Here is a 57671-nt window from a genome sequence, read left to right as displayed (position 1 = left end):
GCGGCAGGCCTCATTCGCGTGCACCTCGGTGTCTTCTACGCGGGCATCATCGCCGGCTGCAGCTGCGCCGATGACCCATCGCCGATGGATACCATCACCGAGCACTGTGAGCTGGTGCTGGATATCGATCCGGGAACGGGTCGGGCGTGGGTGACCCCATGCGACGAGTGAGACAACCACAGGCGAAGCGCCCCCGATTCGACATCGAGCGACACCGCAACGCGGCCGAGCTCTCCCCAGAGCACATCGCCGATCACCACCGACCAGCCGGGGCGGTGGGAGCGACGCGGGAAGGCCGACCCTCCGGCCGCATTCGCCGCCGACCTCTGCCAACCGATCGCGGCACGACACCGCCCGTGCGGATGCGGGGCGATGGAGCCGACCCGCGTCAACCCTCCGTCAGGCGGGCCACTTGGCGTCTCAGGCTGCCCAACAGGAATGGCCCATAGAGGGCGATGCGTTGCGATAGATCGTCGGGGCAGAAACGCTCCAGCATCGCGAGGATGAATCGTTGGCCATAGTTCCGCGGCAGGCCGATCCGCTCGTAGAAGCTGTCGACCAGGGATTCCATGTCTTCATGGTTGTAACCGGTCGGGTTGTGGAACGGGACATCGGTGTCGAGGTCGGCCTGCGGGTCGGGGCGGATCTCGATGCCGAAGGCCTCGGGATGGAAGTAGATGTCCGAGTATTTGTCCAGATAGAAGCGGCTGACGGCGATCTCGCCACCGATCTTGTCCAGGTGTTGTCGCACGAAGGCGACGCTCAGGTCGATGTCCTCGGGCGTCTCGCCCGGCGTGCCGACCATCATGAACACATTGGCGAGGATGTCGGTCTGGCGGAAGTTCTCCAGAAGCTTCGCGACGTTTTCCAAACGGATGCCTTTGCAGGCGCGATTCAGGACCTCCTGCGAACCCGACTCCAGGCCGAAATGCAGGGCGAAGAAGCCGGCCCGGCGGACCTTGCGGCACAGATCGATATCGGTGAAGGCCTTTTCGGCGCGGACGAAGGAATAGAACCGCGGCCGCAGATCGGTCCTCAGGATGGCATCGCTCAAGGCCTCCAGCTGTTCGATCGACAGGTTGGTGTCGCAGATATGGAAATAGGACGGCTGGTGGCGCTCGGTGAGGGTGGCGATGTCACGCACGAAGGCATCGGCCGAACGCACACAGTACCGGGTCTCGTCGGAGTAGATCCTCGGGAAATGGCAGAACCGGCACCTGGCCCAATCGCAGCCGGTCGAACTGGCGATGGTCAGGATCGGATTGGGCCGCGGATCGGTGAAGACGGGCGTCGCGATCCGTTCGAGCTCGCCCCCGCTCGCGACCGCGTTGTGGTGGATGCCTCCGTCGGCCGATCGCCAGCAGAGGTTCGGCACCTGATCCAGACCGGCGCCCCCCGTCGTCAGGGCCAGGTGCAACCCGGTGATCGCCTCTTCCCCTGCGCCGACGGCGATGCTGTCGTAGAGCGGCCAGAGCGGGTTCTCGGCCCCGAGCGTCGCGCGCAACGTGCTCACGGTCGCCCCGCCCAGATTGATGTGGACGCGGGGTCGCTGCTCGCGGATCACGCGCGCCAGCGTCAACGCCGGGATGAGCTGCGCCTCGTGCGTGATCGAGATCCCCACCAGGTGCGTATCGCCCGGCATCGAGGGGACGACCCGCTCCCGATAGTAGGCCAAGAAGGGATTGTGGCCCGCGTCGGCGGTGGCCTCCAAGACGACCGTCGAGCGTTCCGTGCCGCCGGCCATCGTCAGGCCGCCGAAGAGGCCGAATCGACTTGGCCAACAGGGGGCGACGAAGAGATCCACGGCGAGTTGCACACGCGCCATCGCGAGCAGGAAGCGCCCCTTCGAGAGCCCCAGGAACCGTGTGCGCAGCAACGCCTCGGCGGCATTGAGCAGGCGACAGACCCGCGGACCACGCCCGAGCACGGCATCGAGCAATTCGCCGGGGTTCGCGGCTCGCAGCCCGAGCTCCTCGGGGAGGCGAGCCGCCGCGATCGACCCGGCGAGCGAATCGACCAGCTCGGGGGCGAGCCTCTCGCGTCGGGCGGTGATCTCGCCGAGCGACCGCTCGAGGGTCCCGGACTCGGCGACGAACGAATAGAACTCGTTGTCGAGTACCCGCTGCTGCACCGGGCAGCCCTGCGCCACCAGGAAGCCGGTCAACTGGGGTACGGCCAGGGTGTTGAAGAGATAGAAGTGCTCCGGAGCAACCAGGACGGTGCGTCCGCCGTCGGCTGCGGCGCCCGGGAGGTCTTTGCGGGCGTCCACCTGCGCGAGATCGAATGGGGCCATACCCGAATCCTTGCCAGATCACGAAGCCAGATCACGAACGAATCGACCGGCCAGCCGACACGCCTCCGGCCGCCTGGCGGATCCATGTCGTACGCCGAACCACGAGGAGACGACGCCGCAGCCATCCACGTCAAGTCGGCGGGCAGCGAAGGCCGCCGGCATGACCGCCTTGTGCGCTGCATCACATCCACCGGCCTGGGCGAGGCGCGCCGACCGCGATCGACCGGACGCCGACGCCCAATGTCGTCGAGCGCGCCAATCATCGGGCGCGCTTGCAGTCGATCCCGACGCGGGTCAACATTGACCGGAGCCCCGCGGCGCAGCGCCGCGGCGCCCCCCTATCCCTCAGTTGCGACCGATCGAGGAGCCGCGATGACTAAGACGATTTGGTTGATTCTATTTGGAGTTCTTGCCGTTCTGGCGCTTGGTCTGTTCCTCTTGGCCGCGCGGAACTGGAGCAAGGCCTCGGCGCTCTATTCGGCGCCGACGAGCGAGGAACCGCCACGAAAGAACGAGGGGAAAGGGGCGCCGCCCGCCCCGGCCGTCGGGCAGCCCGCACCCGCCGAGGGGGCCTCGGCCACAAGACCTGCGGTGACGCCCGAGCCGGCCCTGCCACCATCCGCTCAGCAAGCCGAGGAAAGGGCCTGACCTCACCCGCCTCGCGTGCCGGACGCGGACGCGCGCGTCCGCGGTAACCTCGGACGGCGCATCGGCCGCCATCGGGCGCTCAGGAATGATTCGAGGGGACCTCGAAAAATCGCCATCCTGGCAATTCTTCAAGACACGAAGCGAAAATGCGATTTCCGCTTCGCTTCATTTTCAGTCGCTTAGGCGACTGAAAATGGCGGGGCATCCTTGCCCCGCGCGGGCACCTTGCATTTTTCAAGGTGCCCTCAAGGACGAGCGATACAACTCGGCCTCCGATGTCGGGTTACGCGGTAACCCGACGCGGCACGCCCTGCGCCACCCCAACCGTCAGCGGCGCCGTTGGCTCAGCGCGGCGATCAGGTTCTCGCGGTTCTGATAGCGCACGTCCTGCCCCTTGGCGATGTAGATCACCTGCTCGGCGATGTTGCCGGCGTGGTTGCCGATGCGCTCGAGCGACTTGAGGCCGAAGACCAGCTCGATGACCTGGCCGACGAGCGACGCGTCCTCGAAGACGAAGGTGATCAGGTGGCGCATGGCCGCGTCGAACTCCATCTCCAGCCCGCGGTCCTCGGCGAAGACGCCGAGCGCCAGGTCGACGTCGGTGCGCGCCAGTGCGTCCAGGCTATTGCTCAGCATTCGGCACGCGAGTTCGGCCATCTGCCGGAAGTGGTGGAGGATCTTGACCTCCGGCAACCGGCTGCCGCGGGTCTGGAGTTCGATCGCACAGGCGGCGACACGCGCCGCCTTGTCCCCGGCCCGCTCGAGGTCGCCAATGACCTTCGACAAGGCGAGGATCAGGCGCAGGTCGATCGCCGTCGGGGCGCGTTTGGCGATCAGATTGAAGACCTCGTCGTCGGCGTCGAGCTCCATGTAGTCGATCTTGCGCTCCTGGCTGACGACGCGCCGCGCCGTCTCGGCATCGCCCTCGATCAGGGCATCGACCGCCAAGCGGGTCTGCTCGATGACGCGCTCGCCCATCTCCAAGACGAAGCCGCGCAGCTGCGTGAGCTCCCGGTCGTACGCGCGTACGGTATGTCCTTCGGTCGGATCGATCGTCATGGTGCCTTGCCCCATCGAATGGCCGCGCTGCTCGACTAGACCTGAGCGCTGACGGGTGTTCCGTCAGCCGAAGCGCCCAGTGATGTAGTCCTCGGTCAGCCGGTGCCGCGGATTGGTGAAGATCTGGTCGGTCTGGCCGACCTCGATCAGATCGCCGAGGTGGAAATAGGCGGTGCGCTGCGAGACGCGAGCGGCCTGTTGCATCGAGTGGGTGACGATCGCGATCGAGTAGTTGGCGCGCAGTTCGTCGATCAACTCTTCGATCTTGGCCGTCGCGATCGGGTCCAGCGCCGAACAGGGTTCGTCCATCAGGATGACCTCGGGCGAGACGGCGATCGTGCGGGCGATGCACAGCCGCTGCTGCTGGCCGCCGGAGAGCCCGGTGCCGGGCTGGTCGAGCCGGTCCTTGACCTCTTCCCAGAGGCCGGCCTTGCGCAGGCTCTCCTCCACGAGGGCGTCGAGTTCCGCCTTGTCGTTCGTCAGCCCATGGATGCGCGGCCCGTAGGCGACGTTCTCGTAGATCGACTTCGGGAAGGGATTCGGCTTCTGGAAGACCATCCCGACCTGGGCGCGCAGCGGCACGACGTCGAGCCGCTTGTCGTAGATATCGACGCCGTCCAGTTCCAGGGTACCGCTCACGCGACAGCCGGCAATGGTGTCGTTCATCCGGTTCAGGCAACGCAGGAAGGTCGACTTGCCGCAGCCCGATGGCCCGATCATCGAGACGACCTCGTTCTTACCGATGTCGAGATTCACGTCCTTGATGGCCTGCTTGTCTGCGTACCAGACATTGACGTTGCGACAGACCATGCGCGGCGTCGGCGAACGGAATTCCCCGACGGTCGCACTCACCTCGCGTGCCTTCGCGAGGTCCGCCGAGGTGATAGCGGCCTTGGCCTGACCGACCGCCTCTGCTGTTGTGCTCATTGATTCAGCCTCGTTTCGTGATTCGGGGTGCATGTCACGCCTACCACCGCCGCTCGAACTTTCTGCGCAGCATCACGGCCGTCAGGTTCATCGCGATGAGGAAGGCCAGCAATACCATGATGGCCGCCGAGGTCCGCTCGACGAACCCGCGCTCCGGGCTATCGGCCCATAGGAAGATCTGCACCGGCAGGACGGTCGCCGCATCCGTTGCCCCGCCGGGGATGTCGACGATGAAGGCGATCATGCCGATCATCAGCAATGGCGCGGTCTCGCCCAAGGCCTGGGCCATGCCGATGATGGTGCCGGTCAACATGCCAGGCATCGCGAGCGGCAGGACGTGGTGGAACTGGGTCTGCAACGGCGAGGCGCCGACCCCGAGGGCCGCCTCGCGGATCGACGGTGGCACGGATTTCAGTGCCGCCCGGCTCGCGATGATGATGGTCGGCAGGGTCATCAGGGTCAGCACCAGGGCGCCGACCAAGGGTGTCGAACGCGGCACGCCGAAGAAATTGATGAAGACCGCGAGCCCCAGCAGGCCGAAGACGATCGAGGGCACGGCCGCCAGGTTGTTGATGTTGACCTCGATCAGGTCGGTCCAGCGGTTCTTCGGCGCAAACTCCTCCAGGTAGACGGCCGTCGCGACCGCGATCGGGAAGGAGAACAAGAGGGTCAGCAGCAAAGTGTAGAAGCTCCCCATCAGGGCGCCGGCGATGCCGGCAAGCTCTGGCTCGCGCGAGGTGCCGTTAGAGAAGAACGGGGTATTGAAGTGCTTCTCGATGGCCCCTTTGGCCTCCAGCGCCTCGATCCAGGCCAGAGGCCGATCCTTGACGCGACGATCGGACTCGGGCAGGTCCCGGTCGATCTTGCCCTTGATCAGCATGTCGACGTCATCGTCGGCCAGCAGCCAGACCGCCTCTGTCGTACCGATCCGCTCCGGGTTGGCCTGGACCCGCTCGGCCAACTGCTGGGCAACGCCGGTGCTGAGCAGCCCGTAGAGCTCGCGCAGCTCCTGGCGGCGCTGGACCTCCGGGAACTCCGCGCGCAGGGCGTCGCGGGCGAGCTTCTGATAGTCGGCCCGCCGCAGCTCCTGCGGATCGCGCTCACCGCTCGGATCGATGACCTCCGGGTCGAAATAGATCGACAGCTGGATAGAGGTCTGCCAGAACGCGGTGTAGCCCTTGCCGATGATGTCGACGAACAGGATGGTGACGAAGAGCAGACCGATCACGACGGCCGAGGCGCCGAGGAACCGGAAACGCCGTTCGGCGGCGTAGCGCCGCTTCAGACTCTGGTTCACGCGATCGATCGCGCGCGGGCGCGCAGCGGCGATTGGACTATTCATACTGCTCCCGATACTTGCGCACGATGCCCAAGGCGATCACGTTCAGGATGAGAGTCACGGCGAACAGCGTCAGGCCGAGGGCGAAGGCCGCAAGCGTCTTGGCGCTGTCGAACTCCTGATCCCCGGTCAGCAGGGTGACGATCTGCACCGTGACCGTCGTGACGCTCTCGAGGGGGTTCCAGGTCAGGTTGGCCGACAGGCCGGCGGCCATGACGACGATCATGGTCTCGCCGATCGCGCGCGAGACCGCGAGCATCACGCCACCGACGATGCCGGGCAGCGCGGCCGGGATGATCACCCGCCGGATCGTCTCCGACTGGGTCGCCCCGAGGGCATAGGAGCCGTCGCGCATCGCCTGGGGTACGGCGTTGATCACGTCATCGGAGAGTGAGGAAACGAACGGGATGATCATGATCCCCATGACCAAGCCTGCGGCCAACGCGCTCTCCGAGGAGACATCAAGGCCGATCTGCCCGCCCAGGTCGCGGATGAACGGGGCCAGCGTCAAGGCGGCGAAAAAGCCGTAGACGACGGTCGGGATGCCGGCCAACACCTCTAGCACCGGCTTGGCCCAGGCACGTACCGCGCGCGGCGCGTACTCGGCGAGATAGATGGCCGACATCAGGCCGATCGGCACGGCCACCAGCATCGCCAGGAAGGAGACCAGCAGGGTGCCGGCGAACAGAGGCACCGCACCGAAGGCGCCGGCGGCCCCGACCTGGTCGGCGCGCATCGCCGTCTGCGGGCTCCATTCGAGGCCGAAGAAGAACTCCGTCCAGGCGACCTTGCGAAAGAACAGGATCGACTCGAACACGACCGATAGGATGATCCCGAGCGTCGTCAGGATCGCAATCGACGAGCAGACGATCATGATGACGAGGATCGCCGATTCGACCCGGTTGCGCGCCCGCAGGCTCGGCGTGATCTGGCGTCCGGTAAGCGCGAGGCCGCCGGTGGCGGCGGCCAGCACCAGGGTCCAGAGGGCCAGGGTCGCGATCCCCTGCAGGCGGACGTACTGGTCGGCGGCGGCCTGGAGCGCCGGGGTGATCTCGCCGGAGACGATGTTGCCTTGCGCCAGGTTCTTAATGTCGTTCAGCAGCAGACTGAGGCGTCCCTCGGACAGGCCGGCGGTCAGATCGCCTGGGAGTTGTGCCTGCACGAGGGCGGTGATGATGGCGTCCTGGAAGCCGAGCCAGAGGCCGAGCACGAGGAGCGCCGGTAGCCCTGTCCAGAGGGCCAGATAGAACCCGTAATAGGCCGGCAGCGAATGGAGCGTCTTGATCCCCGCCGCCCCTCCGGCGACCGATACGGCGCGTTTGCTGCCGAGGCGATAGGCCACCGCCATGGCGGCGAGAAGGATCAGCAGGAGGACAGAGGTGGGCATGGGGTAGAGGATCCGTTGGCTTCGACGCGAGACCGGCGGCCCCCTAGGACCGCCGGTCGGTGCGGGCGCTCGCGCCCGTGTTCCGCTCGCTCGGCCCTACTTGGCGGGCTTGCCGATCGTCTTCATCGCCTGGGCGTCCTTGGCCATGGCCTTGCGCTCGGCATCCGGCAGCGCGATCAGACCCTTGTCGGCCAGGTAGCCTTCCGGCCCCCAGGCCTTGTCGCTGGTGAATTCGGCCACGTACTCGGCGATCCCGGGGATCGTGCCGACATGGGCCTTCTTCACGTAGAAGTAGATCGAGCGCGAGATCGGGTAGCTGCCGTCGGAGATGGAGTCGTAGGTGGGCTCGACCCCGCCGACCTTGGAGCCCTGGATCTTGTCGGCGTTCTGCTCGAGGAAGCTGTAGCCGAAGATGCCCAGCGCGTCCGGATTCGCGACCAGCTTCTGGACGATCAGATTGTCGTTCTCGCCGGCCTCGATGTAATGGCCGTCCTCGCGGATGCCGTGGCAGACGGCCTTGTACTGATCCTCGTCGGTGGCTTTGAGGGCCTTGATCTGCTCGAAGGTCTTGCAGCCCCCTTCCATGGCCAGCTCGGCGAAGGCATCGCGGGTGCCGGAGGTGGGCGGCGGGCCGAGGACCTCGATCTCGATCTTGGGCAGATTGGCCCGGACGTCATACCAGGTCTTGTAGGGGTTCGGGATCAGCTTGCCGCTGCCCTCCGGATCCGGCACCACCTTGGCCAGGGCCAGGAAGATCTCCTTGAGGCCCAGATCGAGCTGTTCGGCGTCCTTCGAGCTGGCGATCGCGATGCCGTCGAAGCCGATCTTGACCTCGACGATGTCCTTGACGCCGTTCGCGACGCAGGCATCGTACTCAGAGGCCTTGATCGCGCGCGAGGCGTTGGTGATGTCCGGCGTACCGACGCCGACACCGGCGCAGAAGAGCTTCATGCCGCCGCCCGTGCCGGTCGACTCGACCTTCGGCGTGCCGAAATTGGTGGTGCGCCCGAAGTTCTCGGCCACGGCGGTGGAGAACGGAAACACCGTCGACGAACCGACGATGCTGATGGTGTCCCGGGCCACGGCCTGGACCGAGACCGTTGCAGCGAAGGCGGTCACGGTCACGGCCGCGGCGATGAGCGTCTTCCTCATAAGCTGTCACCTCAAAGATTCAAGGAAAGGCCCGAGTATTGTCATCAGTCGCTGTTCACATGATATGAAGGTACGGTTACCGTTTGATGACGCGCCGCCCGATCGAGGCGCCCGGCATCGCATCGCGGCGTGCAACCTCGGGAAGTCGCCGCGCCTTCGACCGATTTGTTAAATTGACACGGCATTCCCGAGCCACCGCCGAGCGGCCGGCGGCGCGGGATCGACGGCGCCGGGCGCGGGCATCCCCAGGATTCGCCGCGCGGCGCCCGAGCGGGCGCTGCCCCAGGGCGGACGGCCCGGCCACCGCAGGCGGACCCATGGTGCGCCCCCAGAGAAGGCAACGCGACAGACAAGGCGGACCCATGGAACAGACCCCAGAGCAGAGCATCACCGGCGAACTGGTCGAGCTCGCCCTGCGCGACCTCGCCGAGGGCAACACCGAACTGCTGCGCCAGGCGCTGACCGAGCTGCATCCGGCCGAGATCGCCGACCTGCTCGAGGGCATGCCGCCCGAGGAGCGCCGCGTCACCTGGGAACTGGTACCGGAAGACATCCGCGGCGAGGTGCTGACCCACGTCCACGACGAGGCCCGCGCCACCCTCATCGACGAGATGGACCACGCGGAGCTCGTGAGCGCCGCCGAGCAGATGGACGTCGAGGACCTGGCCGAGGTGCTCGGCGAGCTGCCCGACGACCTCACCGAGTCGATCCTCGCCGCCCTCGACCGCGACCACCGCCAGCGCCTCGAGGCCGTCCTCAGCTACCCGGAGGAGAGCGCCGGACGCCTGATGAGCACCGACGTCATCAGCGTGCGTCGCGACGTGACGCTCGCCGTCGTCCTGCGCTGGCTGCGCCGCCACCACGAGCTGCCACCCCACACCGACGCCCTGATGGTGCTGGCCAACGACGGGCGCTATCTCGGGCGGCTCGACATGGCCGATCTCGTGACCAACGACCCGGGGCTGCTGGTGGCCGAAGTGATGAAGGCGGAGGCGGAGACGGTGCGCGCGAGCGCCAGCGAGCGGGAGATCGCCGCACTCTTCGACCGGCGCGACCTGATCTCGGTGGCAGTCCTCGACCAGGACGACCGACTGCTCGGGCGCATTACGGTCGACGACGTGCTGGATGTCATCCGCGAGGACGCCGACCGGCGGCTGTTGCAGACCGCCGGCCTCGAGGAGGAAGAGGACCTCTTCGCGCCCGTCATCCCGAGCGCCCAGCGCCGCGGCGTCTGGCTCGGGATCAACCTGGTGACGGTCCTGGTCGCCGCTTGGGTGATCGGCAATTTCGAGGAGGCGCTGAGCCAGATCGTCGCCCTCGCGGTGCTGATGCCAGTCGTCGCCAGCATGGGCGGCATCGCCGGCAGCCAGACCCTGACGCTGACGATCCGCGGGCTCGCGCTCGATCAGATCGCCTCCTCGAACGTCCGCTGGCTGACGGTCAAGGAGATCTTCGTCGGCATCCTGAACGGGCTGATCTGGGCCGCGGTCGTCGCCGTGGTCGCGTATCTGTGGTTCCAGAGCGGCGGCCTCGCCGCCGTCATCGCGGCCGCGATGGTCATCAACCTGCTCGCGGCGGCCGCCAGCGGCGTCGCGATCCCGCTGGTCCTCCACCGCGTCGGCATCGACCCGGCCCTGTCCGGGGCCGTGATCCTGACGACCGTCACCGATGTCGTCGGCTTCCTGAGCTTCCTCGGCCTGGCCTCGCTGTTCCTGCTGTGACCTCGGTGGCGCCGCCAGCTCCCGGCGGCCGGCCTCCAGTCGCGTAGACCGGGTTACCGTGAAACATGCGGCCACCTGTCGGGTTACGGCGCGCGCTGGTCTGTTCGTTCTCGGCGACCGCCGTCCTGGCTTACGCCCCGAGTGCTTACGCCCCGGGTGCGCGGCGGGATGCGCTGCGCTTTCCCGCCCTACGTTCTACGGCCCCGACGATACCGGCACGGCCCGTAGGTCGGGTTAGCCCCCCGGGGCGTAACCCGACGGCTGGCGACGCAAACCCCACCGAGGCCGCTGTCGGGTTACGCTGCGCCCACCCGACCGACGCCCCGTTTGCATCGTCGCACCCCTACGTCCCCAGGCGCCCGGGCCGGCCGCCAGGGCTCGGGGCTCACCGGGAGGCGATGTCCTTCAACCCGAGAACGTCCTGCATGTCGTAGAGGCCGGGGCGGCGCTCGGCGAGCCAGCAGGCGGCGCGCACGGCGCCGTTGGCGAAGGTCAGCCGGCTGCTCGCCTTGTGGGCGATCTCGATGCGCTCGCCCTCGCCGGCCAGCCAGACGCTGTGCTCGCCGACGACGTCGCCGGCGCGCACGGTGGCGAAGCCGATCGTCGTGCGCGCGCGCGGCCCCGTGTGGCCCTCGCGGCCGTAGACGGCGACGTCCTCGAGGCGCCGCCCGAGGGCCTCGGCGATGACCTCGCCCATGCGCAGGGCGGTGCCGGAGGGGGCATCGACCTTGTGGCGGTGATGGGCCTCGATGATCTCGACGTCGACCTCGTCGCCCAAGACGCGCGCGGCGATATCGAGGAGTTTCAGACAGAGATTGACGCCGATGCTCATGTTCGGCGCGAAGACGATCGGGATCGTCGTCGCGGCCGCCGCGACGGCCGCCTTCTGGGTGTCATCGAGCCCGGTCGTGCCGATGACCATCGCCTTGCCAGCGGCGCGGCAGACGGCGAGATGCGCCATGGTCGCCGCCGGGATCGTGAAGTCGATCAGGACGTCGAAGTCATCGACCAGCGCGGCGAGGTCGGTGCCGATCGCGACGCCGGCCGGACCGACCCCGGCCAACTCGCCGGCATCGGTCCCGATCAGCGCGCTGCCGGGACGCTCGGTGGCCGCGGCGAGGACCAGACCGTCGGCGGCCTGGACGGCCTCGACCAGGGTGCGCCCCATGCGGCCGGAGACCCCGGCCACGGCGATGCGAATTGGCGTCATGGCGTTCAGAACCCCATCTTTTCGAAGAAGGTCTTGACCCCGTCGAGCCAAGAGGACGAGTTCGGGCTGTGGCGCTCGCCGCCAGCCTGCACGCTCTGGTCGAACTCCTGAAGGAGCTCCTTCTGACGCTCGGTCAAGTTCACCGGCGTCTCGATGACGACGCGGCACAGCAGGTCGCCGACGCCGCTGCTGCGCACCGACTTGACCCCCTTGCCGCGCACGCGGAACAGCTTGCCGGTCTGGGTGCCGTGCGGGATCTTGAGCACGACCTTGCCGTTGAGCGTCGGCACCTCCAGCTCCCCCCCCAAGGCCGCGGCGACGAAGCCGATCGGGACCTCGCAGTAGAGGTCGTCGCCCTCGCGGGTGAAGATCGGGTGGTCCTTGACCTGGATCTGGACATAGAGGTCGCCGGCCGGGCCGCCCTGTTCGCCACGCTCGCCCTCGCCGGCGAGGCGGATGCGGTCGCCCGTATCGACGCCGGGCGGCACCTTGACCGACAGGGTCTTGCGCTCCTCGACCCGCCCGGCGCCGTGGCAATGGGTGCAGGGCTCGACGACGATCTGGCCGGTGCCGCGGCACTGCGGACAGGTCTGCTGGATCGAGAAGAAGCCCTGCTGCATGCGCACCTGGCCCGTGCCGCTGCAGGTCGGGCAGGTCTTGGGCTTGGTGCCGGGCTTGGCGCCGCTGCCGCCGCAGAACTGGCAGTCGACGAGCGTCGGGATGCGGATCTTGACGTCCTTGCCGGCGACCGCCTCCTCCAGGGTCAGGGTCAGGTCGTAGCGCAGGTCGGCGCCACGATGGCTGCGCCGGCCGCCGGCCCGGCCGCCGAAGATGTCGCCGAAGACATCGCCGAAGATGTCGGAGAAACCACCGGCGCCGCCGAAGCCCTCGGGGCCACCGAAACCGCCAGGCCCGCCGACCCCGGCGTGGCCGAACTGATCGTACGCTGAACGCTTCTTCGGGTCGCTCAGGACCTCGTTCGCCTCGTTGATCTCCTTGAACCGCTGCTCCGCTTGGGCATCACCGGGATTGCGGTCCGGGTGGCACTTCATCGCCAGGCGGCGGTAGGCCTTCTTGATGTCGGCCTCGCTGGCGTTGCGTTGGACCCCGAGGACCTCGTAGTAGTCGCGTTTGGACATAGCTCTGATTGTGCCTTCAGCTCAGCAGACGGCGGAACGCAAACAGCGCCCGGCGCACGGGCGATGGCCCGCACGCCGCGCGCTCGGTCGCTGCGTCCCGGCGAGTCGGTTTACTTCTTGTCGTCCTTGACCTCTTCGAACTCGGCGTCGACCACGTCGTCCTTGCCGCCGCCCGAGGGGCCGGCGTCCGCGCCCGGGGCACCCTCGCCAGCCCCCGGGGCGGCGCCGCCCTGATCCCCGGCCTGGGCATAGAGGCGCTCGGCCATCTTCGCCGAGGCATCGCTCAGGGTCTTGGTGCAGGCCTCGATGCGGTCCTTGTCCTCGCCCTTCATCGCCTCTTCGAGGGCCTTGATCGCCGATTCGATGGCGTCCTTCTCGCCGCTGTCCATCTTCTCGCCGAGCTGCTCCATCGACTTGCGCGTCGCATGGATCATGGTGTCGGCCTGGTTGCGGGCCGTGACCAGCTCGTGGAAGCGACGGTCCTCGTCGGCGTGCGCCTCGGCGTCCTTGACCATCCGGTCGATCTCGTCATCGGAGAGGCCCGAGGAGGCCTTGATGACGATCGACTGCTGCTTGCCGGTCGCCTTGTCCTTGGCCGAGACGTTGAGGATACCATTGGCGTCGATGTCGAACTTGACCTCGATCTGCGGCACGCCGCGCGGCGCGGTCGGGATGTCGCTCAGATCGAAGCGCCCCAGCGACTTGTTGTCGACGGCCCGCTCGCGCTCGCCCTGGAGCACATGCACGGTGACCGCCCGCTGGTTGTCCTCGGCGGTGGAGAAGACCTGCTGGGCCGAGGTCGGGATGGTCGTGTTCTTGTCGATCAGCTTGGTCATGACCCCGCCCAGGGTCTCGATGCCGAGCGACAGCGGGGTGACGTCGAGCAGCAGCACGTCCTTGACCTCGCCGCCGAGGACGCCGCCCTGGATCGCCGCACCGATCGCGACGGCCTCGTCGGGGTTCACGTCCTTGCGCGGCACCTTGCCGAAGAACTCCTCGACCTTGGCCTGGACCTTGGGCATGCGGGTCTGGCCGCCGACCAGGATGACCTCGTCGATCTCCCCGGCCGTCACGCCGGCGTCCTTCAACGCGATCCGGCAGGGCTCGATGGTCCGATCGACCAGGTCCTCGACCAGGCCCTCGAGCTTGGCCCGCGTCAGCTTGACGTTGAGGTGCTTCGGCCCGTTCTGATCGGCCGTGATGTAGGGCAGATTGATATCGGTCTGCTGGCTCGAGGAGAGCTCGATCTTGGCCTTCTCGGCCGCCTCCTTGAGGCGCTGCAGGGCCAGCGGGTCGCGACGCAGGTCGATGCCCTGATCCCTCTTGAACTCGTTGACCAGGAAGTCGATGATCCGCTTGTCGAAGTCCTCGCCGCCGAGGAAGGTGTCGCCGTTCGTCGAGAGCACCTCGAACTGGTGCTCGCCCTCGATCTCGGCGATCTCGATGATCGAGATATCGAAGGTGCCGCCGCCCAGGTCGTAGACGGCGATCTTCTGATCGCCGCGCCGCTTGTCCATGCCGTAGGCCAGGGCCGCGGCCGTCGGCTCGTTGATGATCCGCTTGACCTCGAGCCCGGCGATACGCCCGGCATCCTTCGTCGCCTGGCGCTGCGAGTCGTTGAAGTAGGCCGGCACCGTGATGACCGCCTCGGTGACCGTGGTGCCGAGATAGTCCTCGGCGGTCTTCTTCATCTTCTGCAGGACCTTCGCCGAGATCTCCGGCGGGGCCATCTTCTTGCCGTTGACCTCGACCCAGGCATCGCCGTTGTCGGCCCGCACGATCTTGTACGGGACCATGTCGACGTCCTTCTTGACGACCGAGTCCTCGTAGCGGCGCCCGATCAGTCGCTTGATCGCGAACAAGGTGTTGGTCGGATTGGTGACCGCCTGACGCTTCGCCGACTGGCCGACGAGGACCTCGCCGTCGCCGCTGAAGGCGACGACCGAGGGGGTCGTGCGATCGCCCTCGGCGTTCTCGATGACCTTGACGTTGTCGCCCTCCATGACGGCGACGCAGGAGTTCGTCGTCCCCAGATCGATACCGATGATTTTCGACATATCACTCTCCAATTCGAATCCGTTGTGCCCGTTGTGCACCGATGCCCCCACAATTGGGGGAAAACCCCGCAACCTTCAAGCCAGTTTCAGCTCGGCTGCTGTGACACGACGACCAGGGCCGGCCGCACCAGTCGCCCGTTGAGCAGATAGCCCTTCTGGATCACGGTGACCACGGTACCCGGCGGTACGTCGTCGCGGGGCTGCATGGATATGGCCTGGTGAAACTCCGGATCGAAGGGCGCGCCCGCGGGGTCGACCGGCTCGACCCCGAACTTCCCCATCACATCGGCGAGCAGCTTGAGCGTCAGCTCCGTGCCCTCGCGCAGCTTGGCGAGATCGGCCGTCTCGGCCGTGGCGGCGGCCCGACCGAGTTCCAGGCTGTCGCGCACCTGCAGCAACTCGCGCACGAAGCCATCGAGGGCGAACTTGTGCGCCTTCTCCAGCTCCGCCGCCTGGCGCCGGCGCAGGTTCTCGATCTCGGCGCGAGCGCGCAGGAGCTGGTTCCAGTGCTCGTCGGCCTTGGCCCGGGCGTCCTCGAGCAGCGCACTGAGCGCCTCGCCACCCGCCGCGCCACGGTCCTCGCCGGCCACGTCGCCAGATGGCTGGGTATCGCCCGGATCGGCGGCCGCGGCCTCGTTGTCGATCCCGACCTCGGCCTCCTCGGGCGCCGGGCTCGGTGTCTCGTTGCTGTGCTCCTTCGTCATTGCCACCTCCTTAGAAGGTATCCGACCGCCTCTGCGGGCTGCGTGACGCGACAGGACGGCCGGGAAGGAAGATTGATCATGCCCGGCTATTGCTGTCGCAGTGCGGCCGACAACAACCGGGCCGTGACATCGACCAGCGGGATGACCCGCGGATAGTCCATGCGCGTCGGCCCGATCACGCCGAGGACCCCGACGACATGGTCATCGACGCGATAGGTCGCCGAGACCAGGCTGCAATCGTTGAGCAGCCCATAACCCGACTCCTCGCCGATGAAGATCTGGACACCGTCGGCGACGATGCAGCGATCGAGCAGATGCAGGATCTCGCGCTTCTGAGAGAAGGCGTCGAAGAGCTGCTTGAGCCGCTCCAGGCTGGCCAGCTCGCCGAACTCCATCAGGTTGGTCTGTCCGGCGATGTGGCAGTCGTCGCGGTGCTCGGCCGACTCGACCACCTCGTGGGCGAGCTGCACGGCACGCATCATGAGCTTGTCCATGTGCTCGTGGGTGCGCCGCAGGTCCTCGACCAACCGCTTGCGCACATCGCGCAGGTCGTGGCCGGTGAACATGTCGTTGAGAAAATTGCTCGCTTGCTCCAGATCCGCCGGCGAGAATTGACGCTCGGTGAAGACGATGCGATTGTGGACCTCGCCCTCGCTGGTGATCAGGATGGCCAGCACGCGGTTGCCCGACAGCGGCAGCAGCTCGATCTGGCGAAAGGCGGTGCGTTCGTGGCGCGGCACCATGACCACGCCGGCCATGTGCGTCAGGCCCGAGAGCAGCCGAGAGGTCTCCTCGATCAGCCCCGACAGGTCGGCGGCCTGGCCGAAGCGGCAGCGCATCTGGGCGAGGTCCTCGTCCGTCGGGGGCCTGACGGTCAGCAGGCTGTCGACGAAGAAGCGGTACCCGGCGACGGTCGGGATGCGCCCGGCCGAGGTATGGGGCGACGAGATCAGCCCCAGGTCCTCGAGGTCGGCCATGACGTTGCGCACGGTCGCCGGACTGAGATCCAGCCCCGTATCCTTCGCCAGGGTCCGCGACCCGACCGGCTGGCCGTCGCGGATGTAGCGCTCGACGAGGGCCTTGAGAAAGTGCTGGGCGCGTTCGCTGACCTGTCCGTCGCCGTTGTTCTTCTTCGTAGCCAAAGTTGCTCTTCGAGACCACGAGGCAGTTGGATGTCCGGCCCCGAGTGCAATTCCTCGTAGGGTGTGCGCCGCCAGGGCGGCCGATAGGGACTCCCGCGTTCCCGGCGAGGCGACGAGCGAACCGACCGGCTGGCGTCCGACTTAGCACTCGCTACTCAGGAGTGCTAGCAATTTATGGGCTGGAGCCCCGCCTGTCAAGGCGACACGGCACCGCCCCGGGCCTCCCACGCGCAGTTGGCGAGGGACAGCGCACATGCTACTTTGAACCCGCGTTCGAGACGAGGACATCCTCGGTTCCCTGCACCTTCATGTCGCGATTCCCGACCATCGGCATCATCGCCAAGCAGCAGGACTCGGCCCAGGTCCAGACGACCCTGGAACGGCTGGTCCGGTACTTGCGCGCCCGTGACCGCGAACTGCTCTTCGATCCGGCGAGCGCGGCACGCCTGGCCGTGCCGCCCGCGCGGGTGCTCGATGTGCCGACCCTCGGGTCCCTCTGCGATCTCGCGATCGTCGTCGGCGGCGACGGCACCTTCCTCGCCGCCGCCCGCGCCCTGGCGCCTCACGGCGTGCCGCTGGTCGGCATCAACCTCGGGCGGCTCGGCTTCCTCGTCGACGTCCTGCCCGATGAGATCGAGGAGGCCCTCGGGCGCATCCTCGATGGCGAGTACGACGAGGAGGCGCGCGGCCTGCTCGCGGCCACGATCGGCGACGAAGCGCCGGGCCAGCGGGTCGCGTTGAACGACATCGTCGTCCACAAATGGAACACAGCCAGGATGATCGAGCTGGAGACGCGCATCGATGGCGTCCTGGTCAACGTCCAGCGCTCCGACGGCCTGATCGTCGCCACCCCGACCGGCTCGACGGCCTACGCCCTGTCCGGCGGCGGCCCGCTGCTCGACCCATCCCTCGACGCCCTGGTGCTGGTGCCGATCTGCCCGCATACGCTGAGCAATCGCCCGCTCGTCGTCGCCGGGCAATGCCGCATCGAGATCCGCATCCACGAGCAAGACCACCACCACGTGCGGGTGACCTGGGACGGGCAGACCGACCAGGCCGTGCTACGCGACGCGCGCATCCGCATCGAGCAGGCGCCGCATGCGGCACGGCTGCTACACCCCAAGGGGCACGACCACTACGCGATCCTGCGCGCCAAGCTCGGCTGGGGCGGTCACCCGCATGGTGCGCGGCGATGCTGAGCCACCTCCTCATCAAGGACCTGGCGATCGTCAGCACCCTCGAGGTCGAGCTCGCTGGGGGCATGACGGCCCTCACCGGCGAGACCGGTGCCGGCAAGTCGATCATGATCGATGCCCTCGGCCTGGCCCTCGGCGACCGGGCCGACCCGACCATGATCCGCGCCGGGGGGGAGCGCGCCGAGGTGGTCGCGACCTTCGACCTCGCCGCCTGCCCCGACGCCCGCGCCTGGCTCGCCGAGCAGGCCCTCGACGACGAGGACAGCTGCATCGTGCGCCGCCTGCTCGTGCGCGAGGGGCGCTCGCGCGCCTTCATCAACGGACGCGCCGCAACCGCCGCACAGCTCGGCGAGCTCGGCGAGCGGTTGGTCGACATCCACGGTCAGCACGCCCATCAATCCCTGCTGCGCCCGGCCGCGCAACGCACGCTGCTCGACGATTACGGCGGACACCGCGACCTTGCCGAACAGGTCGCCGCCGCTCAGCGCCGCTGGCGCGGCCTCGCCGAGCAATTGCACGCGCTCCAGACGGCCGGCGCCGAGCGCGCCGAGCGCCTCGAACGACTGCGCGAGCAGGTCGAGGAGCTCGCCGCACTGGCCCTGGGCGACGGCGAACTCGATGAGCTCGACCGCGAGCAGCGCCGCCTCGGCAGCCTCGGGCGCCTCCAAGAGACGAGCGCGGCATTGCTGCTGCGCCTCAGCGAGGGCGAACCCGCGCTCGGCGACGAACTGCGCCACGCCGCCGTCGCGCTCGCCGAGCTCTGCGCGATCGATGCGCGCCTGGAGGAGACCCGCGAACTCCTGGAGAGTGCCGCGATCCAGGTCGGGGAGGCCGCGGCCAATCTGCGCCAGTACCTCGACGGGCTCGACGTGGACCCGGCGACGGTGGAGGCGATCGAGGCGCGGCTCGGCCAGATCCACGACCTGGCCCGCAAGTATCGGGTCTTCCCGCAACAGCTGCCCGAGACCCTCGACGGGTGGCGAGGCGACCTGGCGGCCCTCGAGGACAGCGAGGTCCGCCTGGAGGCGATCGCCGAAGAGTGTAGCAAGGCACGCGCGACCTTCCTCGCCCTGGCCGAGCGTCTGAGCGAGGCGCGCGCGGCGGCCGCCGAACGGCTGGCCGCGACCGTCAGCGAGGCGATGCAGGCGCTCGGGATGGCCGGCGGGCGCTTCGCGGTCGAGGTCACCCGGCTCGCGGCCGAGGCCGGCGGGGCCTTCGGGCTGGATCGCGTCGAATTCCTCGTCAGCGCCAATCCGGGGCAACCGCTCCAGCCCTTGGCGAAGGTCGCCTCGGGCGGCGAATTGTCGCGGATCAGCCTCGCGATCCAGGTGGCGGCCGCCGAATGCGCCGGGGTGCCGATCCTCGTCTTCGACGAGGTCGACGTCGGCATCGGCGGCGGCGTCGCCGAGGTCGTCGGACGCCTGCTGCGCCGCCTCGGCGCGGCGCGCCAGGTCCTCTGCGTGACCCACCTGCCGCAGGTGGCCGCCCAGGCCCACCGCCAACTCCAGGTACGCAAGCACAGCCGGCGCGGTCAAACCTTCACCGACATTGCGGCATTGGACCCAGACGCGAGAGTCGAAGAGGTCGCGCGCATGCTCGGCGGGGCCGAAATCACCGACAAAACCCGCGCGCACGCCCAAGAGATGCTGGAGAGCGCGGGCCTTGCTTCCTAGCCGAACCCCGATCTACCCGGCATTCTCCGCGGCACACGGACGTGCCGTCGTTTTCAAGATCCCCATAACACAGGGCAAACGCATCAGTCATTGCTTATATAGCGTTGCCAGGGATGCGGATTTGAACGTGCATCATCCGGTCTGGAATAGAAGATCTGACAGGTACTTGTCGTCCCAGCCCGCTTTTAGGGGACCTTGAAAAATTGCCATCCGGGCAATTTTTCAAGACGCGAAGCGAAAATTCGATTTCCGCTTCGCTTCATTTTCAGTCGTTTAGGCGACTGAAAATGGCGGGGCATCCTTGCCCCGCGCGGGCACCTTGAATTTTTCAAGGTGCCCTTCAGTAGCTGGATAAAGCCGCCATTGCGCCCGAGTCCACCATGCAAGCACATCGAATCCTCGGCGCCACCCTGGTGGCCTGGTCGGCCTTGACGCTCGCGGATGACCAGACCCCGCACTTCGTCGGTGGCGCCCGATGCGCAACCTGCCACGCGGAGGAGACTGCCCGTTGGCGTGGCTCCCACCATGATCTGGCGATGCAGGAGGCGACCGAAGCGACGGTCCTCGGCGACTTCGACGACGCGGAATTCGCTCAGTTTGGCGTCGTCTCCCGCTTCTACCGCGACGACGGCCGATTCATGGTCCGCACGGATGGTCCCGACGGCCAGCTTGCCGACTTGCCCATCAAGTACACCTTCGGCGCCTATCCGCTCCAACAGTATCTGATCGAATTTCCGGGCGGACGTCTGCAAGCGCTCGACATCGCGTGGGACAGCAGAACCCCAGCGGACGGCGGACAGCGCTGGTTCCATCTGCACTCGAGCGACCCTGTGCACCACGACGATGTGCTGCACTGGACGGGGCCGAACCTGAACTGGAACTACATGTGCGCGGACTGCCACTCGACGAACCTGAAGAAGGGCTATGACGCCGCCAGCGCGACCTACCACACCACCTGGTCCGAGATCGATGTATCCTGCGAGGCCTGCCACGGACCGGGCTCACGGCACATCGCATGGGCCGAGGCGAAGAAGCGAGGGAAAGCGATCGACCCGGTCTACCCGGGACTGACCGTGCAGTTCGATGAGCGCGACGGCGCCGCCTGGCCCATCGACCCGGCGACCGGCAAGGCGAAGCGCTCGAGGCCCCGAACGACCGACAAGGAGATCCAGGTCTGCGCCCGCTGCCACAGCGGACGCAGCCAGTTGACCGACGAGACCGTCGCCGGTCAGCCCTTCCTCGACGGCTTTCGGCCGGCCCTGCTCACGGAAGGGCTGTACTACCCGGACGGGCAGATGCAGGATGAGGTCTACGTCTGGGGTTCGTTCCTGCAGAGCAAGATGCACCAGGCGGGCGTCACCTGCTCCGACTGCCACGACCCGCATGCGGCGGACCTGCGCTTACCGGGGGAGACTGTCTGTTACCAGTGTCACCGCTCTGACCGTTACGCGACCGAGACGCACCACTTCCACGACCCTGGCTCGGCCGGCGCCAGTTGCGTGGCATGCCATATGCCGCCGACCAACTTTATGGTCGTCGACGCGCGGCACGATCACGGCTTTCGCCTCCCGCGCCCCGACCTCACGGTCGCCATAGAGATTCCGAATGCCTGCAACAGGTGTCACGAGGAGAAGACCCCGCAGTGGGCCGCGGAGCACGTCGAAAATTGGTACGGCCCACCCTCCCCAACGGATCGATCCTATGCAGGGGCCTTCCACGCGGCGCGACATCGACTGCCCGGCGCCGGCCGGCTGCTTCAGGCGGTCGCCGCCGATCCCGAGCAGCCCGGTATCGTCCGAGCGACCGCCCTGCAAGAACTCGGCGCCTATCCGGATGCGGCCGCGCTGATCCTGATCCGAGAGGGAACCGCCTCAGATGACCCCCTCCAGCGGCTTGGCGCGCTCGAGGCCTTGAATCAGCTCGGCCTCGCTCAACGAGCGCTGGCCGCGGCTTTGCTTTGGGACGATCTGAAGGCGGTGCGCACCGAGGCGGCCCGGCTCCTGGCCGGCCTGCGTCCGAACCAATTGCCCGAAGCCTTACGACAACAACTCGCGAAGGGTATCCAGGAGTACGTCGATGCCCAAGGATTCAACGCCGAGCGTCCGGAGGCCCAGCTCAACCTCGCCGTCCTGGACACCGACCTGGGGCGCTATTCCGAGGCGGAGCAGACCTATCGCAAGGCGATCGGCCTCCAGCCTCGGTTCGTCCCCGCCTATGTGAACATCGCCCAGCTGTTGAGCGGGATGGGTCGTGAGCAGGAGGCGGACACCTACCTGCGTCAGGGCCTAGCCCTCAACCCAGACGAAGGCGACCTTCATCATGCCCTGGGTCTGTCCCTCGTCCGCCAGAAGAGGCACGACGAGGCGTTGAGCGCACTCGCCAGGTCAGCAGAGTTGGCGCCGGACAACCCGCGGTATGCCTATGTCCACGCCGTGGCGCTGCAATCGACCGGTCGACTCGCGGAGGCCATTCGGGTGTTGGAGTCGGCACACCGCCGGCATCCCGGCGACATCGATACATTGGTCGCGCTCGCGTCCTACAGCCGCGAGGCCGGGCGGCCGGAGTCGGCGCACGAGTATGCACGTCGGCTTCAGCGCCTGGCCCCCAACGACCCTGCTGTCGACCGGCTGATCCGCGAGATCGGTGGCTCGGGCGGCTGAGCCGGTTCCTGAAGCCATCGATCGGCAGGCCTAACGCAGATGGATACGCTGCTCCGTTCGGCGCTTCACGGACCACACGGATAGGCCCTCGGATCCCTTAGCCGGTGCGGCCAATCGTCCTGCGCGCCCGACATGCGCAAACACCGCGCCATCGTGATGGACGCCCCCACCGGCAGATCGCTCGGACCGCCGCAGTGCGGCAACGCCAGGACGGCAATGCGATACGACCTTCACAACGCCGATCCGTATGCGACTCGCACACGGGACGATCTGGTGCCGACGGGCGACGACCGGCCGAGACCGTTGGCCGGCGTCAGGATTTGTCCTGATCCTGCTGCCCCTCGGCGCAGTCGTTGCAGACGCCATAGATGACGAGGGAGTGGTCGGCAACCGCGAAGCCGCGCTCCCGGGCAGCGCGCCGCTGGCGCTGCTCGATCACCTCGTCGACGAACTCCACGACCTTGCCGCACTTGATGCAGACCAGGTGGTCGTGATGGCCGCCACGATTGAGCTCGAAGACCGACTGGCCGCTCTCGAAGTGCTGGCGGCAGACCAGCCCAGCACCCTCGAACTGGGTCAGGACGCGATAGACGGTGGCGAGACCGATCTCCTCGCCGTTGGCCAACAATTCCTTGTAGACATCCTCGGCGCTCAGGTGGCGACGATCGCTCGATTCCAGGATCTTGAGGATCTTCACCCGCGGGAGCGTGACCTTGAGGCCGGCCTGCTTGATCTGCTGGTTTTCCATCGACTCTCCGGGTGCGCCCGGCGTGATCGCGCCGGACGCTCTGCGGTATGATGTATATCTGCCTGCCGCCCATGATAACAAGATGCAAAAGATTATTACTTTTTTGGTGCTGGGCCTGAGCTTGGGCGTGCTTGGCTGCTCCAGCAAGGGCCAGAAAGAACCGGTCGTCGAAGACGGCTCCGCGCTGGAGCGGCTGCCGTTCGTCTACAAGATGCCGGTGCAGCAGGGCAACATCATCACCGAGGACATGGTCGACAGCCTGCGCCCCGGCATGACCAAGCGCCAGGTCCGCTTCCTGCTCGGCACGCCGCTGCTCGTCGACTTCTTCCATGCCGATCGTTGGGACTACACCTACACGCTGCGCCGCGGCCATGAGCCGATGGAGACCAAGCGGCTCACGCTGTTCTTCGAGGACGACGCCCTCGCGCGCATCGAGGGGGACATGCGCCCGGATCCGCAACGGGCCGCGGACCAGGAGCCCGAGGCGCTCATCGTCACAGTGCCGGACTGGGAGGACCGCCGCGGCCTGTTCAAGCGGACCATCGATCGCGTCAAGGGCGAGAAGGACGAGCAGGTCCAATGATCCGCGTGGCGGCCCCTACAGTTTCAGCCGCCTGAACGACGGACAATGAAGCGAAGCGGACGTCGCCTCGTCGCTTCGCGCCTTGGAAGACTCGCCCGGATGGCGATCCTTCAGCCTAAAAACGGCCGTTGACCGCCTCCTCCTGGATGGAATTCGTTGAAACGGCAAAGAGGCTCTAGTGCAGCACTTCAGAAATCCCGAGGCTGTTCGTTGTCGTTGTCCTGATCGTAGTCCGATCGTCGATTACGACAACGACAACGATAGTCGTTGGAGGCGGTCTCGGAACATCCGCACTGCTGTACTAGGACCGGAGCGCCAACGGGGTTGCAGGCCGCGCCGTGCGATCTCGGGGATTCCGCAGTCTTGCACTAGGCCGACGCTGCCCGGCTCTCCTTCCTGGCCTCGCCGGCGCGCCGCTTGCGGGCGGCCTTCGGATCGGCGATCAGCGGGCGATAGATCTCGACCCGGTCGCCGCTCGCGAGCGGCTGATCGAGCCTCGCCGCCTTGCCGTGGATACCGACCTTGTTGACGGCGAGATCGATCTCCGGAAAACGCCCTAGGATCCCCGAGCGCTCGATGGCCTGCGCCACCGTGATGCCGCGCTCGGCCTCGATCTCCAGCAGGGCCTGCTCGCGCTGCTTGGCGTAGGCCACCTCGACCTTGATGCGCTGCTCGGTCACTTGTACACCTCATCCGCGCGTTGACAAAAGGCATCGACCAGGGTGTTGGCGATCTGGTGAAAGACGGCGCCGAAGGCCTTATCGATGACCTTCCCGGAGAACTCGAAATCGAGCTCCAGCTCGACCTTGCAGGCATCGGCGCGCAACGCGATGAAGGTCCAGCGGCCACTCAATTTGCGAAACGGGCCATCGAGCAGCTCGAGGTCCATCCACTCGTCGAGCACGAAGCGATTGCGGGTGCTGAAGGTCTGACGGATCCCCATGCGCGCCACCTCGATCTGTCCACAGAGCTCGTTCTCGCCCCGCGAGAGCAGCTTGGCCGAATGGCACCAAGGGAGGAATTTCGGATAGGACTCGACATCGGCGACCAGTCGAAACATCTGGCTCGCGGAATGCCCGACGAGGGCGCTCTTCTTGACAATCGGCACGATCAAAAGACCTGGATGGCGTGAAGGAAGACGATGGCCACCGCGATGGGGGCCACGAAGCGGATCAGCAGGCGCCACAGCCGATAGCCGAGACCCTCGCCCATCGCGAACTCGTCGACGGAGGCGGCGCGCGAGAGGACCCAGCCGGCGAAGACTGCGATCAGCAGGCCACCGAGCGGCAGCAGGATATTGGCGGTCAGGAAATCGAACAGCGCGAGGAAACCCAGGCCGAAGACCGTGATCTCGGACCAGACGTTCAGCGACAGCAGGCAGGCGACACCGAGGAGCCAGACGGTCATGCCGGCGAGCACCGAGGCCCGCACCCGCCCGAGGCTGAGGTTCTCGACGAGCCAGGCGACCATCGGCTCGAGGAGCGAGATCGCCGAGGTCCAGGCGGCGAAGACCAGCAGCAGGAAGAAGACGGTACCGAACAACTGCCCGCCCGGCATCTGGCCGAAGGCGATGGGTAAGACCTTGAAGACCAGCCCCGTGCCCTGCTCGGGCGCCAACCCCTGGGCGAAGACGATCGGGAAGATCGCGAGCCCGGCGAGGAGGGCGACCAGGGTGTCGAGGCCGGCGATGATGACGGTGTTGCGGGCGATCGAGGCCTGGCTGTTCAGGTAGGAGCCGTAGATCATGATCGCGCCCATGCCCAGGCTGAGGCTGAAGAAGGCCTGGCCCATCGCGCTCAGGATCCCCTCGCCGGAGAGCTTGCTGAAGTCCGGCCTGAACAGGAAAGACAGGCCGGCCGCGAAGTGGTCCGTCGTCATCGCATAGCCGACCAGGGCGACGAGCAGCACGAAGAGCGCCGGCATCAGAAACCGCACCGCCCGCTCCAAGCCGCTCGCAACGCCGCGGGCGACGACGAGGACGACCATGACCATGAAGATGGTATGCCAGGCCAGCAAACGCTCGGGGTCGGCGACGAAGCCATCGAAGGCCGCCGCGATCGCCGCCGCGTCGGCGCCGTGGAAGACTCCGGCCGCGGCGCGCACGACATAGGCCATCGTCCAGCCGGCGATGACGCTGTAGAAGGACAGGATCAGGAAGCCGCAGACGATCCCCAGCCACCCGAGCAGTTGCCAGGCCTCCGTGCGCCCCTCCTGGCGCGCGAGGGCGAGCATCGTATTGATCGGGCTCTGCCGCCCGCGCCGCCCGAGCATGATCTCGGCCATCATGATCGGGATACCGATTGCCGCGACGCAGATCAGGTAGACGAGGACGAAGGCTCCGCCCCCGTACTCGCCGGCCGTGTAGGGGAAGCGCCAGATGTTGCCCAGACCGACCGCCGATCCGGTCGCCGCCAGGATGAAGGCCAAACGGCTCGACCACATACCATGGATCGATGTTGTCGCCGCCATAGCATGACTCCTTCCGGCCGGGGCGCTCACCCAGCCTACGCGATGAACCCCGCGGCGCCTCGATCGACGCGACCATCGAACCCGGGGACCCGGCGCCCGGCCCTGTGCGGGCGACGCATCCGGGCATTGTGCTGAAATCAGCCGAGCGGCTCAACCGGCATCCCGATCAGGGTGCGTACCCGCCCGGCCAGCCCCTCGGCCAGCCGAGCGACCTGCGCCCCATCGACGCCCTCGACCATGACCCGCACGAGCGGCTCGGTGCCCGAGGGGCGCAACAGCACCCGCCCGCCGTCGCCGAGCTCGCGCTCGAACTCGGCGACGGCGTCCGCGACGCCCGGGACCGCGAAGAGTTCGCGCGGGCGCTCACGCACCGGGACGTTGATCAGTACCTGCGGATAGCGGCGCACCTCGCTCGTGAGGTCGGCGAGGGATTGCTCGGCATGGATCAACGCCGCCAAGACCTGGAGCGCGGCGACGATGCCGTCGCCGGTCGTCGTGCGATCGCGGCAGATGATGTGGCCCGATTGCTCGCCGCCAAGCACCCCGCCGTCGCGTTTGAGTCGTTCCATGATGTAACGATCGCCGACAGGGGTACGAGCGAACCCGAGACCGAGCCGCCGCAGCGCGTGCTCCAGGCCCAGATTGCTCATCAGGGTACCGACGACGGGGCCAACCAGTTGGCCGACGGCATGGCGCGATCTGGCGATGATGTAGAGGAGCTGATCGCCATCGACGATGTTGCCGTCGGCGTCGCTCATCAGGACCCGGTCGCCGTCGCCGTCGAAGGCGATGCCGAGGTCGGCGCCCTCGTCGACGACCATCCTCGCCATCGTCGCGGCCGCCGTCGAACCGACGCCTCGGTTGATATTGAAGCCATCGGGCTGCGCTCCGACCCGCACGACCTCGGCGCCGAGTTCCTCGAAGACATAGGGGGCGATGTTGTAGGTCGCCCCGTTCGCGCAGTCGATGACCAGCTTGAGGCCCTTCAGGCTCAGCGCCGCCGGCACCGTGCCCTTGCAGAACTCGATGTAGCGACCGCTCGCGTCCTCGACGCGCCGCACCTTGCCGAGCGCCCCAGCCTCGACCGTGCGCAACGGCCGCTCCAACTCGGCCTCGATGGCCAGCTCCAGGTCGTCCGGCAGCTTGTCTCCATCGGCCGAGAAGAACTTGATGCCATTGTCCTCATAGGGGTTGTGCGAGGCGGTGATGACGATCCCGGCGCTGGCCCGGAAGGTCCGCGTCAGGTAGGCGACGCCTGGGGTCGGCATCGGCCCGAGCAGGCGAATATCGACACCGGCCGCGACCAAACCCGCCTCGAGGGCCGACTCGAACATGTAGCCCGAGATCCTGGTGTCCTTGCCGATCAGCACCGTGCGGCCATTGCCGCGGCCGAGCACCCGGCCCGCCGCCCAACCGAGCTTCAGCACGAAGTCCGGGCTGATGGTCGCCTCGCCGACCCGACCGCGGATGCCGTCGGTGCCGAAATACTTGCGAATCACGGGTCCCCTCCCTCAATCGCGAACTCTTACACCTCGGAGCCGGCGGATTGAAACCGCAAAGGCGCAAAGGTGAAGGAAAACGACGAATCACGTCAGGCAAATCCTTCATCCTTCGGCGACGCCCAGCACCGATCGCGCAGCCCATTGATACCTTTTCGTTTCGCGCTCTTCGTGTCCTTCGTGGTTCAGGCGCCTTGTCGCGTCTGTCGGTCCATCACAGGAGAGCCGTGACGACGCGCAACGCCTCGACGGTCGCGCGCACGTCATGGACACGGACGATGCGAGCGCCGCGCTCGACGGCCAAGACGGCCGCGGCAACGCTGCCGTGGACCCGCTCGCCGACGGACCGACCGGTCAGGGCGCCGATCATCGATTTGCGCGACAGCCCCACGAGCAGTGGCCGACCGAGGTCGGCGATCCGCGGCAGGCCGGCCAGCAGCGCGAGATTATGAGCCAAATCCTTGCCGAAGCCGAAGCCCGGATCGACGAGGAGCCGCTCGCCTGGGATCCCGGCAGCCTCGCAGCAAGCGATCCGCTCGCCGAGGAAGGCAGCGACCTCGCCGACGACGTCGTCGTAATGCGGCGCCCGCTGCATCGTGCCAGGCTCGCCGCGCATGTGCATCAGGCAGATCGGCAGGCCCGCCTCGGCGGCCGCCTCCAGGGCGCCGGGCCAGCGTAGCGCGCGGATATCGTTGATCAGGCCGGCCCCGGCCGCGGCCACGGCGCGCATGACCTCAGGGCGCGAGGTATCGACCGAGATCGGTACCGGCAACTCGCCGGCAAGGACCTCGACGACGGGCAGGACCCGGCGCAGCTCCTCGTCGCCCGAGACCGAGGCGGCACCGGGACGGGTCGACTCGCCGCCGACATCGATGAGGTCGGCGCCGTCCTCGACCATCTGGAGGGCGTGGCGCCGGGCGGCGTCGAGCGACAGGAAGGCGCCCCCGTCGGAGAAGGAGTCCGGCGTCACGTTGAGGATGCCCATGACGAGGGGACGCGTCGCATCCAGCGCGCGCCCCGCGCAATCGATCACCTCCCCCATGCGCCCCCCGAACGACGACCGTCGTCGCGCCGTCAGTGTTCGCCAGCCGGATCGCCGATCGCGCCGCCGTCGGCCTCGGGCGATTGGGGCGACTTGGCCAGGTCGACGTCCGACGCCGGTCTCAAGCCCGATGGCCGACCCGGCTTGTCGTCGTCCCAGTCCCGCGGGGGACGGGGCTGACGCCCGGCCATGATGTCGTCGATCTGGGCGGCATCGATCGTCTCGTACTTCATCAGGGCCTCGGCCATCGCGTGCAGCTTGTCCATCTGCTCGGTCAGGAGCTGTCGGGCACGGCCGTACTGCTGCTCGATGATCGCACGCACCTCCTCGTCGATCAGGTGCGTGGTCTCGTCGGAGACGTTCTTGTGCTGGGCGACCGAGTGACCGAGGAAGACCTCCTGCTCGTCCTCGCCGTAGGCCAGCGGCCCGAGGCGATCCGAAAGGCCCCACTTGGTGACCATGTTGCGGGCGAGATCGGTGGCGCGGTGGATGTCGTTCTGGGCACCGGTCGTCACGCAGTCCTCGCCGAAGATCAGCTCCTCGGCGACGCGCCCGCCGAACAGGCTCGCGATCGCGCTCTCCAGGCGCTGCTTCGTGTAGCTGAAGCGATCCTCCTCGGGCAGGAAGAGGGTCACGCCCAGCGCCCGACCACGCGGGATGATGCTGACCTTGTGCACCGGGTCGTGCTGCGGCACGAGCCGCCCGACGATCGCGTGACCGGATTCGTGATAGGCCGTCAGTCGCTTCTCGTCCTCGGTCATGACCATGGAGCGGCGCTCGGCGCCCATCATGATCTTGTCCTTGGCCTGCTCCATGTCATCCATGTCGACGAGGCGCTTGTTGGCCCGCGCGGCATAGAGGGCCGCCTCGTTGACGAGATTGGCCAGGTCGGCACCGGAGAAGCCCGGCGTGCCGCGGGCGATGACCGAGGCCTGCACGTCCTCGGCGGCCGGGATCTTGCGCATGTGGACCTTCAGGATCTGCTCGCGGCCCCGAACGTCCGGCAGCGGCACGACCACCTGGCGATCGAAGCGACCGGGCCGCAACAGGGCCGGGTCGAGCACGTCCGGGCGGTTGGTCGCGGCGATGACGATCACGCCCTCGGTGCCCTCGAAGCCGTCCATCTCGACGAGCAACTGGTTGAGCGTCTGCTCGCGCTCGTCATGGCCGCCGCCGAGGCCGGCGCCGCGATGGCGCCCGACGGCATCGATCTCGTCGATGAAGATGATGCAGGGGGCGTGCTTCTTGGCCTGCTCGAACATGTCGCGCACGCGCGAGGCGCCGACGCCGACGAACATCTCGACGAAGTCGGAACCCGAGATCGTGAAGAAGGGCACCTTGGCCTCGCCGGCGATCGCGCGCGCGAGCAGGGTCTTGCCGGTGCCGGGCGGGCCGACCATCAGGACGCCCTTCGGGATCTTGCCGCCGAGCTTCTGGAACTTGGTCGGGTCGCGCAGGAAGTCGACCATCTCGACGACCTCCTCCTTCGCCTCCTCGGCGCCGGCGACGTCGTTGAAGGTCACCTTGACCTGGTCCTCCGAGAGCATCCGCGCCCGGCTCTTGCCGAAGGTCATGGCCCCACGACCGCCCGGCCCACCCTGCATCTGGCGCAGGAAGAAGATCCAGATCGCGACCAGCAGCAGCAGCGGGAACCAGTTGATCAGGATCGACGAGAGCATGCTCGGCTTGTCGGGCTCGGTGGCACGGATCAACACATCGTTGTCGATCAGGTCGCCGATCAGGCCGTCGTCGCCCGGGCTGAACGTGGTGAAGTGTCGACCACTGTCGTCAATGGCATCGATCTTGCGGCCCTGGATCGTGACCTCTGTCACCCGACCCTGTTGGACCTGGGCGAGGAAGTCGGAATAGGCCAGCTTGTGCGCATCGGTCTGCGTCGTCGTGAAGCTGTTGAAGACGGACATCAGCACGATCGCGATGACCACCCAGAGAATCAGATTTTTCGCCATGTCACCCACGAGAACGCGTCCCTCGATGAAGCGGCGGCCAGCAGGACCCGGCCTCATTGAAAATTGTCGGAGAAGCTATCAGCATCGCCCGATCAGCGAAAGCCTTTGGCGACCAGATAGCACTCGCGGCTGTTCGCTCGCGAGGCCGCGGGCTTGCGGATCGCGACGGCCCGGAAGGCGCGACGCATCTCCGCGAGCAGCGCATCGAACCCCTCGCCCTGGAACATTTTGACCACCAAGGCACCGCCCGGTTTCAACACCCGGCGCGCGCAGTCGAGCGCCAGTTCCGCGAGCAGCGCCGCACGCGGCTGATCGACTGCCGGTATGCCGCTGATGTTTGGGGCCATATCGGAAAGGACAACATCGACCGGCGCCTCGCCGAGGGCCGCCATCAGCTCGGCGAGCACCGCCTCCTCGCGAAAGTCGCCGCGCAGGATCAGGGCGCCCGGCAGCGGCTCGATCTCCAGCAGGTCGAGGGCGACGACAACCCCCTCGGGGCCGACCAGCCCGACCGCGACCTGGGTCCAGCCCCCCGGCGCGGCCCCCAGATCGAGGACTCGCATCCCGCGCCCCAAGAGTCGGTCCTTGTCCTGGAGCTCCTGGAGCTTGAAGGCCGCGCGCGAGCGGTAGCCGAGCTTCTGGGCGCGGATCACGTAGCTGTCGTTGAAGTGCCGGTCGAGCCAACGCCGGCTGCTCTTGGTCTTGGCCATGCCCCTCGATCACCTCTGGTCGGATGCGCCCCCGGCGGGCCCCAGGGCACCATAGCAAGCGCCCCCCAGCGCGGCAAGGAAACGATCAAGCAACATTCGCGCCGCAAGGCATCGGTGGCGGCCTGTCACGGCCCCGAGGCGCTAGTGCAAGACTGCGGAATTCCCAAGACCGCGCGTCGCTGCCTGCAATCCCCGCGTGGCGCGTGGCAGGAGCCCGCTTGCGGGCGATCTGAGTGACGATTCAAGGACAGCCGGTCCATCTTCTGGGAGCTACGAAACATGCGAAACACGGGAAACACGCGAAAGGGCCGAACTGACACACAAGCATCTGCCGTCTTTTCGCGACTTTCGTGTATTTCGTCGTTTCTTGTCGTCTTCGCGCTGGTGTCGTTTGTTTCTGAACCCTTCCTTGGCCGCCACGAGCGCGTCGTCGTCGCCCGCAAGCGGGCCCCTACGGTGCTCGCATCCTAGGGCGACATGAAAGCGGCCTCGGTATCTCTGGAGCGAGGCACTAGAGTAAGATGCCGCCATGAGATACGCCATCGGGGTCGTGATGGATCCAATCGGATCCATCGACGTCAAGAAAGACAGCAGCTTCGCGATGATGCTCGCCGCGCAGCGACGCGGCTGGCCGGTCTGGTACATGGAGGTCGGTGACCTCTTCTATGCGCAAGGCGAGGCACGGGCGCGGATGCGCCGCGTCGCGCTCCAGGACCAACCGCGAGACTGGTACCGCTTCCACGAAGAGGAGACGCGCCCCCTGGCCTCGCTGCCGGTCGTGCTGATGCGCAAGGACCCGCCGTTCGACATGGAGTACATCTACTCGACCTACCTGCTGGAGCTCGCCCAGGCGGCCGGCACCTTGGTCGTCAACGACCCGCGCGCGCTGCGCGATGCCAACGAGAAGGTCTTCACGACCCGCTTTCCGCAGTCCGCGCCGCCCACGCTGATCACCCGCCGCGCGGCCGATCTCGACGACTTCCTCGCCGCGCAGGGCGACATCATCCTCAAGCCGCTCGGCGGCATGGGGGGCACCTCGATCTTTCGCGTCCGCCCGGGCGACCCGAACCGCGGGGTGATCATCGAGACCCTGACCGCCCACGGTACCCGCTTCTGCATGGCCCAGCGGTTCATCCCCGAGATCCGCGACGGCGACAAGCGGATCCTGCTGATCGACGGGTCCCCGGTGCCCTATGCCCTCGCCCGCGTCCCGCGCCCAGGGGAGACCCGCGGCAACCTGGCCGCCGGCGCCCGTGGCGAGGGCCGGCCCTTGACCGAACGCGACCGCTGGATCGCGGCCGAGGTCGGCCCGGAGCTACGCCGCCGCGGCATCCTGTTCGCCGGCCTCGACGTCATCGGCGACTGGCTGACCGAGATCAACGTGACGAGCCCGACCTGCATCCGCGAGCTCGACGCCCAGTTCGGCACCGACATCGCCGACGACCTGCTGGCGAGTCTCGAGAGGCGCCTCGGTGAACGCGTCGCCTAGCCGCGCAGCGGGCCGGCCCGGGCGCCCCCCCTGGCCCTGGGCGCTGCTACTGGCGACCCTGCTGCTCGGCGCCTGTCGTGGCGACACCCCGGTGCAGACGCTGGCCTTCAGCGCCTTCGGCACCTCCGCGGAACTGCACCTCGTCGGGGTCGAGAAGGCCGCCGCCGAGGCGCTCGGCGGTCAAGTGCGTCGCGACTTCGAGTTCATGGACCAACACTGGCGCTCCGGCGCGCCCGCGGGGCTGGCGCGCGTCAACGCCGCCCTCGCGGCCGGCGAGCCGGTCATCGCCCCGCCCTCGATCCTGCCGCTGGTGCGCCTCGCCGAGCGCTACGCGGAGCACAGCGGCGGCCTCCTCGACCTCGCCAACGGCGGGCTGGTCGCGCTCTGGGGCCTCCACGCGCCCGCCGCGTCCGGCGGGCCGCCGCCGGGTGCCGCCGAGATCCGACGATGGCTCGAGGCCGAACCGGCGATGTCCGACCTGGTCATCGACGGGCTCGTACTCGCGAGCGACAACCCGGCCGTGCAGCTCGACCTCGAACCCATCGCCGCCGGTTACGGCATCGACGTCACGATCGGCTACCTGCGCGCACAGGGCGTAAACAATGCCCTGCTGCGCGTCGGCAACGACCTGCGGGCGATCGGCGACCGGGCCGGCAGGCCCTGGCGCGTCGCCGTCCCGCGCCCATCCGGCTCGGGCGTCTATGGCTTCCTCGAGGTCAGCGGCGACGGGGCGGTCGCGACCGTCGGGACCTACGAACAGGCCATCCTGCGCGGCGGCAAGGTCTATCACGGGGTCATCGACCCACGCACCGGCTGGCCGGCCGATGGGGCCCTCGCCGTGACCGTGGCCCACAGCGAGGCGGCGACGGCCGCGGCCGCGGCCCGGGCGCTCTTCATCGCGGGGCCCGGGCGGTGGCCGCAGGTCGCCGCGGCGATGGGCATCGATCAGGCCTTGTTCTTCGACCGCGGCGGCGGTGCCGAGATGACCCCGACGATGGCCGAGCGGCTCGCGCGCCTCGACGACACGACCGAGGTCAGGATCCGCCGGCCCGAGGCCGCCCCCCGGACCGAGACAGGGGCCGAGACAGGGGCGCAGTCGGACTGACCGTGGCGATCCAAGGCGGCCTCGCCCCCGACACCGAACCCGTCACCGGACGGCACCGACCCGGTCCGGTAGGCGCCGCACGCGCGACCCGACCAGGGCCGTTCGCTGTGGCCCTGCTCTTGGCCCTCGCGCTGCACCTGACCCTGCTCGTCGGCGTCTCGTTCGACCTGCCGACGTCGCCACCGCGGACGACCGCACCACTGGAGGTCCTGGTCCTGCGCGAGGCGGCCCCGAGCGAGCGGCCCGCACGCGCGAGCGCCCTCGCCCAGGCCGACCGCCGCGGCGACGAGGGGCGGACCGAGGACACCGCCCCGGATGCGCCGCCGGAGGATGGCCCTCCGGAGGACAGCCCCCCCCAGGACACGAGCGACCTGGATGACCCGCCACTCGACGTCGAGCTCGCGGCCCGCGGCCGACCGCCGCCGGCACCCGAGCAGAAACCCGAGCCGGACCCGCTCGCCGCCGAACGCCCGGCCCCGGTCGACGTCGCCCAGATCCTGAGCAGTCGCCGCGCCGAGATCGCCCGTCTCAATACGCCGAACGCCGAGGGCGCCACCGCCGGCGCGCGCCCGCCGCGGCGCAAGGCGATCAGCGCCAGCACCCGGGAGTACAAGTACGCGAGCTACCTGGAGGCCTGGCGCCGCAAGGTCGAGCGGATCGGCAACCTCAACTATCCGGAGGTCGCCAAGGAGCGCAAGCTCTACGGCAACCTGATCCTCCTCGTCTCGGTGCGCGCCGACGGGGGGGTCATGGCGGTACGCGTGGTGCGCTCCTCGGGTCACCCCGAACTCGACCAGGCGGCGGTGCGCATCGTCGAGCTCGCCGCGCCGTTCGCGCCCTTTCCGCCCGACATCCGCACCGAGACGGACGTGCTCGACATCACCCGGACCTGGCAGTTCCTGCACGGCAACCGCCTCGACTCCGGGCGCTGAACGCCCGCACACGGGTCTCGATATGTGTCCGATCCCGATCGCGCCACTTGCCTCGCCACCCGGCGGATCGGATACTAGCGCCATGGGCTTCGCTACCTCCCTCAGGAACCATTTCCTCATCGCGATGCCGGGTCTCAAGGACCCGAACTTCTCGCGAACGGTCACCTATATCTGCGAGCATACCGAGCAGGGGGCGATGGGGATCGTCATCAACCGGCCGATGGATATCCGCCTCGGCATGGTCCTCTCCCAGCTCGACATCGCCTCCGGCGATCCGGGGATCGGTCAGCGTCTCGTGTACATCGGTGGCCCGGTGCAGCCCGACCGCGGCTTCGTCCTGCACTCGGGCGGTGCGCAGTTCGACTCGACGCTGAGCATCGCCCCCGAGATCAGCATCACGACCTCGCGGGACATCCTCGAGGCCATCGCCGAGGGCCGCGGCCCGCGCCGGCATCTGGTCGCGCTCGGCTACGCCGGCTGGGGCAGCGGCCAGCTCGAGGAAGAGATGAGCGCCAACGCCTGGCTGAGTGGTCCGGCCGACGAGCAGATCATCTTCATGACCCCGGTCGAGGCGCGTTGGCAGGCGGCCGCCGGCCTGCTCGGGGTCGACCTCAACCTGCTGAGCGGCGATGCCGGACACGCCTGAATGGCGACCCTCCTCGGCTTCGACTACGGTCCGCGCAAGATCGGCATCGCCGTCGGCCAGACCGTCACCGCCTCGGCCTCGCCACTGACGACGCTGCGCAGCCGCGACCGGCGGCCCGACTGGGAGGGCATCGCCGGGCTCATCCGCGAGTGGCAGCCCAATGCCCTGGTCGTCGGCCTGCCCTACAACATGGACGACACCGAGGCCGAGTGGGCCGAGGCGGCCAAGCGCTTCGCGCGCCAGCTGCATGGGCGTTTCGGTCTCGCAGTGCACCTGGTCGACGAACGACTGACCTCGCGCGAGGCGCGCCGCCAACTCGGGCGCGCCGCCACCTCGCTGGCCGTCGTCGACGCGATGGCGGCCCGCCTGATCCTGGAGACCTGGCTCTGTGAGCAAGCCTGAGTGCTGGAAGGGGAGCGCCGAGGTCGACGCCATCATCGAGCGGATGGCCGGCGAACTCGCCGCGCTGCTCGGGCGACGCGGGATCGTCGACCCGCTGATGGTCGGCATCCACACCGGCGGGGTCTGGATCGCCGAGCGGCTGCATGCGCTGCTCGGCCTCCAAGAGGACCTCGGCCGCCTCGACATCTCCTTCTACCGTGACGATTTCACCCGCATCGGGCTGCACCCGCAGGTCCGCCCGTCGCAGTTGCCGGTCCTCGTCGACGACCGTCACCTGATCCTCGTCGACGACGTCCTGCAGACCGGGCGGACGATCCGCGCCGCCCTCAACGTCCTGTTCGACTACGGGCGCCCGGCCTCGGTCCTGCTCGCCACCCTCGTCGAGCGCGACGGCCGCGAGCTGCCGATCGAGCCGAACCTGGTCGGCCTGCACGCCTGTCTGCAGGCCGGCGAGCAGATCAAGCTGACCGGCCCGCGGCCGTTGGAACTGGTCGTCGGCCAGCCCCCGGAACGGCGCGCCAAGACCCCGGGCAACTGACAAGGACGACCATCGCCCCATGAGGACAGACGACCTGCAACGCGACGCCGACGGCGGCCTCAAGCACTTTCTGACGATCGACGGCCTGGACCGCGCCATCCTGACCGAGATCCTCGACCGCGCCGAGGGCTTCCTCGGCGTCTCCGAGCAGGCGGTGAAGAAGGTCCCGCTGTGCCGCGGCAAGATCATCGCCAACCTGTTCTTCGAGAACAGCACCCGCACCCGTACGACCTTCGAGCTCGCCGCGAAGCGCCTCTCCGCCGACGTGCTCAACCTCAACATCAACACCTCCTCGACCGCCAAGGGCGAGACCCTGCTCGATACGCTGCGCAACCTCGAGGCGATGCACGTCGACATGTTCGTCGTGCGCCATGCCGAGAGCGGCGCCGCGCACTTCTTCGCCCAGCATGCCGCGCCGCATGTGAGCGTCATCAACGCCGGCGACGGGCGCCACTCGCACCCGACCCAGGCGATGCTGGACATGTTCACGATCCGCCGCCACAAGGGTGACTTCGCGCCGCTGACCGTCGCGATCGTCGGCGATATCCTGCACTCGCGGGTCGCCCGCTCGCAGATCCACGCGCTGCGCGGGCTGGGCGCCGGCGAGATCCGCGTGATCGGGCCGCGCACGCTGATCCCGCCCGAGGTCGCCGACCTCGGGGCCCACATCTTCCACGACCTGCGCGAGGGCGTGCGCGAGGCGGACGTCGTCATCATGCTGCGCCTGCAGCGCGAGCGAATGACCGGCGCCCTGCTGCCGAGCGAGCGCGAGTACTTCCACCTCTTCGGCCTCACCGAGGCACGGCTGGAGACGGCCAAGCCGGACGCCATCGTCATGCACCCAGGACCGATCAACCGCGGCGTCGAGATGGACTCCCAGGTCGCCGACGGGCCGCGCTCGGTGATCCTCGAGCAAGTCAGCAACGGCATCGCGGTGCGCATGGCCATCATGTCGATGTGCATCGGCACCCAAAACCGGCGCGGCCAGGGAGACGGCGATGGCTGACGGCGCGACCCTGAGCATCTGCAACGGCCGCCTCGTCGACCCGGCCAACGGCCTCGACGCGCCGCTCGATCTGCACATCGCCAACGGGCGCATCGTGGCCATCGGCGCCGCCCCGCCCGGCTTCGCCCCGGAGCGCGTCCTCGACGCCCGCGGCCAGGTGGTCTGTCCGGGCTTCGTCGACCTCTGCGCACGCCTGCGCGAACCGGGCGCCGAGCAGAAGGCGACGATCGCGAGCGAGACCCGCGCCGCGGCCGCCTCCGGGGTCACGGCGCTCTGCTGTCCGCCCGACACCCAACCGCTGATCGACACCCCGGCCGTCGCCCAACTGGTGCGTCAGACCGCCCAGCGCCACGGCTTCGCCCGGGTCTTGCCGGCCGGGGCACTGACCCAGGGGCTCGCCGGCGCCCAGATCAGCGAGATGGAGGCCCTCAAGCGGGCCGGCTGTCCGGTGATGAGCCACGCCGACCGGCCGATCACCAACACGCTCGTGCAGCGCCGGGCGATGGAGTACGCGGCGACCTTCGACCTCGCCGTCTTCCTCCACCCCGAGGACCCGCATCTGCGCGCTGGCGGCTGCATGCACGAGGGCCGCGTCAGCACCCGCCTGGGCCTGCCCGGGATCCCGGAGGCCGCCGAGACGGTGGCCGTCGCCCGCGACCTGGCGCTGGCCGAACAGGCCGGCGCCCGCGTCCACTTCCGCGGCCTGTCGACGGCCCGCGCCGCCGAGATGGTCGCCGAGGCCCAGCGGCGGGGCATCGCCGCGAGCGCCGATGTCAGCGCCGTGCAACTGATCCTGACCGAGGACGACGTCGGCGCCTTCGACAGCAACTGCCACCTGATCCCACCGCTGCGCACCGCGCGCGACCGCGATGCCCTGCGCGCCGCCGTCGCAAGCGGCGTGATCGGCGCGATCTGCTCGGACCACCAGCCCCACGACGCCGACGCCAAGCTCGCCCCCTTCCCGGCGACGGCGCCCGGGATCTCGGCGCTCGAGACCCTGCTGCCGCTGGCCCTGCGGCTCGTCGACGAGGGCGTCGCGGATCTCGCGACCGTCATCGCCCGACTGACCGCCGGCCCGGCCCGAATCCTCGGCAAACCGCTCCTCGGCCGTCTCGACGAAGGCGCCCGCGCCGACATCTGCATCTTCGACCCCGACGCACGCTGGACCCTGGAGCCTGGGCAGATGGCGAGCCTCGGCCAAAACACCCCCTTCGCCGGGCGCACGCTCGAGGGCCGCGTGAGCTGGACCCTGCTCGCCGGCCGTATCGTCCACGCCCGGACCGCGGAATCCAGATGACCGACCGTCCCCATCGCGACACCATCGCCCTCGAAGACGCCCGGGTCCTGTCCCAGGACGCCTATCCGGGCGACCAGCGGATCCTGCGCCTCGCCGCCCCGGCCTGCGCCCGCGACGCCCGCCCCGGCCAGTTCGTGCACCTGCGCTGCGACCCGCGCCTCGCGCTGCGCCGCCCGCTCTCGATCATGCGCGCCGACCCGGACGCCGGCTCGATCGAGCTCCTCTACAAGGTCGTCGGCGAGGGCACCCGCCTCCTCGCGACCCGCCGCCCGGGCGAGACGCTGAGCCTGCTGGGGCCGATCGGCCAGCCATTCGCGCCGCACGCCGAGCGCCCCCGGGCGCTCCTGATTGGCGGCGGGGTCGGCCTGCCGCCGATGGTCTTCCTGGCCGACGCGCTGCGCCGCGCGCCGCCCTGGCGGCCGTTCGCGATCCTCGGCTCCGAGGTGCCCTTCCCGTTCGATCTGCAGCCCGCACGGCACCCGATCGCCGGCCTGCCCGCCGAGGCCAGCGCGGCGATGCCGCTGCTCGATGACTGGGGCGTCCCGAACCGCTTGGCGAGCCGGCAAGGGTACCCAGGCTGCTTCAGCGGCTATGTCACCGACCTCGCCGAACACTGGCTCGCGGCGCTCGACGAGGCGGCCCGCGCCGAGGTCGAGGTCTTCGCCTGCGGCCCGCACCCGATGCTCGCCGCGGTCGCGGACCTCGCCCGCCGCTGGGGCCTGCCCTGCCAGGTCTCGCTCGAGGAATACATGGCCTGCGGCGTCGGCGGCTGCGCCGGCTGCGTCGTCGAGGTGCGCACGCCCGACGGTCCGGCGATGAAGCGGGTCTGCGTCGACGGCCCGGTCTTCGCGGCCGAGCAGGTCTTCTTCGCGGCCTAGTGCAGCACTTCAGAAATCCCGAGGCTGTTCGTTGTCGTTGTCCTGATCGTAGTCCGATCGTCGATTACGACAACGACAACGATAGTCGTTGGAGGTGGTCTCGGAACATCCGCACTGCTGTACTAGTCGTCGAACGGCGTCCCGCGCTGGCGTTTGGTCGCGGCGCGCTGACGCTTGCCGGCGAGGCGTCGCTCCTTCGCCGCGCGGGTCGGGCGGGTTGGCTTACGCGGGGTCGGGGCGCGGCCGGCGCGGCGGATCAGGGCCGTAGGTCGGGTTAGCCCCTCGGGGCGTAACCCGACGGCCGGCAACGCGGCGGCCACCGAGGCATCCGCGCCCCGACCGCCCGCAAGCGGGCGCCTACCAGCGCAGGCGGCGTCAGCGGGGCCGTTGTCGGGTTATGGCGCGCGCGACCGCTGCTTTCCCATCGAAGGCCGCGCCGGCGCGCCTAACCCGACGGCCTCGCACCCGAAAAAGAGATCTCGCGCAGAGACGCAAAGGCGCAGAGAAGGAGAGGCGGAGCGTATTGGTGACATCGACCAATGCCTTCTCTTCACTTTGCGTCTCTGCGTCTCTGCGCGAGCCCGTAGGTCGCATGAGCCCTGTAGGGTCCGCTGTGCGGGCCGTTCGGGCTCGTGCAGCACTTCAGAAATCCCGAGGCTGTTCGTTGTCGTTGTCCTGATCCTAGTCCGATCGTCGATTACGACAACGATAGTCGTTGGAGGTGGTCTCGGAACATCCGCACTGCTGTACTAGGAGATACGCCGGTGGTCGTTGAATCGTCACTCAACTCGCGCGCGCCAGCGCGGGCAGCGGGGCGAGCGGGGCCGGCGCCCGAGCGCTCAGCGAGACCTGGCTCGCGTCCGTCCAGCGCAGCAGCTCCAGCCGACCGTCGTGGTGCTCGACCAGGGCCGTACAGCTCTCGACCCAATCGCCGCAGTTGCAGTAGAGGACGTCCTCGATCTCGCGCATCTCGGCGTGGTGGATGTGGCCGCAGATCAGGCCGTCGAGCCGCTGGCCGCGGGCCTCCCGCGCGACCGCCTGCTCGTAGTTGCCGATGTAGTTCACGGCGTCCTTGACCTTGTGCTTGAGGTAGGCGGCGAGCGACCAGTATCCGAGGCCGAGCGCGCGACGCAGACCGGCGACCCACTGATTGGCGACCAGCAGGGCATCGTAGGCGCGCGCCCCGAGCTTGGCGAGCCAGCGGCCGCCCTGCACGACGCAATCGAACCGGTCGCCATGGGTGACCAGGAAGCGACGGCCGTCGATCGTCGTGTGCACGACCTCGTCGCGGACGGCGATATTGCCGAAATCGACCCCGACGTGCGCGCGAAAGACCTCGTCGTGGTTGCCCGGGAGATAGACGACCCGGGTCCCGTTGCGGGCCTTCTCCAGGAGCGCACGGACCAGGTTGTTGTGCGCCTCCGGCCAGTAGACCCCGCCCTGCATCGCCCAGACATCGACGATGTCGCCGACCAGATAGAGGTGCTTGGATTCGGTGGATTGGAGAAAATCGAGCAGGAAGTCCGCCTGACAACCACGACATCCCAGATGGACGTCGGAGATCCAGATGCTGCGGTAGCGCAGCGGCCGCATGCGTTCGATCCGGGTCATGTCGCTCGTCCCTCGTTAACTATCTGATCCATATTCCCGAATCTTTGTTGCGGCACCATTGAGGTCTGGTGAAAATGCGATTAATCTGCGCCCGACGCAGGGCGCCATCGGGCGCCGCGCAGGCCCCGCCCGGGCACCTCGAAGGATCCGACGAGCCCGGGCGATGCAAGGACGCCCCAACTGGAAGGATTGCCTGGATGGCAATCTTTCGAGGTCGCCGTAAGCCCCTGGAAACACGGCCCGAGCGCCCCATCTCTTGCGGGACAGGGGCCACCTTTCGGTCGGCTAGCGGCATCGCGACCGCGCCGCGGTGGCCCGGCCATGGTCAGCCCTGGAGCCCGCGATGACCCGCAACCCCTTCTTTCCGCACTTCAACGACCTGCCGACGCAGCTGCCGATCTTCCCCCTCGCCGGGGCCGTCGTGATGCCGGGCGTCCAGCTGCCGCTCAACATCTTCGAGCCGCGTTACCTGAACATGGTCAACGACGCCCTCGCCGGCGACCGGCTGATCGGCATGATCCAGCCGCGCAGCGAGACGATCGAGGACGAGGTCCCACAGATCCATCGGGTCGGCTGCGCCGGGCGGATCACCTCCTACAGCGAGACGAGCGACGGGCGGATCGTGCTGGTCCTGACCGGGGTCTGCCGCTTTCAGGTGCGGCGCGAGCTGGAGACCCGGCGCGGCTACCGGCGGGTCGAGCCGGACTGGGAGCGCTTCACGATCGACTACCAGGGCAGCGAGGGCGGCATGGTCGATCAGGAGGGGTTCCTGACCTCGCTACGCGCCTACTGCAACCTGCGCCACGTCGAGATCCCCTGGGACGACGCGAAGAAGATGCCGGCCGGGGAACTCGTCGACCTCCTCTGCTCCCACCTGCCGCTGGAACCGGAAGACAAGCAGGCGCTGATCGAGACCCTCGACGTGAAGGACCGCGCCGAGCTGATGCGCGGCCTGATGGACATGGCCTCGGCCTCGAGCATCGGCACCGCCGAACACCGTCACTGACGCAGCCCCGCACGCGTCCACCGACCCCGATGCCCCCGAGGCCCGGCCGCGCGCTTAGCCGGCGGGCCACATTGGTGTAGAATCCGGGCATCGCAACGGGAGGGGACGCATGTCCGACGAGAAGATCACGCACTTCGGCTACAGCCAGGTGCCCATACAAGAGAAGGCCGCGCGGGTGCGCGCCGTCTTCGACTCGGTCGCCAATCGCTACGACCTGATGAACGACCTGATGTCGCTCGGTATTCACCGCCTGTGGAAACGGCACACGATCGAGCTCGCCGGCGTGCGCCGCGGCCAGCGGGTGCTCGACCTGGCGGCCGGTACCGGCGACCTGACCGAGCGCTTCGCCCGGATCGTCGGCGACGAGGGCCTGGTGGTCTCCTCCGACATCAACGCCGCGATGTTGAGCCGCGGACGCGAGCGCCTCACGGACCTCGGGGTCGTCGGCAACCTGGACTACGTCCTCGCCAACGCCGAGACCCTGCCGTTCGCGTCGGATGCCTTCGACTGCGTGACGATCGCGTTCGGCCTGCGCAACGTGACCCACAAGCAGGCCGCGATCGACGAGATGTTTCGGGTCCTGCGCCCCGGCGGCCGGGCGCTGATCCTCGAATTCTCGCACCCGACCACCCAGCCCCTGCGCCGGGTCTACGACGTCTACTCCTTCAGCGTGCTGCCGAACCTCGGACGTATGATCGTCAACGATGCCGAGAGCTATCGCTACCTCGCCGAGTCGATCCGGATGCACCCGGATCAGGAGACCCTGCGGGCCATGATGGAGCAGGGCGGCTTCGAGCGCTGCGACTACTTCAACATGACCGGCGGTATCGTCGCCATCCACAGGGGCTACAAGCTGTGAGCGGCGGCATCCAGTTACCGGATGCCGCCCTCGCCCTGCTGGAGCGGACGTTGAACCAGGGCATCGCCCTCGACCCCGAGGGGGCGCGGCGCCTCGCGGCGATGCAGGGCCAGGTGATCCTGATCGAGCTCGCGGGCTTCGGCACTCGCTTCTACCTGATACCCGGCCGCGACCGCCTCCAGCTCTTCGGTGCCTACGACGCGCCCCCGGACTGCACGCTGTGCGGCACGCCGCTCGCGCTCGCCCGGCTCGGGCTCGCCGAGCGGCGCACGGACTCCCTCTTCGCCGGCGAGGTCACGGTCGAGGGTGACACGGCCCTCGCCCAGCAGTTCGGCGAGTTCATCGCCGGGCTCGACATCGACTGGGAGGAGCAGCTCGCGCGGCTCACCGGCGACACGCTGGCCCACCAGGTCGGCAACCTCGCCCGCGGCGCGCATCGCTGGGGCCAGCGCTCGAGCGACAGCCTGGCCCGGACCCTGAAGGACTACCTTCAGGAGGAGGCGCGGCTGGTGCCGACCGACTACGAGGTCCGCGAGCTGATCGCCGGGGTCGATACCCTGCGCGACGACCTCGAGCGCCTGGCCGCCCGCGTCGAGCGCCTCGCGCGCCGACGCCCCTGAACCGCCGGACGAGCGATGCTCCACTTCAGCGAGACACTGCGCCTGTTCCACATCAACCGGGTGCTGCTGCGCCACGGCCTCGACGAGGTCGTCCTCGCCACCCACCTGCTGCGGCCGCTGCGCTTCCTGACCTATCTCTCGCCCTGGTACTGGTTCCGCGGCGAGCACGCCCCCTATCCGGTACGCATCCGCCGCGTGCTCGAGGACCTCGGCCCCATCTTCGTGAAGTTCGGCCAGATCCTCTCGACGCGTCGCGACCTGCTGCCCGACGACCTGGCCATCGAGCTCGCCAAGCTCCAGGACCGGGTGCCGCCGTTCCCGGGCCTGGTGGCACGGGCCCTCATCGAGAAGGCCTGGGGTCAGCCCATCGAGGCAGTCCTCGACGCCTTCGACGAGACCCCGCTCGCGTCGGCCTCGATCGCGCAGATCCACACCGCCCGACTCAAGGACGGGCGCGAGGTCGTCGTCAAGGTGCTGCGCCCAGGCATCGAGAAGATCATCCGCCGTGACGTGCGGCTGCTCTACACGATCGCCGAGCTGGCACAACGCTACTGGAAGGACGGGCGGCGGCTGCGCCCGGTCGAGGTCATCCGCGAGTACGAGAAGACCATCTTCGACGAGCTCGACATGCAGCGCGAGGCGGCCAACGCCTCGCTGCTGCGGCGCAACTTCCTCAACAGCGAGAAGCTCTACGTCCCCGAGGTCTACTGGGACCTGACCCGCGCCAACGTGCTGGTCATGGAGCGGATCTTCGGCACCCCGGTCAGCGACGTCGCGGCGCTCAAGGCCCAGGGCGTGAGCATGCAACTGCTCGGCGAGCGCGGCGTGGAGATCTTCTTCACCCAGGTCTTCCGCGACAACTTCTTCCACGCCGACATGCACCCGGGCAACATCTTCGTCGAGCCGAGCGGTCGCTACATCGCCGTCGACTTCGGCATCGTCGGCACGCTCAGCACCGAGGACCAGCGCTACCTCGCCGAGAACCTGCTCGCCTTCTTCAAGCGCGACTACCGCCGCGTCGCCGAGCTGCACGTCGAGAGCGGCTGGGTACCGCGACACACGCGGGTCGAGGAGTTCGAATCGGCGATCCGCACCGTCAGCGAGCCGATCTTCGAGAAGCCACTCGCCGAGATCTCGTTCGGTCACTTCCTGGTGCGCCTCTTCCAGGTCGCGCGCCGCTTCGACATGGAGGTCCAGCCCCAGCTCGTGCTGCTGGAGAAGACCCTGCTCAACATCGAGGGCCTCGGCCGCCAGCTCTATCCGCAGCTCGACCTCTGGACGACGGCCAAGCCGTTCATGGAGCGCTGGATGCACGAGCAGTTCGGCCCCAAGGCCTTCCTCGCGCACGCCCGGCGCAATCTGGGGCCGGTCTCCGAGCGGCTCCCGGACCTGCCACTGCTGACCTTCCACGTCCTCGACCGGCTGACCCACGACCGCCTGGCGATCCAGTGGCGCTCCGAGGAGCTGACCCGCCTGCGCCAGGAGGTCCAGGCCGGCCAGACCCGCACCAAGGCCAACCTCGCCGCGGCGACCCTGTTCTTGAGCGGCACCCTGCTGCTCCTGTTCGGCCCCGGCGAACTCCTTGCGCCGGTCGCCGCCCAGGTCCTCGCCGGCCTGTGCCTGCTCTCCGCAGCGGTCCTCTTCGCCTGGCGTCCGCGGCCAGCCCCCACCGGCGGCTGAGGCGAGACGCGAACGGGCGCCCGGCGCGCCTCACCCGGCCACGGCCCCGGCGACATCGGCGCGGCCCGTAGCGCGTAGGGCGGGAAAGCGCAGCGCATCCCGCCGTTCTGACTCAGGTGGCGCGCCGGCCGGAGGAGATCGATATCCACGGCGGCGCCTCCCCCACCGATGGAATCGGCTTGATCGCCTGGCGCGCGAGGATCCCGGACAGCGCTCCCATGGGCCTGGCTGCGCGAGCGTCATCGGGAGTCCTGATTAGCAAGATGCTTCAGCTACCATCGAAAAGCCAGAGAATCCCAATACCGATGTGCGTATCTGGCGTTCGTAAGCTGCCGTTATTTTTGCGCTTTCACGTAGCCTGGTCACCAGGTTCTCGGTCGGATCTCGGCTCGGCTGAAGAAGCTTGCTAATCAGGTCGGGAGTTGGTGCCCCGTGGGTGGCGGGATGCGCTTCGCTTTCCCGCCCTACGTTCTTAAGATAGCCGCCAGCCGGCCGTCGGGTTACGCCCCCAAGGGGCTGACCCGACTACGTCTCCCATGCGGCGCCGGCGCCGTCGGTCGGGCGAAGCCCCGTCAGCCCCGGGGGGCGAGGCCCGAGGCCGACCCCTTCAGGTCGAGGCCCTTGAGCTTGTTGCGGAACTCGCCCGTCACCGATTCGATGTCCTGGTCGCTCGCGATCACGCGCGGCGTCAGGATCACGACCAATTCGGTGCGATCGGCGCTCTTGCTCGTCTGGCCGAACAGGTTGCCGAGGACCGGCACCCGATAGAGGCCGGGGAGGCCCTGTTTGCCGGTCTCGCGCTGGTCCTTGATCAGGCCGCCGAGGACGACCGCCTGATTCGAACGCACGGCCACGGAGCTGGTGATGTTGCGGGTCTGGAAGGTCGGCGAATCGACCCCCTGCTCGGTACGCTCCCGCACGACGCTGCTGACCTCCTGCTCGATCTCCATCTGCACGAGTCCGCCCGGCGTGACCCTGGGCTTGACCGAGAGCATCACGCCCGTGTCCTTGTACTGGATCTGGTTCACGATACGGTCGTCCGTCGTCGTACCCTGCTGCTCGGTCGTCACGATCGGGACCTCCTCGCCGACCTGGATCTTGGCCGTCTGGTTGTCCATCACCATGACCGACGGCGAGGACAGCACATTGACCAGATTGTCGCCGGCCAGAGCGCTCAAGGTCGCGCGGATCTGGTCCGGGCTGGCGATGACGGCCCAATTGAAGCCTGGGAAGGACTTGGCGATGCCCGACTGGGTCGTATCGTCGAGGGTGCCATCGAGCGAGAAGTCCTGCTCGTAGTCGCCGAGCTTGCCGAAGATCTGCCACTGGATCCCGTACTGCAGGCTCCCCGACAGCGAGATCTCGACGATGGTCGCCTCGACGAGCACCTGCAAGGGCACGATGTCGAGCTGCTTCAGGGCATCAAGCAGGCTCTTGTAGTCGCGCGGGGTCGAGCGGATCAGCAGCGAGTTGTTCACCGCATCGGCGACGATGCTGACGTTCGAGGACAGTTCCAGGCGGCTGGCGGTTGCGCTCGTCTGCCGCGAGGCCGTCGACGAACCGGGATCGTCGGGGTTGGCGGATTCGAGCGCCGCCGAGCGCAGGCCCGGGGCCACGCCACCGACCTGACGCCGCACACCGCCGGCGTCGCTGGCGAAGAGTTGGCTTAGGATATCGGCCAGGGCCACGGCGTCGCCGTGCTTGACCCGGTAGACGAACAGCCGCTGGGCACCGTCCCCGGCCGCCTCGGCGATGTCGAGGCGCTGGATCCACCCCTGGACCTGGGTGAGATACTTCTCCTGCGGCGAGATCACGAGCAGGCTGTTGGCGCTCTCGATCGGGATGAAACGGAACAGGCCCTTGAAGGGGTTGCCGCCCTCGCCGTCGGCGAGCAGACCCTCGAGCTGTGTGGCGACGTCGGCGGCCTTGGCATAGTCGAGCGCGAAGAAGCCCACCGACAGGCCGGCCATCCAGTCGACGTCGAAGGCTCGGATCGTGTCGAGGACATTGCCGAGCTGCGGGCTGGTCGCCGCGATCACGAGCAGGTTGCGCACCGTGTCGACCCGCACGATGCTCCCCTCCGGCACCAGGGGCTGGAGGATCTGGCTCATCTCTTCGGCGCCGATGTACTGGAGGGGGACGATCTGGACGCTGTAGCCGTTCGGCAGCGCGCGCGTGGACTCGCCGAGCTGGCTGGCGACCTTGCCCTGGATGGCGCTGGCCAGCGGGACGACCTCGTAGCGGCCGTCCTTCTCGACGAAGGCCGCGTCGTTCATCCGCAGCAGGGTCTCCAGCGTCGGGATCAGCAGGTCGCGGCGCAAGGGCCGACCGGTCTGCAGAGAGACCGAGCCCTGCACGGCGGGATGGATGACGTAGTTGGCCTGCAAGAGGTCGCCGAGGACGACCTTGACCACCTCGCGGATATCGGTCCCGTCGAAATTGAGGGTCACGTCGCCCGGGGTCGTATCGACGGCGGGGCGGTCGATCGTGCCGACGAAGGTGCCGGTCCCCCGATCGATGGAATTCCCGACGCGCGGCCCGCCCGAGTCGCCGACGGCGATGCCGCCTTGCGGGCGTAGCGCCGAGGTCTCCGCGCCCGGGGTCTTGCCGAGCGCATCGCCGACCATGTGGCCCTTTTCGTCGCTGACGCGCAGGGTCGGGTCCCAGTCCCCGGGTTCGCAGCCCCCCAGCCCGAGGCCCGCCGTCGTGACGAAGGTCCCAACGAGGGTCCAGAGGAGGGCTCGCCCCTGACGGGGCTCGTGGGGGACATCGCGATACATGGTGTTGACCTACTGGCGATCGGGTTGATTTGACGGGGGACGCAATCGCGAGCCCGGGCGACCCGCGCGGCGGGGCGGCTCGGCTCGCTCGGGCCGTGCCGGAAAGGTGCGCAGCAGGAGCGTCTCGGTCCGCCCCTGGTACTCCAGCGCCAACCGATCCGACCGGATCTCGCGGACGATCCAGCCCGCCAACTCCTCGCCGGCCCTGACCTCGAGCAGCTTCGGGTCGGTGGCAGCCTTCACCCAGGCCATCGTCAGGTCCGGGGTCATGATGACGGCGACGAGGTCCAGGGTCTCGAGTACCCCGGCCTCGTCGGCAACGGCCGTCTGCCCCTCCGCGGCCTCCGGCTCCGGCGGCCGGCGGTCCGGGACGAACAGGGGTCGCTCGACGACCTCGGCATAGGCCGAGCGCTCCTCGCCGGCATCCTGGTCGACCAAGGGTGCGAACTCGGCGAGGAGGTCGCCGCTCGGCTCCGCCGGGGCGGACGGCGGCGCCTGCGTCCAGGTCGGAGGCGGCGGCCAATCCGACCATTGCAGCGCGAGCAGGCCGAGCAGGCCGATCGGCAAGGCCCACCAGAAGGGCTTCACGGGCCACCTCCGAGGGCATAGCCGAAGACATCGAGGCGGATCGTCAACAGACCATCCTGGCGCGTCGGGACCGGTCGGCGCTGGTTCATGGTGCGATGGGGCCTGGCCGTCGAGCGCACCGAGACCTGGTCGATGAACAGCAGCGGGCGGGCCTGCTCGATCTCCAGCAGCACGTCGAGCAGCGTCTCGACGGTCCCCTGCAGCTGGGTGCGGATCCTCACCCGCGGCGGCTCCTCGCCCGACGGCGAGGGCAGCAGTTGGGTACTGATGAGCCGACCGGCCGCGGCCTGGACGATGTCTTGGAGGCGCCGCTGAAGGTCGGCACCGGCCAGCGCCGCGGTCGGGGCATCGAAGTAGAAGGATTTGAGCTCGTCGTTCGAACGGACCTGCTCGAGCTCGGTATGCAGCGTCGGCAACATCCGCAACGCCCGCTGGAAGCGCTGGAGCTGCTCGGTGCGCTCATCGATCCGGGCGTCGAGGGAGCTTAGGCGATCGAGCCACGCCCCGCCGACGGCGAGGACGAGGGTCAGCGGCAGCCCCACGACCAGGACCCGCAAGAGCCAGCACCGGGTATTCTTCGAGCGCAGCGGTATCACGAGGACCCCGGCTGGACGTAGCGAAAGGCGATGTGAAAGCGTTCCATGCCGGTCTGGGCGACCTGGGTCACCGGCGAGCGAAAGCCGACGCCATCGAGCCCCGGCGCGCTCTCGAGCAACTCGATGAGGGCCGTCGCGCGCGCCGACTCGCCGCGAATCTGGACCTCGCCGTCGCGGACCTCGAAGCTCTGGATCCAGGTATCGTCGGGCAGGCGCTGAGTGAGTTCGCGCAGCAGGTCGCTGATCCTGGGCTGTTCGGCCTTCTGCCGGAGGATCGCGAGACTGGCCTCGCGGGCCCGCTCGAGGGTCTGCCTGAGATCGTCGACCTTGATCGCCTCGGCCCGTGCGGCGCGCAGGTCCTCATCGATCCGCTCCAGGATCCGCGCCCGCTGCCACAGGGGCGAGGCCATCGCCGCGACCAGCAGCACCAGCGTCAGGCCGGCGAGCGCGCGTGGTGCGGTGAGCAGCGGCACCTTGCGCGGCGGGCGGTCCTGCGGGGCGAGGAGGTTGGCCCTCGGCCAGGCGCCGTCCCAGGTCAGTTGATCGACCGGCCGCCCCGCCTCGCGCAACCGCTCGAGCCAGGGCTGGACCCGGTCGCGGCGGCAGATCGCCAACTCGACGGTCAGTCGGTCCGAGCGCCCGGCGGCCTGCGCGAGGCAATCGAAGAAGACCTGGTCGGGCGAGAACGGCGAGAACCGATCGATCTCGTAACGCACCACCTGGGCGAGGTTCTCCCGTACCTGCATTGGCAAGGTCACGGTGCGGCGCAGAACCCAGTCGGCCGGCAGGCCGAGGACCGTGCGGTGGCGCTCCGCATTGCGGCCCTCCCCCGCCAGCGGCGGGAGTTCACCCTTACCGGTCGGCTCCAGGTGCCCGAGCGGCTGGCGGGCATCGCCGGTCGCGAGCTGCAGCTCGGCGCGCTCGCCACCCGAGATCGTCACCAGCAAGCGCCGATCCCGGCCCTGAAGCCAGCGACGCACCCGCTCCGGCGCGCAGGCGAGCAGTTCCTCGCGCCACAACGCGAGGCGGGGGCCGTCGAGGACGGCCCCCAGGAGCTGGATGGAGCGGAGCCGCTCGGCGATCTTCATCTCATCATCTCACACGCCTTCCATGCCACCGTGACAGCCGGAGAGACGAACGCCACGCGGCGGCGACACCGGCAGGCTCGTATCCAGGCAAGGAAAGGGGACCCATCCATGCACGACGATCGATCATCGACGTCCGCAACGCCCCCGGGGACATGATCATACCATTACCCATATCTCAGACAACGCGCCGAATCAGCGGCTTGCAGGATGCCCGGCCATGGCTGGGCCCCGCACCCGGTCGCCCGAGAGCCCCCGTCGGCCCGAAGCGTCGGCCCGAAGCGTCGGCCCGGTCTCGGGCGACATGATTTCACAAGACGCGATCTTATCGAAAAAAGATTGCGATCGCGGCCGGCACCGCCGACCCGTGCTGATCAGCGGGAGCATGCCGAGGAGGCGCATCGGTGGCCTCCGCAGCCGTCGCCTGCGCCGGTAAGGGCCCGCTCGCGGACGATCCGGGCCGCCGATCGCCGATCAGTCGGCTCCTCCGGTGGGCAACCACGTCGGGCAGGCGCCCCAGCACCGCAGTCGCTGACGAGGCACAGGCCCGCCCGCGCGCCGTAAACCGACAGCGGCCTCGACCGGCGGCGCGTTGCCGACCGTCTGTTCACGAAAAGCGGATGCGGCCCGCCAGCCCCGCAGCATGGCCAGAGGTATGATCGGCACGCACCCGCGTTGGGGCGCGCCTCGCCCTCGCGGTCAGTCCTGGCTCAGCCCCAGGCGCCGCCAGCGGACCTCGTAGGGCGAGGGACCGCTCGGGGAGGTGTTCACGAGGGTATCCATAGTTCGTGTACGCCTCCCATCGATTACCCAGGTCACGCGGATGCGGTACAGGGGGCCACCGCGATCGACTCCAGCGCGCGGCCCGCGCCCCATCGAAGGGTCCTCCTCCGACTGGCCCCGATCCGCGAGGAGCATCTCCAGCGTCTGGCCGCGCAAGGCGGCGAGGACCAGCGGCGCCGCGAAGGTCTCATCGACGCCGCGACGATCCCCATCGACGGTCAGTACAGGCGCGATGGCCTCGTAGAGCGCGTCGCTCATCCCCATGACGAGCCGCAGTTCCTCGACGGACTCGAACGGCCCGTCCTTGGCACCGTATGGATAGCCAGCGGCCGCATAGTCGTCGTCCTCTGCCCCGTCGAGCAGCGCCAGCGCGTCTCCGTCACGCCAATCGAGGATCCGGTCGGCCAGCGCGGCGGCGAGTTCCGGTTCCACGGGCAGCGCCAGCAGCAAGGACTCCAGGTGCTCGCGCTCGGTGACATTGAGATCGAGCCGCGAGGCCTCGTTCTCGATCCTGACCTCCAGGGTCTCCCCGGCGAAGCGCCACAGGTGGGGCTGCCCATCCGGCAACCAACCCAGCGCCCAACCCGGCGTCGCCGCCTCGCCCCCCTGGGGTGGGGCCTCCTCGAGCTCCAGCGGCGGCGGCGACAGCAGTTCGTAGAGGGCCGCATTGACGGCCGCATCGGCGAGGGCGCGAAAGCGCACCGCGTCGACCTGATTGCGGGTCAGGGCCGTCTCGGTGCGCTGAGTCGCCGTCAGGCCGAGGGCCATTACGGTGAGCAGGGCGATGACCCAGAGCACCAGGACCAGGGCGATCCCGCGCGTGACCGTCGGCGGCGCGCGGTGACGGCCTCTGGTCGCCGCCGGGCGGGGACGGTCGCGGTCGCTGCCTGCGCGTGACATGGAGCAATCCCCTGAATGCTAGCGGCCGGTCGGTAGGTCGACCAGCAGTTCCGGCCAGGCGCCCGCGGCGGTCTCGATCCGGATCGACAGCCGCTGCGGGAGCATCGGCTCCTCGATCCAGTCCTCGCCCCAGGCGGTCTCCCCGTCCTCCAGGCGCAGGCCAAAGTAGGCGATCTCGAATCCCTCGACCGCCGGCAGGAGCACGGTCGCACCGAAGGCGCCGGCCGCGCGGTCCTGATCGAGCAGGTCACCGAGGGCCAGGTCTCCCCCCTCAGCGCCCAGCGGCGCCCAGGGCGGCACCTCATCGGTCCCGGCCAGGATGTCCGGGTGCAGCAGCCAGCGCACGAGCACCAGCGCGGCGCGGCCGTCGACCTCCATGACCGACAGCCGCAGCAGGTAGAGCCCCGGCAGGCCGACGCGCGTCGCCAGCGGCGCGGCCCACTCCAGGTGCTGGGCATCGCCGGCGAAGACCGGCCGCGGCTCGCCGTCGAATTCGACGGCCGCATCCCGTGCCTGCAAGAGGGCCGCAGTGAGGAACTGCCGCGCGACCCGCCGTTCGGCGCCGCGCTCGGCGAGTCCCTCGACGCCCTCCCAGGCACGCGAGCCGAGCCGCAGCCCGGAGAAGAGGAGCAGCAGGATCAACGCGATCAGGGCGAGGGCGATCAGTAATTCGACGAGCGTGAAGCCGGCGCCCGCCGACGGCACCCGCGGCCCCTTGCCGGCCCGCCCGAGCCGCCATGCGACGCCCGCCGTGGCGGTCACAGCGGCGGGCCACCCAGGCGCAGGGTCGGCAGCGTCAGGCGCCGCACGCCCGCCCCGCCGTCGCGCCAGAGGACATCGACCACGACGCGATAGAGGGTCCATGGGGCCTCGCCGAACGGGTCCTCGACACCCCAGTCGGGGACGATCCGGATCGTCCACGCGAGCCCGTCGTCGGTCTCGCCTTCATGGACGCCGGGCTCCAACGGGATCTCGTAGCCGACCTGCCGCAACTGGAGCTCGGCGAGCGCGGCGGCACGGTCGTAGCCCTCGCCGATGGCGGTCGTCGTCATCGCCCGCGAGAAGATCTGCAGCAGGACCCCGAGCGACAGGGCCAGGATCGTGAAGGCAACCAGGACCTCCAGCAACGAGAAGCCGGCCTGTCGCCGCGGGCGGTGAGGGATGGGCATCAGGGGCAGGCCTCGCACGGCGCCATTCGGATGGCGCCCGTGAGCCAATTGACGCCGACCTCGTAGCCGCGCCCTTCGCGGGCCAACACGATCAGCCCCCCGGTCGAGCTACCATCGGGGAAGAACCGGATCGCCCCCATCCGATCCCCGTCCGTCTCGCGCTCGGCCGCCTCCAGCCGCACCCGGATGTCCTTCGGCAGCCGACCGGACCGGTAGTCGCCGTCGACGCGAAAGGAGCGCCCCTCGACATCGAGGGTGAAGGCCGCATCGCGCCCTGAGCGGATCGCCTCGGTGCGCGCCAGGCGCAGACCGGCGACCGTGCGGCGCGCCGCCGCCTTCAGCTCGACGCCGGGAAGCGCCTGCCCGATCAGCGGCGGGGTCACGGCCAGGACGGCCGCGATCAGCGCCAGGACGACGAGCAGCTCCATCAGCGTGAAGCCGGCCGCGGCACGCCGCACGGTCGACGGGCCGTGCGCCTCTATCGGGGGGCGGGGCCTAGTCCCAACTCGTGATGTCGGCATTCTCGCCATCGCCGCCCTCGCGCCCATCGGCCCCGAGCGACCAGATCTCGAAGGTCCCGTGCTCGCCCGGGAAGCGGTAGAGGTAGTCATTGCCCCAAGGGTCCTCGGGCACCTTGCCCTTCTTCAGATACGGGCCGTTCCAATTCGGTACCGACCCGGGGTCGCTGACGAGGGCCTCGAGACCCTCGTCGGAGGTCGGATAGCGCCCGACCTCGAGCCGATAGAGATCCATCGTCGCCGCCAGGTCGGCGATCTGCAGCTGGGCGGTCTTGGTCTTCGAGCTGCCGAGGAACTTCATCACCTGCGGGCCGACGAGCCCGGCGAGGAGCCCCAGGATGGCCAGCACGACCAAGAGTTCGACGAGGGTGAAGCCGGCTACGGGGCGACGAGGTTTGATCACGGGTGAAACTCCTTCGAACGGGAAGCGAAAAGGGATCGAGCGCGTCAGAAGACCAGCTCGTTGGCACCGAGGATCGCCATCAGGATCGAGACGATGATACCGGCGACGATGACCCCGAGGCCGATGATGAGGAGGGGCTCGAGGAGGGTCAGCAACCGTTGGACGCTGGCCCGGGTCTCCTGGTCGTAGAGCTGGGCGACCTTCGCGAGCATCGCATCCAGGCTGCCGGACTCCTCGCCGACGCGGATCATCTGCAATGCGAGCCGCGGCAGCGCACCCCGCCGCGCGAGCGGCTCGGCGAGTCCGCGACCGCGCTTGAGGTCGTCGCTCGCGTCGCCGAGCAGGCCGAGCAGGCGGCGATTGCCGACGACCTCCTTGGCCAGATTGAGGGCCGTCAGCAGCGGCAGCCCATTGGCCAGCAGCGTCGCCAGGGTGCGGGTGAAACGGGCCGTCTCGAGCTTCCAGATCAGCTCGCCGAACAATGGCAGGTCGAGCAGCCGATGGTCGAGCCGGGCCTTCGCCTCCGGACGTTGCAGCAGGCGCTCGATTGCCAGGGCCGTCAGGGCCAGGCCGCTCAGCATGGCCCACCAGTAGTTGCGGAAGGCGTCGCCGAGGGCGACGACGATCTGCGTCGGCAGCGGCAGCGCGGCGCCCATGTCCTCGAACAGGACGGTGAATTGGGGCACGACCCAGACCAACAGGGCGATGACCGAGAAGCCCGCGACGGCAAACAGGATGGCCGGGTAGTAGAGGGCGGACGTGATGGTGCTGCGCAGCTCGGCACTGCGCTCCAGATAGTCGGCCAGGCGTTCGAGCACCGCATCGAGCGCCCCGCTCGCCTCGCCGGCGCGGACCATGTTGACGTAGAGGCGCGGGAACTGGCCGTCCTGGGCCTCCAGGGCGCTGGAGAAGGTCGCCCCGCCCCGTACCCGCGACTGGAGGTCCTCGAGGACCGCGACGAGATGGGCCTCGGTGGTCAGATCGATGAGGATCTGGAGCGAACGGTCGAGGGTCAGACCGGCCTCCAGCAGGGTCGCGAGCTGGCGGGTCACGATGCCGACCTGGTTCTGGGTCAGCCGGCGCGCCGCCCGGCGCCCGATGCGGGCACGCCACCAGCCGCCACCGGTACGGGTCTGGATCGGGATCAGCCCCAGGGCTTGAAGATGCTTGACGACGGCCGCCTCGTCGACGGCCTCGAGGTCGCCCTCGACGACCTCGCCGTCCGGCTTCACCGCCTTGTACTGGAACGTCGCCATGCCTCAGGCCGCCTCGGCCACGCGCAGGACCTCTTCGACCGTCGTCAGCCCCTTCAGGGCCTTGAGCAGGCCGTCATCGTACATGGTGATCATGCCCTCGGCGATGGCGATGCGTTGGATCTCGGTCGCGGTCGCGTGGGCGAGGACGGCCTGGCGGATCGGGTCGGAGATGACCAGGACCTCGGCGATCACGAGCCGACCGAGGTAGCCCATGTCGTTACAGCGCGGGCAGCCGACCGGCCGGAAGATGCCTACCGGGGCGCCCGCGGCGAGCTCGGCGAGCCGCTCGGCGAGGGCCGGCGGCACCTCGGCCGCGGCGCGACAGTGCGGGCAGAGGCGGCGCACGAGGCGCTGCGCCAGGATGCCGTTGACGGTCGAGGTCAGCAGATAGTCCTCGACCCCCATCTCGAGCAGGCGGGTCACGGCGCTCGCGGCGTCGTTCGTGTGCAGCGTCGAGAGCACGACGTGACCGGTCAGGGCCGACTGGACGGCGATGCGCGCCGTCTCCAGGTCGCGCATCTCGCCGACCATGATGACGTCCGGATCCTGGCGCACGATCGCGCGCAGGGCGCCGGCGAAGGTCATGCCGATCGCGGACTTCACCTGGATCTGATTGATCCCCTGGAGTTGGTACTCGACCGGGTCCTCGACGGTGATGATCTTGCGTTCCTGCGTATTGAGGCGGCTCAGGGCCGTGTAGAGGGTCGTACTCTTGCCGCTGCCGGTCGGGCCCGTCACGAGCAGGATCCCATAGGGTTGGTCGAGGATGGTCAGGAGCCGCTGGCGCGGTCGGCCCTCGAAGCCGAGGGCATCGAAGTCGAAGCGCACGCTCTCCTTGTCGAGCAGGCGCATGACGACGCTCTCGCCGAACAGGGTCGGCACCGTCGAGACGCGCAGGTCGAGCTCCTTGCCCTGGATGCGGATCGGGATGCGCCCGTCCTGCGGCAGGCGGCGCTCGGCGATGTTGAGTTTCGACATGATCTTCACGCGCGAGACGACGGCCGCCGTCGAGCGCACGGGCGGGGCCTCGACCTCCTTGAGGATACCATCGATCCGGTAGCGCACCTTGAGCGTATCGGCGAACGGCTCGATGTGGATGTCGGAGGCCCGACACTCGACGGCGCGCTGGATGAGTTGGTTGACCATCCGGATCACGGGCGCCTCGCTGGCGAGGTCCTTGAGGTGCTCGATGTCGTCCTCGTCGATCGCACCCAGCGCGCCCTCGGTCTCGCGCTCCCCCTCCTCCTCCGGGCCCTGCTCGTAGAGCTGTTCGATCGCCGATTCGATCTCGCTCGGCAGCCCGACCCGCGGCACGATGGCCTTCTCGGCGGCGGCGGCCAGCGCCGCGTGCAGGAAGGGCTCGGTCGGGTCGGCGAAGGCCACCTCGAGGGTCGTCGCGTCCTCGCGCAGCGGCAGGACCCGCGCGTCCTTCAGGAAGCGCAGACTGAGGCGGTCCTCGGCCACCGGCTCGCGGGGAAAGGTCGCCTGCTCGGCGAGCGGCAACCTCAACACCTCGACGAAGGCCTGGGCCAGGTCCCGTTCCGAGACCAGCCCGAGCCGCACCAGCATCCGCAACAGGCCGTCGCCGCTCTCGCTGGCGATCCGTTGGGCGCGATGGTGGTCGGCGGCGCTGAGCTTGCCGCGCCGCTGCAGCTCGGCGATGATCGGGGCGTGCGGCTCGTTCGGGGTCGCGGATTCGGCCGGCGAATCCTCGACGAGGGACACCGCGCCCAGTTTGGGCTCGGCACGATCCTGGATGGGCTCAACGGCGGCCATGGCTAAAATCCCCGCAAGGCGCTGGTGCTTCGCCGACGCGACCGCGTCGATCGATATCGAATGCTGCCACTCGGGTCGCGGACAATGCAATCCTCCGTGCATGACCACCGACAGCGGATCCGTTCTGGTCGGCGGACAAGGCGCGCAGATCGGGTTTGGCGCCTAGCCACGGCGGTCCTTGCGGAGGGCACGGCTGGCGGTCGGGGTGCCGCGTAGGTCGGATCAGGCGCGCCGGCACGGCGCTCGCTGCGAATGAACAGGTGGTGCGCGCCGTAACCCGACAGCCGCCCTCGGCCCGGCATGGCCACGCGGGCGGCATTGGGCCGACGGGCATCATCGGAACCTACGCCACCGCGCGCCACGGCAGGGTTCCACGTGGAACATCGCCACGCCGACGCATTCGACCGCCTCCCAGGACCCTCC

51 protein-coding genes (1 of these 51 running past the window's edge) are annotated in these 57671 nt (G+C 68.6%); 19 read left to right on the top strand and 32 right to left on the bottom strand.

Translation table 11 applies throughout. The features are described 5' to 3' along the window. Positions 1-171, top strand: the 3' end of a protein-coding gene (locus tag CKO41_RS08600) for a hypothetical protein (protein WP_200381838.1). It extends 198 nt beyond the left edge of the window; the window shows 171 of its 369 coding nt (coding positions 199-369); its start codon lies off the left edge, out of view; its stop codon occupies positions 169-171. Positions 172-388: 217 nt separating this feature from the next. Here CKO41_RS08600 and CKO41_RS08595 read toward each other — a convergent pair whose 3' ends face one another. From CKO41_RS08595 to CKO41_RS08570, 6 genes are all read right to left on the bottom strand, one after another. Continuing rightward, positions 389-2293 carry a B12-binding domain-containing radical SAM protein gene (locus tag CKO41_RS08595; RefSeq protein WP_200381837.1) on the bottom strand — a complete coding sequence of 635 codons (1905 nt, stop codon included), beginning with the start codon at positions 2291-2293 and terminating at the stop codon, positions 389-391. A 975-nt stretch (positions 2294-3268) separates the two neighbouring features. Beyond that, positions 3269-4000 carry a phosphate signaling complex protein PhoU gene (gene phoU, locus CKO41_RS08590; protein ID WP_242464123.1) on the bottom strand — a complete coding sequence of 244 codons (732 nt, stop codon included), beginning with the start codon at positions 3998-4000 and terminating at the stop codon, positions 3269-3271. Positions 4001-4063: 63 nt separating this feature from the next. Then, positions 4064-4927 carry a phosphate ABC transporter ATP-binding protein PstB gene (pstB, locus tag CKO41_RS08585; RefSeq protein ID WP_200250804.1) on the bottom strand — a complete coding sequence of 288 codons (864 nt, stop codon included), beginning with the start codon at positions 4925-4927 and terminating at the stop codon, positions 4064-4066. Positions 4928-4967: 40 nt separating this feature from the next. Then, entirely contained in the window at positions 4968-6269 is a 1302-nt protein-coding gene (pstA, locus tag CKO41_RS08580; RefSeq protein ID WP_200381835.1) for a phosphate ABC transporter permease PstA, read from the bottom strand. Further along, positions 6262-7653, bottom strand: a complete 1392-nt coding sequence (gene pstC, locus CKO41_RS08575) for a phosphate ABC transporter permease subunit PstC (protein WP_200381834.1) — start codon at positions 7651-7653, stop codon at positions 6262-6264. The genes pstA and pstC overlap by 8 nt, the downstream gene beginning before the upstream one ends. Positions 7654-7749: 96 nt before the next feature. Then, positions 7750-8805, bottom strand: coding sequence for a PstS family phosphate ABC transporter substrate-binding protein (locus CKO41_RS08570; protein ID WP_200381833.1), 1056 nt, complete (start codon positions 8803-8805; stop codon positions 7750-7752). A gap of 362 nt (positions 8806-9167) precedes the next feature. Between CKO41_RS08570 and mgtE the strand changes: the two genes are divergently transcribed. Next, positions 9168-10526: a magnesium transporter gene (gene mgtE, locus CKO41_RS08565; protein ID WP_200250798.1), complete on the top strand. Its 1359-nt coding sequence runs from the start codon at positions 9168-9170 to the stop codon at positions 10524-10526. A 385-nt stretch (positions 10527-10911) separates the two neighbouring features. On the opposite strand, the gene dapB is transcribed toward mgtE, so the two are convergent. The 5 genes from dapB to hrcA form a co-directional block, all read right to left on the bottom strand. Then, on the bottom strand, positions 10912-11736 hold the full coding sequence (dapB, locus tag CKO41_RS08560; RefSeq protein WP_200381832.1) for a 4-hydroxy-tetrahydrodipicolinate reductase: 825 nt from the start codon (positions 11734-11736) through the stop codon (positions 10912-10914). 5 nt (positions 11737-11741) lie between these two features. Continuing rightward, on the bottom strand, positions 11742-12875 hold the full coding sequence (gene dnaJ, locus CKO41_RS08555; RefSeq protein ID WP_200253218.1) for a molecular chaperone DnaJ: 1134 nt from the start codon (positions 12873-12875) through the stop codon (positions 11742-11744). A 110-nt stretch (positions 12876-12985) separates the two neighbouring features. Beyond that, positions 12986-14932, bottom strand: coding sequence for a molecular chaperone DnaK (gene dnaK / locus CKO41_RS08550; RefSeq protein WP_200253220.1), 1947 nt, complete (start codon positions 14930-14932; stop codon positions 12986-12988). 86 nt (positions 14933-15018) lie between these two features. After that, the gene (grpE, locus tag CKO41_RS08545; RefSeq protein ID WP_200253222.1) at positions 15019-15636 is read right to left on the bottom strand and encodes a nucleotide exchange factor GrpE; all 618 of its coding nucleotides are present in this window, start codon (positions 15634-15636) and stop codon (positions 15019-15021) included. Between the two features lie 86 nt (positions 15637-15722). Next, positions 15723-16778, bottom strand: coding sequence for a heat-inducible transcriptional repressor HrcA (gene hrcA, locus CKO41_RS08540; RefSeq protein ID WP_200253223.1), 1056 nt, complete (start codon positions 16776-16778; stop codon positions 15723-15725). A gap of 308 nt (positions 16779-17086) precedes the next feature. Between hrcA and CKO41_RS08535 the strand changes: the two genes are divergently transcribed. From CKO41_RS08535 to CKO41_RS08525, 3 genes are all read left to right on the top strand, one after another. Continuing rightward, positions 17087-17977: an NAD(+) kinase gene (locus CKO41_RS08535; protein ID WP_200253226.1), complete on the top strand. Its 891-nt coding sequence runs from the start codon at positions 17087-17089 to the stop codon at positions 17975-17977. Next, positions 17971-19647 carry a DNA repair protein RecN gene (gene recN / locus CKO41_RS08530; RefSeq protein WP_200381831.1) on the top strand — a complete coding sequence of 559 codons (1677 nt, stop codon included), beginning with the start codon at positions 17971-17973 and terminating at the stop codon, positions 19645-19647. Before CKO41_RS08535 ends, recN begins: the two co-directional genes overlap by 7 nt. Positions 19648-20027: 380 nt before the next feature. Next, a complete protein-coding gene (locus CKO41_RS08525; RefSeq protein ID WP_200381830.1) occupies positions 20028-22307 on the top strand; it encodes a tetratricopeptide repeat protein in 2280 nt (759 codons plus the stop codon). A 313-nt stretch (positions 22308-22620) separates the two neighbouring features. On the opposite strand, the gene fur is transcribed toward CKO41_RS08525, so the two are convergent. Further along, positions 22621-23055, bottom strand: a complete 435-nt coding sequence (gene fur / locus CKO41_RS08520) for a ferric iron uptake transcriptional regulator (protein WP_200250441.1) — start codon at positions 23053-23055, stop codon at positions 22621-22623. Between the two features lie 82 nt (positions 23056-23137). On the opposite strand from fur, the gene CKO41_RS08515 reads away from it, so the two are divergent. Then, on the top strand, positions 23138-23638 hold the full coding sequence (locus CKO41_RS08515) for an outer membrane protein assembly factor BamE (protein ID WP_200250442.1): 501 nt from the start codon (positions 23138-23140) through the stop codon (positions 23636-23638). Between the two features lie 368 nt (positions 23639-24006). Here the strand turns inward: CKO41_RS08515 and CKO41_RS08510 are convergent, their stop codons facing one another. From CKO41_RS08510 to rlmE, 7 genes are all read right to left on the bottom strand, one after another. Further along, the gene (locus CKO41_RS08510) at positions 24007-24318 is read right to left on the bottom strand and encodes an RnfH family protein (RefSeq protein WP_200250443.1); all 312 of its coding nucleotides are present in this window, start codon (positions 24316-24318) and stop codon (positions 24007-24009) included. Further along, on the bottom strand, positions 24315-24746 hold the full coding sequence (locus tag CKO41_RS08505; RefSeq protein WP_200250444.1) for an SRPBCC family protein: 432 nt from the start codon (positions 24744-24746) through the stop codon (positions 24315-24317). The genes CKO41_RS08510 and CKO41_RS08505 overlap by 4 nt, the downstream gene beginning before the upstream one ends. Positions 24747-24748: 2 nt before the next feature. Further along, positions 24749-26107, bottom strand: a complete 1359-nt coding sequence (locus CKO41_RS08500; protein WP_200381829.1) for a sodium-dependent transporter — start codon at positions 26105-26107, stop codon at positions 24749-24751. 137 nt (positions 26108-26244) lie between these two features. Next, positions 26245-27603 carry a phosphoglucosamine mutase gene (gene glmM / locus CKO41_RS08495; protein ID WP_200250478.1) on the bottom strand — a complete coding sequence of 453 codons (1359 nt, stop codon included), beginning with the start codon at positions 27601-27603 and terminating at the stop codon, positions 26245-26247. A gap of 217 nt (positions 27604-27820) precedes the next feature. Continuing rightward, complete coding sequence (folP, locus tag CKO41_RS08490) at positions 27821-28648, bottom strand: dihydropteroate synthase (RefSeq protein ID WP_200250447.1); 828 nt, start codon at positions 28646-28648, stop codon at positions 27821-27823. Between the two features lie 32 nt (positions 28649-28680). Then, on the bottom strand, positions 28681-30615 hold the full coding sequence (gene ftsH, locus CKO41_RS08485; protein ID WP_200250449.1) for an ATP-dependent zinc metalloprotease FtsH: 1935 nt from the start codon (positions 30613-30615) through the stop codon (positions 28681-28683). A gap of 92 nt (positions 30616-30707) precedes the next feature. Next, complete coding sequence (gene rlmE / locus CKO41_RS08480; RefSeq protein WP_200381828.1) at positions 30708-31325, bottom strand: 23S rRNA (uridine(2552)-2'-O)-methyltransferase RlmE; 618 nt, start codon at positions 31323-31325, stop codon at positions 30708-30710. Positions 31326-31854: 529 nt separating this feature from the next. Between rlmE and gshB the strand changes: the two genes are divergently transcribed. The 9 genes from gshB (at position 31855) to CKO41_RS08435 (ending at position 39618) form a co-directional block, all read left to right on the top strand. Continuing rightward, entirely contained in the window at positions 31855-32814 is a 960-nt protein-coding gene (gene gshB, locus CKO41_RS08475) for a glutathione synthase (RefSeq protein ID WP_200381827.1), read from the top strand. Next, a complete protein-coding gene (locus CKO41_RS08470; RefSeq protein ID WP_200381826.1) occupies positions 32798-33919 on the top strand; it encodes an FAD:protein FMN transferase in 1122 nt (373 codons plus the stop codon). The genes gshB and CKO41_RS08470 overlap by 17 nt, the downstream gene beginning before the upstream one ends. A gap of 107 nt (positions 33920-34026) precedes the next feature. Continuing rightward, complete coding sequence (locus tag CKO41_RS08465; protein ID WP_200381825.1) at positions 34027-34851, top strand: TonB family protein; 825 nt, start codon at positions 34027-34029, stop codon at positions 34849-34851. A gap of 82 nt (positions 34852-34933) precedes the next feature. Continuing rightward, complete coding sequence (locus tag CKO41_RS08460; protein WP_200250463.1) at positions 34934-35497, top strand: YqgE/AlgH family protein; 564 nt, start codon at positions 34934-34936, stop codon at positions 35495-35497. Beyond that, a complete protein-coding gene (ruvX, locus tag CKO41_RS08455) occupies positions 35498-35899 on the top strand; it encodes a Holliday junction resolvase RuvX (RefSeq protein WP_200250464.1) in 402 nt (133 codons plus the stop codon). After that, positions 35886-36437, top strand: coding sequence for a bifunctional pyr operon transcriptional regulator/uracil phosphoribosyltransferase PyrR (pyrR, locus tag CKO41_RS08450; protein WP_200250467.1), 552 nt, complete (start codon positions 35886-35888; stop codon positions 36435-36437). The genes ruvX and pyrR overlap by 14 nt, the downstream gene beginning before the upstream one ends. 19 nt (positions 36438-36456) lie before the next feature. Beyond that, positions 36457-37443, top strand: a complete 987-nt coding sequence (locus CKO41_RS08445) for an aspartate carbamoyltransferase catalytic subunit (RefSeq protein ID WP_200381824.1) — start codon at positions 36457-36459, stop codon at positions 37441-37443. Then, the gene (locus CKO41_RS08440) at positions 37436-38740 is read left to right on the top strand and encodes a dihydroorotase (protein ID WP_200381823.1); all 1305 of its coding nucleotides are present in this window, start codon (positions 37436-37438) and stop codon (positions 38738-38740) included. The genes CKO41_RS08445 and CKO41_RS08440 overlap by 8 nt, the downstream gene beginning before the upstream one ends. Next, entirely contained in the window at positions 38737-39618 is an 882-nt protein-coding gene (locus tag CKO41_RS08435; protein ID WP_200381822.1) for a dihydroorotate dehydrogenase electron transfer subunit, read from the top strand. The genes CKO41_RS08440 and CKO41_RS08435 overlap by 4 nt, the downstream gene beginning before the upstream one ends. 122 nt (positions 39619-39740) lie before the next feature. On the opposite strand, the gene CKO41_RS08430 is transcribed toward CKO41_RS08435, so the two are convergent. Together CKO41_RS08430 and CKO41_RS08425 are read right to left on the bottom strand one after the other, a co-directional pair. Then, entirely contained in the window at positions 39741-39938 is a 198-nt protein-coding gene (locus CKO41_RS08430; RefSeq protein ID WP_200248754.1) for a hypothetical protein, read from the bottom strand. Positions 39939-40401: 463 nt separating this feature from the next. Beyond that, the gene (locus CKO41_RS08425; protein WP_200253234.1) at positions 40402-41229 is read right to left on the bottom strand and encodes a UDP-2,3-diacylglucosamine diphosphatase; all 828 of its coding nucleotides are present in this window, start codon (positions 41227-41229) and stop codon (positions 40402-40404) included. Positions 41230-41572: 343 nt separating this feature from the next. On the opposite strand from CKO41_RS08425, the gene CKO41_RS08420 reads away from it, so the two are divergent. The 4 genes from CKO41_RS08420 (at position 41573) to ubiB (ending at position 45394) form a co-directional block, all read left to right on the top strand. Further along, entirely contained in the window at positions 41573-42235 is a 663-nt protein-coding gene (locus CKO41_RS08420; RefSeq protein ID WP_200253235.1) for an LON peptidase substrate-binding domain-containing protein, read from the top strand. A 109-nt stretch (positions 42236-42344) separates the two neighbouring features. Beyond that, positions 42345-43094 (top strand): bifunctional demethylmenaquinone methyltransferase/2-methoxy-6-polyprenyl-1,4-benzoquinol methylase UbiE, encoded by a 750-nt coding sequence (gene ubiE / locus CKO41_RS08415; RefSeq protein WP_200253238.1) that lies wholly within the window; start codon positions 42345-42347, stop codon positions 43092-43094. Next, the gene (locus tag CKO41_RS08410) at positions 43091-43714 is read left to right on the top strand and encodes an SCP2 sterol-binding domain-containing protein (RefSeq protein ID WP_200253240.1); all 624 of its coding nucleotides are present in this window, start codon (positions 43091-43093) and stop codon (positions 43712-43714) included. The genes ubiE and CKO41_RS08410 overlap by 4 nt, the downstream gene beginning before the upstream one ends. 15 nt (positions 43715-43729) lie before the next feature. Further along, complete coding sequence (gene ubiB, locus CKO41_RS08405; RefSeq protein WP_200381821.1) at positions 43730-45394, top strand: ubiquinone biosynthesis regulatory protein kinase UbiB; 1665 nt, start codon at positions 43730-43732, stop codon at positions 45392-45394. 572 nt (positions 45395-45966) lie between these two features. Here ubiB and gspD read toward each other — a convergent pair. From gspD to gspE, 11 genes are all read right to left on the bottom strand, one after another. Continuing rightward, entirely contained in the window at positions 45967-48174 is a 2208-nt protein-coding gene (gspD, locus tag CKO41_RS08400) for a type II secretion system secretin GspD (protein WP_200381820.1), read from the bottom strand. A gap of 9 nt (positions 48175-48183) precedes the next feature. Then, on the bottom strand, positions 48184-48762 hold the full coding sequence (locus CKO41_RS08395) for a hypothetical protein (RefSeq protein ID WP_200381819.1): 579 nt from the start codon (positions 48760-48762) through the stop codon (positions 48184-48186). Next, complete coding sequence (gspM, locus tag CKO41_RS08390) at positions 48759-49319, bottom strand: type II secretion system protein GspM (protein WP_242464121.1); 561 nt, start codon at positions 49317-49319, stop codon at positions 48759-48761. Before gspM ends, CKO41_RS08395 begins: the two co-directional genes overlap by 4 nt. A 35-nt stretch (positions 49320-49354) precedes the next feature. After that, positions 49355-50446 (bottom strand): PilN domain-containing protein, encoded by a 1092-nt coding sequence (locus CKO41_RS08385; RefSeq protein WP_200381818.1) that lies wholly within the window; start codon positions 50444-50446, stop codon positions 49355-49357. A gap of 696 nt (positions 50447-51142) precedes the next feature. Beyond that, the gene (locus CKO41_RS08380) at positions 51143-52126 is read right to left on the bottom strand and encodes a type II secretion system minor pseudopilin (protein WP_200253252.1); all 984 of its coding nucleotides are present in this window, start codon (positions 52124-52126) and stop codon (positions 51143-51145) included. A gap of 18 nt (positions 52127-52144) precedes the next feature. Continuing rightward, entirely contained in the window at positions 52145-52888 is a 744-nt protein-coding gene (locus CKO41_RS08375) for a prepilin-type N-terminal cleavage/methylation domain-containing protein (RefSeq protein ID WP_338115555.1), read from the bottom strand. Further along, positions 52885-53295, bottom strand: coding sequence for a type IV pilus modification PilV family protein (locus CKO41_RS08370; RefSeq protein ID WP_200381816.1), 411 nt, complete (start codon positions 53293-53295; stop codon positions 52885-52887). Before CKO41_RS08370 ends, CKO41_RS08375 begins: the two co-directional genes overlap by 4 nt. Continuing rightward, positions 53295-53753, bottom strand: a complete 459-nt coding sequence (locus tag CKO41_RS08365) for a GspH/FimT family pseudopilin (RefSeq protein WP_338113842.1) — start codon at positions 53751-53753, stop codon at positions 53295-53297. The genes CKO41_RS08370 and CKO41_RS08365 overlap by 1 nt, the downstream gene beginning before the upstream one ends. 37 nt (positions 53754-53790) lie before the next feature. Next, on the bottom strand, positions 53791-54216 hold the full coding sequence (gspG, locus tag CKO41_RS08360; RefSeq protein WP_200381815.1) for a type II secretion system major pseudopilin GspG: 426 nt from the start codon (positions 54214-54216) through the stop codon (positions 53791-53793). A gap of 44 nt (positions 54217-54260) precedes the next feature. Further along, on the bottom strand, positions 54261-55472 hold the full coding sequence (locus CKO41_RS08355) for a type II secretion system F family protein (protein ID WP_200255053.1): 1212 nt from the start codon (positions 55470-55472) through the stop codon (positions 54261-54263). A 3-nt stretch (positions 55473-55475) separates the two neighbouring features. Beyond that, a complete protein-coding gene (gene gspE / locus CKO41_RS08350; RefSeq protein WP_200255055.1) occupies positions 55476-57248 on the bottom strand; it encodes a type II secretion system ATPase GspE in 1773 nt (590 codons plus the stop codon). Positions 57249-57671: the final 423 nt, after the last annotated feature.

It is taken from the genome of Thiococcus pfennigii, assembly GCF_016583835.1.
GTDB classification, from domain to species: Bacteria; Pseudomonadota; Gammaproteobacteria; order Chromatiales; family Chromatiaceae; genus Thiococcus; species Thiococcus pfennigii.
This window is presented reverse-complemented; position numbering and strand designations above follow the sequence as displayed.

What these genes read in the sequence shown, in the direction of transcription:
- grpE (WP_200253222.1), bottom strand. Translation starts at nt 15,636, where the DNA reads ATGACGAAGGAGCACAGCAACGAGACACCGAGCCCGGCGCCCGAGGAG.
- CKO41_RS08525 (WP_200381830.1), top strand. Translation starts at nt 20,028, where the DNA reads ATGCAAGCACATCGAATCCTCGGCGCCACCCTGGTGGCCTGGTCGGCC.
- CKO41_RS08535 (WP_200253226.1), top strand. Translation starts at nt 17,087, where the DNA reads ATGTCGCGATTCCCGACCATCGGCATCATCGCCAAGCAGCAGGACTCG.
- pstB (WP_200250804.1), bottom strand. Translation starts at nt 4,927, where the DNA reads ATGAGCACAACAGCAGAGGCGGTCGGTCAGGCCAAGGCCGCTATCACC.
- CKO41_RS08425 (WP_200253234.1), bottom strand. Translation starts at nt 41,229, where the DNA reads ATGACCCGGATCGAACGCATGCGGCCGCTGCGCTACCGCAGCATCTGG.
- CKO41_RS08435 (WP_200381822.1), top strand. Translation starts at nt 38,737, where the DNA reads ATGACCGACCGTCCCCATCGCGACACCATCGCCCTCGAAGACGCCCGG.
- pstC (WP_200381834.1), bottom strand. Translation starts at nt 7,653, where the DNA reads ATGCCCACCTCTGTCCTCCTGCTGATCCTTCTCGCCGCCATGGCGGTG.
- CKO41_RS08370 (WP_200381816.1), bottom strand. Translation starts at nt 53,295, where the DNA reads ATGCCCATCCCTCACCGCCCGCGGCGACAGGCCGGCTTCTCGTTGCTG.
- CKO41_RS08515 (WP_200250442.1), top strand. Translation starts at nt 23,138, where the DNA reads ATGCAAAAGATTATTACTTTTTTGGTGCTGGGCCTGAGCTTGGGCGTG.
- phoU (WP_242464123.1), bottom strand. Translation starts at nt 4,000, where the DNA reads ATGACGATCGATCCGACCGAAGGACATACCGTACGCGCGTACGACCGG.
- mgtE (WP_200250798.1), top strand. Translation starts at nt 9,168, where the DNA reads ATGGAACAGACCCCAGAGCAGAGCATCACCGGCGAACTGGTCGAGCTC.
- pstA (WP_200381835.1), bottom strand. Translation starts at nt 6,269, where the DNA reads ATGAATAGTCCAATCGCCGCTGCGCGCCCGCGCGCGATCGATCGCGTG.
- CKO41_RS08500 (WP_200381829.1), bottom strand. Translation starts at nt 26,107, where the DNA reads ATGGCGGCGACAACATCGATCCATGGTATGTGGTCGAGCCGTTTGGCC.
- ubiB (WP_200381821.1), top strand. Translation starts at nt 43,730, where the DNA reads ATGCTCCACTTCAGCGAGACACTGCGCCTGTTCCACATCAACCGGGTG.
- dapB (WP_200381832.1), bottom strand. Translation starts at nt 11,736, where the DNA reads ATGACGCCAATTCGCATCGCCGTGGCCGGGGTCTCCGGCCGCATGGGG.
- CKO41_RS08440 (WP_200381823.1), top strand. Translation starts at nt 37,436, where the DNA reads ATGGCTGACGGCGCGACCCTGAGCATCTGCAACGGCCGCCTCGTCGAC.
- CKO41_RS08420 (WP_200253235.1), top strand. Translation starts at nt 41,573, where the DNA reads ATGACCCGCAACCCCTTCTTTCCGCACTTCAACGACCTGCCGACGCAG.
- fur (WP_200250441.1), bottom strand. Translation starts at nt 23,055, where the DNA reads ATGGAAAACCAGCAGATCAAGCAGGCCGGCCTCAAGGTCACGCTCCCG.
- CKO41_RS08570 (WP_200381833.1), bottom strand. Translation starts at nt 8,805, where the DNA reads ATGAGGAAGACGCTCATCGCCGCGGCCGTGACCGTGACCGCCTTCGCT.
- folP (WP_200250447.1), bottom strand. Translation starts at nt 28,648, where the DNA reads ATGGGGGAGGTGATCGATTGCGCGGGGCGCGCGCTGGATGCGACGCGT.
- CKO41_RS08445 (WP_200381824.1), top strand. Translation starts at nt 36,457, where the DNA reads ATGAGGACAGACGACCTGCAACGCGACGCCGACGGCGGCCTCAAGCAC.
- ftsH (WP_200250449.1), bottom strand. Translation starts at nt 30,615, where the DNA reads ATGGCGAAAAATCTGATTCTCTGGGTGGTCATCGCGATCGTGCTGATG.
- ubiE (WP_200253238.1), top strand. Translation starts at nt 42,345, where the DNA reads ATGTCCGACGAGAAGATCACGCACTTCGGCTACAGCCAGGTGCCCATA.
- CKO41_RS08595 (WP_200381837.1), bottom strand. Translation starts at nt 2,293, where the DNA reads ATGGCCCCATTCGATCTCGCGCAGGTGGACGCCCGCAAAGACCTCCCG.
- CKO41_RS08355 (WP_200255053.1), bottom strand. Translation starts at nt 55,472, where the DNA reads ATGGCGACGTTCCAGTACAAGGCGGTGAAGCCGGACGGCGAGGTCGTC.
- CKO41_RS08380 (WP_200253252.1), bottom strand. Translation starts at nt 52,126, where the DNA reads ATGTCACGCGCAGGCAGCGACCGCGACCGTCCCCGCCCGGCGGCGACC.
- CKO41_RS08385 (WP_200381818.1), bottom strand. Translation starts at nt 50,446, where the DNA reads ATGAAGATCGCCGAGCGGCTCCGCTCCATCCAGCTCCTGGGGGCCGTC.
- gspE (WP_200255055.1), bottom strand. Translation starts at nt 57,248, where the DNA reads ATGGCCGCCGTTGAGCCCATCCAGGATCGTGCCGAGCCCAAACTGGGC.
- rlmE (WP_200381828.1), bottom strand. Translation starts at nt 31,325, where the DNA reads ATGGCCAAGACCAAGAGCAGCCGGCGTTGGCTCGACCGGCACTTCAAC.
- dnaJ (WP_200253218.1), bottom strand. Translation starts at nt 12,875, where the DNA reads ATGTCCAAACGCGACTACTACGAGGTCCTCGGGGTCCAACGCAACGCC.
- dnaK (WP_200253220.1), bottom strand. Translation starts at nt 14,932, where the DNA reads ATGTCGAAAATCATCGGTATCGATCTGGGGACGACGAACTCCTGCGTC.
- gshB (WP_200381827.1), top strand. Translation starts at nt 31,855, where the DNA reads ATGAGATACGCCATCGGGGTCGTGATGGATCCAATCGGATCCATCGAC.
- gspD (WP_200381820.1), bottom strand. Translation starts at nt 48,174, where the DNA reads ATGTATCGCGATGTCCCCCACGAGCCCCGTCAGGGGCGAGCCCTCCTC.
- ruvX (WP_200250464.1), top strand. Translation starts at nt 35,498, where the DNA reads ATGGCGACCCTCCTCGGCTTCGACTACGGTCCGCGCAAGATCGGCATC.
- CKO41_RS08460 (WP_200250463.1), top strand. Translation starts at nt 34,934, where the DNA reads ATGGGCTTCGCTACCTCCCTCAGGAACCATTTCCTCATCGCGATGCCG.
- recN (WP_200381831.1), top strand. Translation starts at nt 17,971, where the DNA reads ATGCTGAGCCACCTCCTCATCAAGGACCTGGCGATCGTCAGCACCCTC.